The organism is Caulobacter sp. P4_E5, from assembly GCF_056401555.1.
Window position 1 is genome coordinate 1 of the sequence record NZ_JBFUJD010000028.1, and the last position, 51104, is coordinate 51104.

Below are 51104 nucleotides of genomic sequence, written 5' to 3' on the forward strand. Positions count from 1 at the left end.
AACCGGTGAAGCTTGTCTGGCCATGGGCGGCCGGCGACACGCTGGTGATGACCAACTCATGATGATCGGCGTCGGTATCGTTCTGGCGCGGATCGAGCGTGGTCGTTTCGCCCGTATTGAGCTTGGCCCGGACGTCGTCCACGGCGACCGGAGCTTGGTTGGCCTGTTTGGCGGTTGCGTACAGCCGGAAGTCGCCGAGGCCGACAGAGGCGTTGGCTTTCAGGACCCGCACATAACGCGCCGAGACGCCGCCCAGCGCGATGGTCTTGTAGATGCCCGCGACAGCGCCGCTGGCGGTCGGCCCGTTCGTCCAGTTAAAGGCGTCCTGCGAATACTGGATCTGGGCGTCGTTCAGGTTCGCCACGCCGCCGCCCGTGACGGCGCGATCCGGCGGGGCCAGGTCGAGGTGATCGATAGGCTTCGCCGCGCCGAGGTCGGCTTGGATCCAGGCCGCGCCGTCGGCCAGGGTGACGTGAGACGAGTTGGGCGTGTTGAAGACGAGGTCCCGCATCGCTTCGAGGCCGAGACCGTCGGCCTGAGCCGCGTTGGACGAGGCGGAAAACGCTCTTGGCAGCAGTTCGCCGGGCGCGACGCCATTGCCCAGCGCAAGGCGGTTTCCAGCGGCGTCGTACTTGTAGACCACCATGCGGCCGTCGGCCTCGCTCGCGCGAACCAGGCGGCCGAGCGCGTCGTATTGGAATGTCGTGACGACCTGACCAAAGGCGGTTTGCGCGAACAGAGTCGCCCCTAAGGCGACAACCGCGCCGACACGTCCAGTTCGCGAACAGGGCACGGGATCCTCAACCTTAGGCTCTCAACCTTAAGCCAAGGCGCTTTTGGAATATCTCGTTAAGCTTGGCAATAGAGCCACCGCGCGTTGCGCACGGATTGATACGCTCGGGCGGCGAGCGCCCGCGACGCTTGGGGCGGGCCAGCTGATCGATAGCGCGTTCAAGCCTATTGCCAAGCTTGCCGCTATCTAAGATTGTCCAGCGTCGGGAAATCTATCTGAGGCGGGCATGCGGGGAACGTGGTTTGGGCGAGCCATCGCATTAGCGTCCTGCGTGCTCGCCGCGCCCCAACCCTGCCTGGCGCAGGTGTCCACGAGTTTTCAGTATGACGCCTTGGGACGCCTGGTGCGATCGCAAGACTCCCAAGGGCGCGCGGTCGTCTACAAATACGACGCTGCTGGAAATCGTATAGGCCTGGGCAACGGCGCGGCGCCCGGCGAAATTATCGCCACGGCGCTGAGCGCTTCGTCCAATCGCGGCGGGTATGACGGGCTTGCGACCGAGCCCATGCGCGATCTGGCGTTCAACATGACCAGCTCGGCCCATATCACCCAGGCCGATGGCTTGGCCTTCATCCAGGCTGATCTCGGCGCGAGCAAGACCGTCAATCACATCGACCTGGCCCCGCCGGACCGCGCACTGAACGGCGGAGGAACCGCCGCCCTGGAAGGCGCCCAGGTCCAGTATTCGCAGGACGCCTTTAACTGGACGAACGGGCCGACCGCCAGCGGCGCTGTCGCGGGCATCTACAAGACCATCGCGCTGGGCGGCGTCTCGGCGCGTTATGTGCGGGTCCTGAAAGCCAACGCCTCTGTCGGCCTCGGCGACTTCCGGCTGTACGCAACCGCCAAACAGGCCAACCAAGCTCCGGTCGCCGTGGACGACGTCCGGGCCAAGCTCAATRCGGGCGAAACGACCACGCTCGATCCGCGCCAGAACGATACCGACGCCGATCATCATGAGYTGGTCATCACCAGCGTGTCGCCGGCCGCCCATGGCCAGACAAGCTTCACCGGTTCGAGCGTCACSCACATYCCGGACCCGGGCTTCAAAGGCACGGACACCTTCACCTACACGATCACCGACGACCGCGGCGGCTTCGCGACGGGCGCGATCGCGCTGACGTACAGGCAGGACAGCTCCGTGCCGGATAACAGGAGTCCGATCGCGACCGGCGATGTCGCCGTCACCAAGGCCGAGACTCCCGTCACCCTCCACCCGCTGGCCAACGACAGCGATCCCGACGGCGACACGCTGACGATCGCCGCCGTGACATCGCCGGCGAACGGCCGCGCCGAGATCCTCCAGGACGGCTCGGTCCTCTATACGCCCAATGCCGGGTTCACCGGCGAGGATCGCTTCGACTACACCTGCAGCGATGGTCGCGGCGGAACCGCGACCGCGACGGTGATCGTGGCCGTCACCAACCAGACCGGCAACAACGCGCCGATCGCGCGGAACGACTTCAGCCCCACTTCGCCATCCAGCGTGCCCGCGACCATCGGCGCGGCGATGATGGTGCTGAGCAACGATACCGATCCGGATGACGATCCGATCACGATCAGCGCCTTCAGCCAGCCCGCGCATGGCGCCCTGCAGCGTGTCACGACCTATCCCGAGCACCTGCACTACACGCCCACGCAAGGCTATCTGGGGCCCGACAGCTTCACCTACACCATCTCGGACGGACGCGGCGGAACCGCCACGGCGACGGTCTATCTCAACGTCGTGTACTGGTCGAACTACACTCCGCGCGCGGGCGATGACAGCTACACGGTGCCGAACTATCGCACCTCGTACCTGCCCGTGTTCCTCAACGACTATGATCCGAACGCCGATGTGCTGCAGATCACGGCGACGACGCCGGCATCGCACGGGTCGGTCGCGATCAGCGGCATACACATCCCCTACACGCCAACGAGCGGATACCTCGGCTCAGACAGCTTCACCTACACGGTCTCCGATGGCCACGGGGGCAGCGCCACGGCGACGGTTTCGCTGACCGTGACCGGGCGACTGAATCCCGTCGCCGTCAACGACACGGTCGATGCCCGCTACAATGAGGCCGTCAGTTTCGATGGCCTGCTCAGCAACGACAGCGATCCGAACGGCGACATCCTCAGCCTTGTCGCCGTCTCGCAGCCGAGTCACGGGACCACGTCGTTGAACTCCAACGCCGTCCTCTACACGCCGACTCCGGGCTATATGGGTCCCGACAGCTTCACCTACACGATCTCGGACGGTGAGGGTGGGACCGCCACGGCCACCGTGACCGTCAATGTCCCGATCGAGCGGTTCCCCATCGCGACCAACGACACCTTCGCCGTCGGTCATGATGAAACGACGGCCTTGCCCGTGCTCGCCAACGACACGGACGCCGACAACGACCCGTTGACCCTGCAGTCGGTTGGCGCGCCGGCCCACGGGACGGTGACCATTGACAACGGCCAGGTGCTCTACACGGCGGCGGCAGGCTATCGAGGTCCCGACAGCTTCACCTACACGATCAGCGATGGTCGCACGGGCTTGGCTACCGGGACGGTCACGCTCAGCGTTCAGGACGTCAATCATACGCCCCAGGCCGTGGCTGACAGCTACACGCTGGTTCCGAACCTGGCCAAGACCCTGACGCCGCGCGGCAACGACAGCGACGTGGACGGCGATCTTCTGGTGATCACGGCGGTGTCGACGCCGGCGCACGGGACCGCGAGCATCGCGTCCGGCGGCGCGGCGATCACCTATACGCCGACGGCGAACTACACCGGCTCGGACGCCTTCACCTACACGATCTCGGACGGTCGGGGCGGGCAGGCGACCGGCCAGATCTCGCTGACCATTGTCGGCAACCGCGCGCCCGTTCCGACCAACGACGTCCTACGCATGTCCTACGGCCCGACCACGCCCACCCAGATCATCGACGTCCTAGCGAACGACAGCGATCCGGACGGCGATGCGCTGACACTTATCTCCGTCCTTCCCGTATTCGAAGACGAGCCGGGCGGAAGCGCCTATGTCGAAAACGGCAAGGTGATTTTCAACAAGGACGCTGACGTCGGTAACGGCGCTGTTCGGTTCTACTACACGGTCGCCGACAGCAAGGGGGCGACGTCTCAAGGACAGCTTTCCATCACCGTCAATAGCGTCTTGTTCGCCCAGGCTGACAACTTCACTGTTCAGATTGGAGGGCAGTTGTCGTTGATGGCCGCCGTCCTCGCCAACGACAGCAGTGCGTCAGGCCAACCCGTAACGCCCAGCCAGTTTGTCGCGATCTCTGGCGACCCATTCGGCAACGTCGAGTACAATAGCAATGCTGGAACGCTGACCTATACCACGCGGGGAACCTCGCCCCGCGCCGACAGCTTCATGTATACGATCGCCGACAATCAGGGCGGCGGAGCGATGGGCACGGTGACCGTCAATGTGGTCGCCGCCGTTAGCAACAATCCGCCCCGCACCGGTCCGGCCTATTTCGAGGTCACCGGCGGCGCCGCGACGCCGCTGCCGCAGCTGCTCAGCCGCGCGTTCGATCCCGACGGCGATCCGCTGACGATCAGCGTACCGACCGGCCAGACCAAGACCAAAATCGTCGATGGCGTGTTGATCTACACTCCGCCGCCCGGCGCCTACGGGAGCGATCACTTCAACTATACCCTTTCCGACGGGAGAGGGGGCACGACGACGGGAACCGCCAACATCCTGATCCGCTACAACGTCGCGCCCCAGGCGATGGACGATACCGCGATCGCCCAGGACGGCGTGGCCACGCCGATGGTGGTGCTGGCCAACGACACCGATTTCAACAGTGACCCCTTGACCGTGATCGCGATCGCCTCGCCGCCAGCCCATGGCCGGGTGCAGATCGTCGACGGCAAGTCGCTGGTCTATACGGCGACGGCGGGCTACGGCGGACCCGACGCTCTGGTCTATACGATCTCGGACGGAGCAGGCGGCAGCGCCGACGCGACGGTGTCGATCACGGTGCTCAACACCCCCGACACGCCGCCGACGGCCAATGCCGACGGGCCGGTCACGGTCGTGCACAACACCGCCACGACGCTTAATCCGCGAACCAATGACAGCGACGCCAACGGCGATCCGCTGACGATCGTCGCGGTCGGCCAGCCCGGCCATGGCGGCGTCGTGATGAACGGCGCTGCGAGTGTCACCTACACGCCGACGGCCGGCTATTCCGGGTCCGACAGCTTCAGTTACACGATCTGGGACGGCCGCGGCGGAACGGCCAGCGCTACGGTCTCCCTGATCGTCCTGCCTCAGGCCAATCGCGCCCCGACCGCGGCGAACGACAGCTACACGCTTGTTTCGAACGTGGCCAAGACGCTGACGCCGCGCGGCAACGACAGCGACCTGGACGGCGACATTCTGGAAATCACGGCGGTGTCGTCACCGGCGCATGGAATCGTGAGCATCGCGTCCGGCGGCGCGGCGGTGAGCTATACCCCGACGGCGAACTACACCGGCTCGGACGCCTTCACCTACACGATCTCGGACGGTCGGGGCGGGCAGGCGACCGGCCAGATCTCGCTGACCCTTGTCGGCAACCGCGCGCCGACACCGGTCCAGGACGTGGCGTACATGTCCTCTGGCTCGGAAGCGGACCACGTGACCGTCTACGCCCTTTCCAATGACAGTGATCCCGACGGCGACGGGCTCACCCTCGCGGGCGTGCAAGACAGCGACGAAGACTTCGAGGCCTATATTGAAGGGAACGCGATCAAGTTCAGGGGGCTGAACGGCGCCTCTGGACCCAAGCAAATCTACTACTGGGTGACCGACACCAAGGGGGCTACGGCCTATAGTTACATCAAGGTCAATATCGGCCCGGTCGTTTTCGCGCAGGCCGATACATTCACGATGCAGCGTGGGACCAGCCTTTCACTCCTGAGCGATATCTTGGCCAATGACAGCACAGTTTCGGGCGACCCCGTGACCGCCGGCCACTTCAACACGGTGTCAGGCCAGCCATCGCATGGCTCGGTCGTCTACAACGGCCAAACGCTGATCTATACGCCGCAGCCCAACTACGTCGGCGCGGATAGCTTCCTGTACAATCTGACCGACGGCCAAGGCGGCGGAGCCACGGGGACGGTGACGATCAACGTGGTCGCGGCGGTGACCAATCGGCCGCCGCGAACGGGACCGGCCACTTTGGAGGTTCGTAGCGGCGTTTCCACGCCCTTGCCCCAGTTGCTCAGCCGCGCTTCCGATCCCGACGGTGATCCGCTGACGATCAGCGTCCAGGCCGGCCAGCCAAGGGTCAAGGTCGTAGACGGCGTAGTGGTCTATACCCCGGCGGCGGGGGCTGCGGGCTTGGACGGCTTCGCCTACACGATCTCCGATGGCAAGGGCGGTACGGCAAGCGGCGCCGCCCGGATCCTGATCCGCTACAACACCCCACCCAAGGCCGCCAACGATAGCCATGTCGCCCAGGCGGGCGTGACCACACCAATCACGGTGCTGGCCAATGACAGCGATCCCGATGGCGACGTCTTGACCGTGATCGCGATCGCCTCGCCGCCAGCCCATGGGCGCGTGCAGATCGTCGACGGCAAGTCGCTCGTCTATACGGCCGCCAATGGTTATGCGGGCGCCGATAGCCTGACCTACACGGTCAGCGACGGTGTCGGCACGGCCGAGGCTACCGTGACCATCACCGTTCAGCCTTAGAGCAGAGGCCTCCACGGCAGGCGGGTTTGCGGGTCTTCAGCAACATGCTCGTCGGCCCCGGTTTCGATCGCACGAATGCGTGGCGCGGCTGGAGGTCATGAGGCCACGTCGTCATTGGCCCGCGGCGGTCGTCGGCCAGGGCGTAGTCTCAGGCTACGGTCAGGACGCCCTGACATAGACCCTCACCGTCGCGATCATGAAGTCGCCGGCAACCTTGAGGCGAGACAGCCTCCAATAGAGTGGAGCTTGGCAATAGATCCCTTCGGCGCGGCAATTGTTTTAGTTGAGGCCGGTCTGTCCCATCTGGCCAATGCCTGACAGAAGGCCCGCCATCAGCAAGCCCAGGAAGGCGCCGATCACGATGATTAGCGCCGGTCCCGCCAGTTGCCCGATGGTGCGGATACGCCGCAGCGCCGTCTCCTCCTCGAGCAGCCCCCCGCGGGTCAGCATCTCGCCCAGCAGGCTCGAGGCTTCGCCGACGGCGGCCAGCCGGACGATGGCGGTCGGATAGCCGCGCACCTCGGCCAGGGCGGTCGACAACGACTCACCCTGACGGACCTTGATCCCGACCTCTTCCAGCCGCGTCCGCGCCAAGCTCAGACCGACCGCGCGCGTGGCCAGCCGCAAGGCCTCGCCCATCGGCGCGCCGGCGGTCAGCATGGCGCCAAGCGCGATGGAAAAACCGCCGAACACCACGCTGCCCACGGTGCGGCGCGCCGGGCCATCCAGGATCAGACCCTCGAACGGACGCGTGAGCCACCCGGCGCGGAAGGCGGCGGTCAGGGCCGCGACCAGGGCCACTGCCGCCAGCAAGGCCAGAACGCCGAAATCACGCAAGCCCTGGCTGGCGGCGATCATCACTCGCATCGCCGCCGGCGGCTCGCCGCCCATGTCGGCGACCAGCGGCGCCAGGGTGGGGATGATCACCAGCAGGATGACCAAAAGCGCGGCGATGGCGCTCAGCAGCACAAAGCCCGGATAGGCCAAGACCGAGATCAACTGCTCCTGCAGCTTCAGGCGCGCCTCGATCATCTGCGCGGTGCGTCGCAAGGCGCCGGGAAGGTCGCCCGAGGCTTCGCCAGCCGCGACGAGGGCCGACACCAAGGCCTGATGACGTTTGCCCAGGTTGCGGCCAAAGGCTCGGTCGAGCGCTTCGCCGCCGCCGATATCGCGGCTCAGGCCCTGACAGACCTTCTGTACGGCCGGCCGATCGGCGCGGGCGGCGATGATGCTGAGCGCGGTGCGGATATCGGCGCCGGCCACCAGCAGGTCGGCCAGATTGCCCAGAAGGTCGGCGCACTCGCGATCGCGAAGCTCGCCAAGCCGTGTCTTGGCCGCCTTACCCGCGGGCTTGATCCAGATCGGCGACAAGCCATCCCCGCGCACCAGCACGAAAGCCTCGGCTTCGCTGGCCGCTTCGACGGCGCCGCGACGCTCGCGACCACCGAGGTCCAGGGCGCAGTAGGCGAAGACACGCGGTTCAGCCATCGACGACGCTCATGACATCCTCGATCGTCGTCTGTCCGGCCAGCGCTTTCTCCAGGCCGTCGAGCATCATCGAGCGCCAGCCCGCAGCCTTGGCGATCGCCTCGACCTCGGCGCCGGACTTGCGGTCGGCGATGGCGCGCAGCAGCGGCTCTTCGGCCAGGAAGGCCTCGGCAATCGGAATACGGCCGCGGAAACCGGTCTGCTTGCACGCCCGGCAGCCGACCGCCTTGGGGACCAGGGCCGGCGCGGCCAGCCCGGCGCGTTCGAGATAAAGCGTTTCGCTCTCGGTCGGCGCAGCGGTCGTGGCGCATTTGGGGCAGAGCCGGCGCACCAGCCGTTGGGCCACCGCGCCCTTGAAGCCGGCCGCCAGTTGGTAGGGCTCAAGGCCCATGTCGCGCAGACGCGGCAATACCGCCAGGGCGTCGTTGGCGTGCACCGAGGCCAGGACCAGGTGGCCGGTCATGGCCGCCTGGATCGCCACCGAGGCGGTTTCCGGATCGCGGATCTCGCCGACCAGGATGATGTCCGGGTCCTGGCGCAGGAAGGAGCGCAGCGCCGCGGCGAAGGTCAGGCCAAGGTGCGGGGCGATCTGGGTCTGGGTGACGTGATCGAAGTGATATTCGACCGGGTCTTCGATGCTGAGCATCTTGCGCTCCAGGCCGACGAACGATTGCAACACCGCATAGAGGGTCGTGGTCTTGCCGCTGCCGGTCGGTCCGGTGACGAGGAAGATGCCATGGGCCGAGCGGGTGGCTTGGCGCACCACGTCGATGACGTCGGGGGACAGGCCTAGGGTGTCGAGATCCAGGGGGACGTTGGTGCGATCCAGGATCCGCAGCACCGCGGATTCGCCGAACACGGTGGGCGAGGTGGCCACGCGCACATCGACTTGCCGCCCCTGAACCACGAAGCTCGTGCGACCGTCCTGCGGCAAGCGCCGTTCGCCAAGATTGAGGTTGGCGATCACCTTGACGCGCGAGACGGCCGGCGCGGCCAGGTCGAGAGACACCACTTGGTGCTCGATCAGTCGGCCATCGACCCGCAAGCGGATCCGGAAGTGGTGACGGGTCGGTTCGAAATGGATGTCGGAGGCGCCGGCGGCGATGGCCGCCTCGAACGCCTCGGAAACCAGCCGCGCGCCCGCGCCTTCCGAGGTTCGATCGGAGACCAGATCCACCTCGTTGGCCAGTCGGCGCTCGTCGGGCGCGGCCTTCTCGACGGCTTCGCCGCCGAAGGCGCGGTCGAATTCGCGACGCCATTCGGCCGGCCGCGCGGCCAGTACTGAGACGATCTTGCCGGTGGCGAAGACCAATCCCGACAACGCCTCGTCGTCGAGCGGATCGCAGGCCGCGCAGACCATGGTCCGATCGTCGACCTCGATCGGCAGCAGTCGGGCGCGGCGCAGATAGTCGGCCGAGACGCCGACCTCGGCGGGACGTATCCGCACCGGTCGCTTGCCCGGGTTCCACACCTCGCAGGCGCCGGTGCTTGCATAGGCCTCGGCCAGGTCGTCGTCCGAGAGGCTGCCCAACTGGTTGAGCACCTGCTCGACGGGCTGGCGCGTGCGGCCGGCGACCATTTCGGCGCGGGCGATGGCCGCCGTGTCGACCAGGCCCTCGGCTTGCAGGTAGTCCAGGATGGCTTCGCGCGTCTTGCGCGACGGCGCCTGCAGGGTCGTGTTCACAGCGGCAAGCTCTCCGCGCCGAACAGGGGGGCGATCACGCCAAGGTCACGCAACCCGCCGATGATCAGGGCGGCGCAGGCCATGGCCATGCCAAAAGGGGCTCGGCGGTCGGCGGGCCGCACGAGAGCTGTCCAGACAAAGGCGACCATTACGGCCAGGATCATCATCCAGGTGCTGGCCAGGCCGAGCCAAAGGCCCAGTCCCGCGGCGAACTTGATATCGCCCAGGCCGATGCCCGGCGTCTGGCCCCGCCGTCCCAGGCGCCTCAGAAGCAGCAAAACACCGACCAAGGCCGCCGCGCTCAGCAGCCCTTCGAGAACCGCGCCGCGCAGGGCGGCCAGCGCTAGGCCTCCCGCCGCGACCAGGGCCGTCAGGAGATTGGGCAGCCGGAAGATCTTCAGATCGATGATCGCCAGGGCCAGCAGGACAAATCCGACGCCCGCCCGGGCCAGCGTTTCCGCAGGAGAAGGGGCCAGCAGCGCAAAGGCCAGGATCAGCCCGCCGACGACTTCGCCAAGGAGATGGATCGGGTCGATCGCCTGACGGCATTTGGCGCAGCGTCCGCCGAGCACGACATAGGCCAGCACCGGAACGGTTTGAGCGAAGCCCAGGGTCTCCTGGCAATGCTCGCACCGCGACCGGCCACCCAGGGCTTGTTCCTGGCGCGCGCGCCGGAGCGCCCAGTTGGTGACGAAGCTGCCAACAACCGGGCCGATGAACAGGGCCGCAGCGAGACGCGCCGGATCAAGCATCAAGGCGCGACGAGATCACGGCCCGTGCCGTTGCCGCCAACAGCGTTGTCGCCGCCCCTGCTGCGGACCGTGAAGCCTTGGGCGTCACCGGTCGGCGTGTAATCGATCGTGTGACCCCACGGGTCCTGGAGATATTTGGCGTCCTTCACATAGGGGCCAGTCCAGCCCTCGAGGCCGGCGGGCGCCGACAAGAGAATGGCCAGGCCTTCACCCGTGTCCGGATAACGGCCGACATCGGCGCGGAACGCTTCCACCGCAGTCGCGATGGTCTGCACCTGCATCTGCGCGTTCTTGGATCGCGCCCGCTGCATATTGCCGAAGATGCCAGGCGTCACCACGGCGGCGATCAGAGCGATCACCGCGATGACGACCAGCATCTCGGTCAGCGTATACCCCTCGTCGGCCTTCAACCGCTGACCAAACCGCTTAAGCGTTCCTCGCACTCTGTCTGCTCCCCCGTTGTCGTCGTTCGGAAAAAGCGCCGGGCCACCGTGGCGGTGGGCCGTTGCGCATCCCCGGTAAAGCGCACCAATCTGACGTCGCGCCATCCGTTGGGCGTCGCGATGCTCACCCGCCAGACTTCGCCGATCCGCCAGGACGCCGGTAGTGGACCGGGGCCGGGCTCTCCTGAAGTTGTGTACTGCAACGCCAGAGCTTGGCCCAGAGGCGAGATGAGCGCCGGCGCGCAAAATTTCCAGAGCGGCGCGGCGTCGAGATCGGCGGTCAACGGCGGGGTCGCCAGCTCGCTCGCTTGCGCCAGGCGGGCCTTCAGCGCGGCGACATCGGTGACCCCTAGGCTCTCGAAGACGGCCTGAGGCAGGGCGGCCGCCTCGGCGTAGCCGAGCTTGGGCCGTTCCTCGTCGGCGACGATGTCGACCGGACCGATTTCGGTGGCCACCGCCCAGTGATAAGGCCCGGGGCTCTGGCTGGAGACGACCGCCGAGCCCGCCAGCAGATGGGCGCCCTCCAGGCCCTTCTCGATCCGCAGGCGTTCGATATCCTCCCGGGCCTGACGAAGCGTCGTCAGGCTGCGCGCCAGCAAACCGGTGGCGATCACCGTCAGAACCAGGGCCATCAGCATAGCCGCCGGCAGGGCGTAGCCCTCGTCGTCCTCAGGGTTGGGCCGGCAACAGTCCACGTCGCTTCAGCTCCAGCATGTCTTGGAAAAGATCGGCCATCGCCGCGTTGGTCGAGGGCTGGTCACGCAGGATCCTGGCCGACATCAAAACGATCAGCTCGGTGCGCACCTGCGACTTGCTCTGCGAGCTGAACAGCGAGCCGGCGAACGGGATCGATTTCAAGCCCGGGATGCCGGACTTGCCGCTGCTGGTGTTGGCGTTGATCAAGCCGCCCAGTGCGACGACGCCGCCGCTCTCCAGGATCAGGGCGCTTTCGAAGCGCCGCTGCTGGATGGTCGGGGAGTCGATCCCCGAGCTGGACGTCTTGGCGACCGAGCTGACCTCTTGGGAGACATCGAGCGTAATCTGGTTCGCGCCGCTGATGCGCGGCGTAACCGACAGCAAGACGCCGGTGCTGCGGTAGTCGATCGAGTTGAGAATGGGCGCGCCGCCGTTCGAGGTGCTTTGCGAGGTCTGATTGACCACGGGCACCTGGTCACCGATCTGCAGGCGTGCGGTCTTGCTGTCGAGGACGACGATCTTGGGGGCCGAGACGACCTGGATGGCGGCCACCGAGCCCAGGGCGTTGACCGCGGCCTCGATATTGCCGTGCAGGAAGGCGATCGATCCGCCGGGATACGAGGGGCCGACCGTTCCGGTCTTGTTGTTGAGGCTGGAGATTTGGAAGTCGCCCGAAAGCGCGTTCCAGTCGACGCCGAACTGGAAGTCGTTGTTGAGCGTGACCTCGACGATCGAAGCCTCGACCAGAACCTGGTTGGGCAGGCGGTCGATCTCGGCGAGGATCTTCTGGGCCTTGACCCAGTCCGAAGCCGGACCGGTGATGAAGATGGTGTTGCTCTCCTTGTCGACCGTGATGCGGCCGCTGGAATCCTGGACCATGCCGTTCAGGGATTGGTTGGGGCCGCTCACGCCTCGGTCGCCATTGGTCGGCGCGATGTTGGTCGACCCGCCATTGCCCGAGCCCGTTGCGTTGGCTGTGGAAAGCCCTTGACCGCCGCCATAGCCATAGCCGCCGGCGTCGCGCCGGTCGGCGTTCATCACCGCCGATAGCGTGCGTGACAAGGATTCAGCGTTGGTGTGGCGCGGATGATAGATCCACAGCGAGCTGGAGCCCTGGTCCTCGCTGACGTCGAGCCGGGTGATCCAGTCGCGCATCTTGTCGAGCACGTCGGTCGAGCGGGCGAACACCATCAGGCCGTTGAGGCGGCGCAGCGGCACGACGGCCACGCCGGCCGCACCCGAGCCCTGGACCAGCTTATCGAGTTCACCGGCCACGGTGGCGGCGTCGGCGCGGTTGAGCTGGAACCAGCGCAGCTTGGCGTCGGCGAAGACGTTCTGATCGAACACCTTGAGGGTCTCGAGCGCGGAGTCGAGATCCTGGCCGCCGCCGCCGATCACTATCAGGCCAAGCTTGTCATAGGGCAGCAGCAGCAGATCCTTGCCGGCGATCGCCTCCAGCGCCTTGGCCACTTCGCTGGGCTGGGCGTAGGCGAGCGGCACGGCGACGACCTCGTAGCCGATGCGGCGCGCGCCCGGCTGGTAGGCCTTGACCGCCGAGGCGCTCTTGGCCTTGGTCATCGGCGTGATGTAGAGCCGGTCCTTGTCGCGGACCATCGCCACGCCATAGGCGGCCAAGGCCGCGTCGAGAGCCTCGATCAGCTGCGGCTTGGTCAGGCGTTGGTCGATGCGCAGCGACATGCGACCGCTGACCGCCGGGTCGATGGCGTAGGGCGCATTGACGCTGTCGAGCACCTCCTGGACGACCTTGGCGATGTCGGCGTCCTGGAAGGCGAAGAGATAGGCCTCCGACCGCGCGGCTTGGGCCAGGGCGCGGCAGGGCGCTGTGAGCGACAAAGCGCCGGCGGCCAGGACGCCCGACATCAGGCCGGCCACGGCGGTGCGAAGTTTCGAACGGTGGGACACGGAAAGCCTTTGAAAGATCACGGCGCGCCCGGGGCGCTGGCGGGCGGAGGCGGGCCTCGCATGCCCGGAGGCGGGCCGGGGTCGGAGACCGGCATGGGCGTCGATGACGCCGGCCCAAAGCCCAGTTCACGCGCCCCGCTGGCGGTGGAAATCGTCACGCCGCTGGCGCGCACGCCGTCCAGGGTGACGCCGTCGCGCGTCTCGCCGACATTCAACCAGTCGGCCGGGCGGCCGCCGATCGCCATCAGCGCCGCCTGTCGACGGCCGGTGCGGGCCAGACCCTGCAGGACTACATTGATCTCGGCCGTGACGGCGCCGGGCTCGGGTTGCAGGAACAGCGGCGACGCCAGGGGCGCGGGCAGGGGCGAGGCGCTCGCGCCGCGCTTGGCGGCCGGTCGCATGGTCTGCAGCTTTTCGACGGACTCCTGCAACGCGTCGGCCTGGGCGCCGCCGCGGCCGCCGGAAATCCAGACCGCCACGCCCAGCGCCAGGCCCACAGGCAATCCGCAGAGAACTAGGTTGCGGTCGAGCAATAGAAATGTCCTGTGAAGCGGAGGCTGACCTTGGCGGTGCGGTCGGTCAGGTCGAGGCGATCGACGAAAATTCTGGGTGTCTGGACCGAGAGCGCGCTCAGAAAGGCGGTCGCGGCTGAATAGGGACCCGACACCTCGAACTGCAATCCAACTCGATCCACGCTACCCTGGCGGTGGCCGGGCGGTGTCACCGCCAGCGACACGATCGTCAGGCCAAGCCCGCTGGCGCGATTTTGCAATTCGCTGGCCAGGGCGTTCAGGGGCTCGGGCGTGGCCGAGGGACATAGCGCGCCAGGCTGGTAGTTGCGGGCCGAGGCCGGAACTCGCGACAGGCGTTCGATCTGGTCGACGCGATCCTGAAGATTGGCGACGCGGTTCGAGAAATTTTCCGGTTGGCCATAGGCGGCCAAGCCGACATAGGCGATCGCGCCGGCGACCAAGCCCAGGAAGATGGCCAGGCTGAGGGTTTGTAGTGAGGGCGCACGGCCTTTCATCGCAGATCACTCGAGACGGGGGCCGACACCGCAGGCCGGATCGGCGCCGGCTTGGCGGCCGCCCAGGCCCAGACCCCCGACCGGATCGGCTTGGCCGATCGCAGCAGCGGGCGTTCGAAGGCTTCGATCGGCGGATTGGGTCCAAGGGCCTCCAGCGCCAAGGCTCCGCCCTGCCAGTGGAAGGCCTGAATGCGGGCGTCGGGCGCGCGATTGGCCGCCGCCCAGTTGAGGTCGGCCATCACGGTGTCGACGCCGACGTCCTGACGCGCGGCGGCCTCTAGCAGCGTGGCCTCGCGGGTGCGGCGATGAATGGCTTGAGCTTGGCGGAGGCGCGAACTGGCCTGCTGCTCGGCGGCGTCCAATGTTTGCGTCAGGCGCTCGCGCTGCGCTCCAGCTGTCGCCAGGCCCGCCGCGGCCAGGATCAGAAACACCGCCCCCGCCAGCCCCCACGTCGCGACCTGCGCCGAGCGCCGTCGCGCCTCGGCTGGATGGGCCATGCGCAGCGTCACGGTGTCGCCGTCGACCTGCAATTCGGTGACGAAGCTTTCGGTGAAGTCGGCCGCGCGCACGTAGAACGCCGCGAAACGGGCCGCGCCGCCATCCCAGAAGCCCAGGCGCTTGAGTCGATAGGCGACGTCGGCCAGCGGCAAGGGCGCGCTCTGGCGCGCTTCCAGGTCGGCCATCTTGGTCTGCCGCCAGGGCGGCCCCGGCGGCGTGCTGATGACACGGCTGAAGACTTTCGGCTCCGGATGGCTCGCGCGGGCCATATTGGGAAGTTCGCCAGCGTCAGCCATCAGCGGCAATCCTGGGATACGACATCAAACTCACAGACCATGGGCTGATCGATGGGCAGGGCGGCTTGCGCCAAGGGCGCCTCACCGGGGGTTTGCAAGAGCGTGAGCTGGCGCAGGCGGTCGGGCTTGGCGCTCCAGCGCGGCCAGGTGTCGCCGGCGCCGAGTGCGCCGACATAGGCAAAGCGGGCGTCATCCACGCCCCGCAAGGCGATCGTCTCCTGCTCGCCGGAGGCCCGCGTCACCTCCAGGGAAAGGTCTTGGCCGTCCTTGACCAGGCGCGCGCCGCAACGCCGCGCCCCGCAAGCGAAGTCGAAGGCTTGGGCTTCGCCGTCGAAATGCGCGTCACGCGACCTGAAAGGGCCGGCCTGGCCCAAGAGATCGCCGAGCGCCACCGAGACGCGCTTGAGGCCCGCGGTCTTCGCGGTTTCGAGGTCGGTGCGGGCCTGGACCTTGGCCAGCAGGGCCGCGCCGGCCAGGGTCCCGCCCATCGTCAGGCTGATGACGGCGAGAGCGGCCATGACATCGGCCAGGACATAGCCGTCGTCGCTCATACCGCGACCTTGGGCGGGCAGGGCTCGAGGCTGGAAAGCTCGAAATGGCGGGTCGGCGCCTTGCGACTTTCGACCCTCACGGTGCGACGGCAGACCGACACGCGGCCCGGCTGACCGGTTTCTGCCAGTTGCAGGCGCCAGCGAAAAGCCGAGGTGTCGCCATCGAGCTGGCCCGTCAGCGTGAGGGGTTCGGCCATCTTGCCGGCCGCCAGTTCGCGACCCAGGCGCAATTCCAGCGCGACGCTGGCGGCTTGCCTGGCCTTGATATACGCGCCTTGGGCGTAGGCCAGGGCCGCGACCAGCACCACGGCCGCCATCAAGGCTTCGACCGTGGCGGAGCCATCGTCGGCCTTCAAGACCATCCACCTGCAACCTGAACCCGACAACGCACGCCCCCACAGCTTGCCAGTTGGAGCTATCATATATAGGCGCTGTCGCAACCGGGGATTTCGAAGAGTCGGCCTTGCGACCTCAGACCGAGAAACGGCATTGGCGACGCTCGCGGCTGTCCTGGGCGCTGGCCGCGTCAATCGTGGGTCATCTAGCGCTTTTTCTGGCCTTCCTCGGATCGGGGTCGAACGGCGGCGACCTGCTGTCCGGTGACGGGATGGGCGATGTCGAGGCCATGGAGGTCTCGCTGGTCGGCTCGCGCGCCGAGGCGGTGTCGGCCGCGCCGGCGGTCGTCGATCCGGCCGCTGAACTCCTGGCGCGCCTCGGCGCCGGCCAAAGCCAGGCGTACCAGGAGTCGCAAACCCAGGCCTCCGCGCCGAGCGTGGAGCGCGCTTCGCTGGATGACCTGTTGAACGAAGCGGCCGGCCCTCAGGGCGGATCCGCGCAGGGCAAGGTCGACGGCCGCGCCGATCAGGCGCGCGAGGGGGCCCAGAACGCCAACGGCAGCGAGATCGGCGGCGCGCGGCGCGCGCAAGGCGCGGCGGCGGGGCGAGGCGGTCTCTGGAGCRTGATCGAACCCTGCTGGCGTCGCCAGCGCGTGCCGCAGGCCGCGCACGCTCGACTGGTGGTTGAGCTTGATCTCATGGGCCGACTGGCTTCGCCGCCGCAGGTGATCCGCACGGATGGGATGAGGCTGGACCGTGATCAGATGCTGACCGAGGCGAGGGCTTTCGACGCCTTGACCGCCTGTATGCCGGCCGCGCGGGGGCAATTCAGCGGCGAGCACGTGCTGGATTTTCGTCGTGATCGATGACGGCGCCGATCACGATCTTGGGCAGTGTTTTTCTGCGGAACCGTCGCGACTCGCCCATTACCAAGCTTGTCGCGATCTCTGAGTGTTCGCCCTGAGGTTCCGGGGCCGGTTGGCCAGGGTTGGCGGCGGCCATTTCCATCCTCGCGGAAGGCGTCGACGCAAGCTTGGCCTTGACGCCACCTAAGGCTGAGTCTTATCTCGAAGCGCGGCAGGGGGGATTTCGACATTCCTACGGTACAACGGTCAGGCCTGATGGCTGGCTGCTGATCGGTCGCGTCGAGATTGCGCAAGTCGGGAAGCCAAATGCTGCAAGTACTGCGTTCAGGTGCGCTGGCCATCGCTGCTGCGGCGGCCTTGGGTTTCGTACAGCAAGCCCATGGCGAGCTTCCGACCTCCAGGCTGATCACCGCGCCGCTCATTTCGCCGACCAGCGCCTGGAGCTACTACAGCACGACTCCTGGCGGCCTGGCGCGGACATCCAGTCCCGCGGCCATGGCGACCTTACCGGAAATCCAGGCCTTGGCGCGCTCCCTGGGATCGGAGCGCATATCCGAGACCGGTGTCGCCCAGACCACGAAAGCCGCCTACGCGCGGAATGTCCAAGCCTATGTACGCAACAACATCGCCACCGAATTTCGCTTCGGGCTGGGCAAGGGCGCGCGCGGCGCGCTGATCGACCAGTCCGGCACGCCGTTCGACCAAGCTGACCTGATGGCCGCGCTCCTGCGTCAAGGGGGCGTGGCGTTTGAATACAAGGTCGGGACCGTGCAACTCAGCGCCCAGCAGATCGGCGCCTGGACAGGCATGATCCACGGCTTCTCGACGAACGCCCAGGGCGTGCAGACCGTGTCGGTCAACGCCAAGGCTCTTTGCCAGTTCCTGGCCGACGGCGCCATTCCCGCCACCTTTTCGGTGGGCGGGACCACGGTCTCGTCCTGCGCCTCGCTCTCAGGCGACCTGTCGGCCAACGACACCGTCACTATCGGCCATATCTGGATCGAGGCCGAGATCGAGGCCGAGAGTCAGGTCTTCGATCCCGCGTTCAAGGCGCTGCGGTTCACCCAAGGCATGAACCTGGGCGCGGCGATAGGCTGCGGGGCCGAGTGCGGCGGGAACGCCGTGGGCGCCGCCATCCGTGAGACGAGCGGAACGGGACCGGCTGCGTCGGGCTCCTTCGGCGGCAAGCCCTATCTGTCGAACATCAACGAAGGCGCCCTCAACAGCAAGCTCCTGTACTCGGCGAGCAATCTGGAGACCTATCTCCAGGCCAACGCCCCGAACGCCACGATCGAGCAACTGGTTGGAGGGCGCGAGATCGAGGTGACGTCGAGCCCAGGATCACCGAGCGGTTATGCCGCGACCTACAGCTGGTCCGAGCAGATCCCGGACGGCTTTCGGTCGTCGGTTTCCTTCGCGACTAGAAATGGGACCGTGCGTCTGTTCGGCGACGAGATCGCCGGGCAGCGCTTCTGGTCAAATGCGGGACGCTACATCGTGGACAATGCGGACCTGGGGCTGACCGCCTGCCAGTTCTCCGCCTGCGACCAGACGTTTGCTATCAATCATCCCTACGCGACGAACAACGGCGCCTATGGCGACGACAGCGTCTTTTTCAACACCCTGGGTCAGGCCTATCGGGCCAACCCCACGACGGAGGTGCTGCCGGACGTCTATGGGATCGTCATCAATTGGGGTGAAGCCTCCAGTTCCACCGAAAGCCATTTCGCGGCCCTGGAGCGCATTCGCGGCGTCGGCCTGTTCGATCCATCGACGGTCACCACCGACGCCTGCAGCGCCAAATGCGGCAATGATCTGCCGACTGTCGGCGCGACGATCCTCAAGTCGCAGTCGCAGGCCAACCTGCTGATCGACAGGATCACCGACACCACGACGACGCGTCACCATACGGTCGGTCTCATCGTGCGGCTCGTCGTCCCGAACGTCACCTTGAGCACCGCCTGGGTCAGCAGTCTGCATTCCAGCCTGAGCGCCAACTCTCAGACGGCCGACCCAGGCGAACGGTCGGCCAGCTTCGAGATCGGAGCGCTGATGTCCGCCATGCTCGAAGGCGGAACGCGGCAGTACGCGGCGGATGACTGGCAGCAAGGGTCGCCGACCAACCTGATCGTCCTGGCCAACCGCAACGGTCAGAAACTGATCGATGTCGCGCCGGGCGGGGTGAACACGACGTTGCTGTCGGCGCTCTCGGGCTACGCCAGCGCCACCAAGAGCAAGCTCCAGGCCAGGGCGGGCGAAGGCTATGGCTTTATTCTGCCGGAAAAGGACGCGGCGGGAACGGTGTTCAGCGCCGACGGCTGGTCGCTGGGTCTGACCTTCGGCGGTTCCTATTCGTATCGCGGCGCCAGCGGCGCGACCAACGGCGATGACGGCGCCCAGGCGTCGCTGATGCGCATGGACCTGAAGGGCGGCTCGCCGACCTCGTCCGGCAGCCCGGTCGAGGCCGTCATGCGTTCGGTCAAGGATGCGCGAGGCAACGCCGATCAGAAGCTGGCGGCGAGCGCGGACTTGGCGACGGGCGCGATCAGCATCTCGGCGACCGATCTGGTGACCGGATCGGGCGAGTTCCCCAACAGCTTGCCATTCCAGCGTTACTATTCGTCCACGAATGGCGCGCACGAAGCCGCCAGCGATGGTTGGTGGACCTACGAGGGGCCCGATGATCTGTCGACGTCTCACATGCCTGGCGCCTGGAGGCACAACTACTCTTATGCGGCCCGGCTCGGGACCAATCTGGATGGCGCCTTGGGCAATCAGGGCGCGCTGGGTTCGTCGGCTGCGGTTGCGGGTCTCTACACCCTGTTCACGGCGAGATCCGCCGACCCGTTCGAGCGCCGTTTGACCTCCCTGTTCGCCATCAACTGGATCAGCGAACAGATCAACAACAACGCCGTGGTCATGTCCGACCCGACCTCCGAAACGGTTTTCCTACGCCTGCCATCGGGCGGCTACGCCGCGCCCCTAGGGGCGCAGTCCAAGGTGACCGTGAGCGGAACCCGCACGTCGCCGGTCGTCGAGAGTGTGAACGGGAAGGTGAATGTCGCCTACAATTACGCCGCTGTCCGGCTGACCCGGACATTCGCTGACGGCAGCGTCATGACGTTCGAGCCTCAGCAGAGCTCCGAAATCGCGGGCACGTATGTATCGGCCCGGATCTTCAGGCCCATGGAGTGGACTTTCCCGGGCAAGATGAAGCTGACGTTCGCATACCACGAAGAATCTTACAGCAATAAGCTCGGGGCCAAGTTCAAGGCCTGGATCMTCGATTCCGTGACCAACAGCTTGAACCGCAAGATCAGTTTCTCGACGACCCCGGTCAATCTGAACAACGGGTTGGTGCAATGGCGCATGTGGCGCATCAAGAGCGTCAGCGACGACACCCTGCGCACCGCAAGCTATGACGTCGAGGGGTGCCCCAGCGAGCGCAGCTTTGTCTGCGGCAAGCTCAACGTCACCGGCGCCGACAAGCAGATCACGAAGTACCTCTACACCAGCGTGGCCGCGCCTGCTTCCAACGCGCAGACGATCCCGCGACTGCCCTATCGCCTCTGGCAGATTCAGTCGCCCAAAGGCGAKGCCCAGACGATCGCCTATGACGAGGTGTTGCGCGCCAAGTCCATCACTGACGGCAACGCGCTGACCACGCGCTATTTCGTGGGCGCTCTGGCGGGCAATGAACATTGGAAGTCGAGTGCGGTCATCTCGCCGCGCCAGGATCTTCTGGAAAGCTCCGGGGCGATCTTCGACGAGCGCAACAATCCGATCCTGATGCGCGACGGTCTCGGCCACGAGGTGATCAACACCTACGACGCGATGGGACGCCTCGTGCGCACCAAAAAGCCCGAGGGCAACGCCCAGGAACTCACCTATGACCTGCGCGGCAATGTTCTGAGCATCTGCGACATCCCGAAGGAAAGACCCGGCAAACCGTGCGGCCACGTCGACGATATCGTTTCGCGCAAGACCTATGTCGACGGCGACACTGTCTGGTCGTGCGCCAACCTGGCCAAGTGCAACAAGATCAAGACTGAAACCGATCCCCTCGGAAACACCACCACCTATGAGTGGGACGACGACGGATGGCTCAAGTCAGTCGAGGGGCCGATAGTCGTCGGAGGTCAAGCCATGACCGAGCTCAGATACAGGACCTATCCGATCGACGGCGGCGTCAAGTTCCTTTGGAAAAAGATACAGCGCGTGACGAGCAATACCTCGACTGAGACCGTCTACGACTACAATCCACTCAACAAATACGTGCTCAGCTCGATCGTCGTCGATCCGGACGGCAAGGCAATCACGACCTGCTTTTCGTATGACGCGCGGGGGAATTTGATCACGGCCACCGATCCGCGTGCGGGAGCCTGTCAATGAAGCGCTTCCAGCCCCTGGCTTTCTTGTCGCCAGAAAGCCCCGATCGTCCGACCTCCGCGTCTTGCGTCAGCAAGCCAAGGCTTGACGCCTACCGGTACGTGGCGGGCGTGATGCTGGCCTGCGCCTTGGGAGCCGCGGGCGGCGCCCGGGCCGACACCGCCACGCCGACCGATCTGACGAGCTACTACCGTTACGACGACATGCGTCGGGTGACGATGATGATCGGACCGGACCCGGATGGCGTCGGGACCGGTCTGCCGCGGCGCGTCGAGGAATACGAGTACGACGCTAACGGCCGGCTGAAGAAGACCCTGGTGGGCGCGACCGACGCCACCGATCTGCTGAGTACGACCAAGCCGCTGGTCGCCTATGACGCGGCGCTGAGCGTCACCTACGAGTACGATGGGGTCGGCAACCGGATCAGCGAGAAGACGACGGTCGGACAGACCCAGTATTCGTTCGATAGGAGCAATCGGCTGGAATGCGTCGCGGTGCGCATGGCGCCCGATGCGGCTACGACGGACTTCACCGTCGGCGCCTGCAGCCAGACGCGAGCGCTGACCGCCGCGGGCGGTCCCGACCGGATCACCAAGAACACCTACGACGCGGCCGGCCGACTGACCAATGTCGAGCACGCCTATCAAGGGGGGCTCCTCCAACCGGTCGAGGAAGTGACGAGCTATGGCGACAATGGCGAGGTCTCTTCTCGGCGGGACGCGAACCGCAACATCTCGACCTATGCCTATGACGGCTTCGATCGCCTGATAGAGCTGTGGTTCCCGTCGCGAACGCTGAGCTCGACGACCGTCAGCAACGCCGACAAGGAAATCTACGGGTACGACAAGAACGGCAACCGCACCGGACTGACCAAACGCGACCAGCAGGCCTTCGTGTTCGGATACGACGCGCTCAACCGGCAGGTCCTGAAAAACGGACCCGGAACCGCTGGCGACGTCACCACCGCATACAACCTGGCAAGCCAGGTCACCTTGGTGAGCTGGCCGGGCTCCAGCGTGGAGTCGACCTACGACAAGGTCGGGCGGCGGATCAGCGAGAAGACGACGGCGGGCTCGAGCACGCTGGAAGTGAGCTCGCGCTACGACCCGGCCGGCAACCGCACGCACGTGATCTGGGGCGCGGATCCGGACCCGGCCGGTCAGGATCCGATCGTCCAGGCGGGGTTGATCTACGCGAAATACACCTACAACAACGCTGGCGGGCTAAAGACCATCACCGACAACAATGGCGAGGTTCTGGAGACCTTCGCCCACGATGCGATTGGGCGAGCGAGCAGCGTCGTGGCCGGCAACAACGTCGCGACCAGCTTCGGATTTTCCGACGCGACGGGTCTGCTGGACAAGATCCATCACGACGGTTTCACCGGCGGGACCCAGAAGATCTGGCAGGACTTCGGCTACAATTCGGCCGGCCAGATCGTCAGCCAGACCCAGACCAATCCGAACCTGATCTGGACGGGGCAGCCTTCCGGAACGACCTCATTCACCTACAACGGTCTCAACCAGGATACGGCTATCGCGGCGCTGGCCAACGCTCAGTGCTCCGTGACCGACGCGGGCTACGATTGCAACGGCAATCTGAAGGTCGATGTCGATGCGGCCACCAACGCCACGCGCAGGTTCACCTACGACGCCGAGAACCGGCTGATCGGGGTGAGCAAGGCCACGGGGCAGGCGGCCCCCGCCATGGCCCTGACCCTGGCCTACGACCCGATGGGGCGGCTCTTGAAGACCACGGCGGGAACCGCCGTGACGCGCTTCCTCTATGACGGCGACCAGCTGATCGGCGAGTACGACGGCCTGGGCAATCGCTTGCGGCGCTACGTGCACGGCGTCGGGGTCGACAATCCGCTGGTCTGGTTCGAGGGGGCCAACGGCGCCGACCGCCGCTTCCTGCACACCGACCGTCAGGGCTCCGTGGCAGCCTATTCGCTGAGCGACGCCAGCGCGGTGACCTATGCCTACGGACCCTACGGCGAGGCCCAGTCGTGGGCGGGGAGCCGCTTCCGCTACACCGGCCAGATCGCCCTGCCGGAGGCCGAGCTCTACTACTACAAGGCCCGCGTCTACGACGCCCGTACCGGGCGGTTCCTGCAGACGGACCCCATTGGCTACGGGGACGGCCTCAACCTCTACGCCTATGTCGGCGGCGATCCGCTGAATAACGGCGATCCGACAGGGACTGAGCGGCCGAAAGATGCACCGGGACCTGAAATGGTGCCGCCAAATCGGACGTCGAGGCAAAGCGCTTGGGGCGCCTATTGGCAGGGAGTCGGCGAGAGGAATGCTGCTCAAGCAGTGCGGGATCAAGTTGAAGGCAGAACACAAACAGCTGACGGTCTGACCTTATTTTCAATGGCTACTGCAGAGGTCAGTTGGCCCTTGCTGCTTGCGAGAGGGGCGAATACTGCCACGGGCCTCGTGAGCGGAACTCATATCGACGAGCTCATCGCGAACGGCGTTAAATTTAGTCCAGAAGCGCTTGTCGCCACCGGGAGAAGTTCGGCGGGACAGGTCGTATTTCTTGAAACAGGCAGCGCTCGTGCCGGTTTGGCTCATATAGTCGCGGAGCATGGGGCAGATTTTGCAAGCATCGGTGTTCTGGAACGAGATATTCCTGGCGTGGTAATGAGAGCTGTCACAGAGGGAAAGCTTGTCGGATATCAAGGGCGAGGCCTGGGTCGTGGTATTTACGAGATAGCGCTAGGTCAGTACGTTCAACGCATCGCAGTGTCCGTCGGTAGTAACGGATATATTGTCGGGGCAAATCCTGCAGGGAGGGTGCGATGAGAGGCATTAAGTTGATGCCCGATTATGATTGCTTCCCGCTTTGGGAGGCTTCCCCTGGTAGTGTCGGAAATATCGATCCCAACACCCTGCCGTTGTCCAACGCTCTGAGGTCACGCCTTGAAACTTGGGCTGACCGCTTTGACGCTACGCTTAATCGTGATGACCCAGGATCATCCGGATTTTCGACGCAAGTGGAAAAAGAAAATTTTCGAAGAGAAGGGTACGCTTTGGTGGAGGCGCTTCGTGAGGAGCTGGGCGACAAATATAGCATTACTGTTAACTTGGGGGTGTTGGGCTGAATTTTTATTTAGGCGGCAAACGTTGTGAGGTATGTTGGCCTAATTTCTATGTCTATTTGACGGATAGGGTTGGTCAGTTAAATTTAGCTAATACTTAGTCGTTTCAGGCCGTCTGGGCCGGGTGCGAAGACGGGTTAGCGCCGAACGATTGGCGTCAAAGCCCCCGGCGGCCTATTGTCAAGCTTGCTGCGATCTTGGATTGTGCTCCCTAGGGTTGCTTAGGGGTGTGGGGCTCATGTTGAGGTTTTGTGGGCGGACGCTGGTCGCCCTCGTGCTGACCTGCGCGGCGGCCTCGGCCTCTTCCCAGACCACCACCTACCGCTATGACGCCCTGGGCCGGGTGGTTCAGGCTGTCGAGGGCGACGGCCGATCGGTCAACTACGCCTATGACGCTGCAGGCAACCGCCTGTCGCTAAGCGACGGGGTCCCCAGTGTCGAGCTGACCGTCAAGGCCTTCACCGCCTCGTCCAACGCCGGTGGTTTCACCGGCCTGACCGCGACCAACGGCATGCGTGACCAGGGTTTCGCCACCAAGGCCACCAGCCATGTGACGACGAGCGAGAGCTCGGCTTGGATCATGGCCGACCTGGGGGCCAGCCAGTCGATCAACCGGGTGGGTGTGGCCGGACCGGATGGGGCGGTCACGGCCCAAGGGGCGGCGGCGCTGACCGGCGCCGTGGTCGAGATCTCCGACGACGCGGCCGTCTGGGCCTTGGCGGCGAGCGTGGGGACGGTGACGCCCGGCGTCTACAAGACCATCAGCCTGGGCGGCGGCAAGGCGCGTTATGTGCGCCTGCGTCGGACCAATGGCCTCGTCGGGGTCGGGGATTTCCGCCTCTACAGCGGCGGCCTTCGCTCCAACCGCTCGCCGGTGACGGTGGAAGACCAGGTCGAGGTCCTGAAAGGGCAAACCTTGGTCTTCGATCCGCGCTTCAACGACAGGGATCTCGACGGTGACGCGCTCAGCATCAGCGCGGCCGGATCGGGCGCGGCTCACGGTCAAGTGACCTTCACCGCCACCGCCATCACCTACAAGCCCGACGCGGCCTACGACGGGATCGACCGCTTCTCCTACGCCGTGATCGACACCCAGGGCGCTACCGCCGTTGGCCAGGTCACCGTCACCGTCAAGGACGCGCCCAACCGGCCGCCTATCGTGAATGATCTTGGCGCGGCCACCGAAGTTGGCGCCGCCAACGCCTTTGTCATGGTGGCCAGTGATCCGGACAATGACCCGCTAAACATCATCGCCGTTCTGCCGACCTCGGCGGGCGGGGTGGTGACGCCGCTAGGCGGGCTTTGGTTCCGCTACGCCCCCCCTGAGGGGTTTGCCGGCTACGACAATTTCATCGTGCAGGTCGGCGATGGTCGTGGCCAAGCGACCATGGCCCGGGTCAGCATCTGGGTCTATCGCTCGGGGACCGCCAACAACGCCCCGGTGGCCTTTGATGATGTGATCACCACCAGCAAGGGTCAGGCCCTGACCTATAACCCCCGGGGCAACGACATCGATGTCGATCATGACATCCTGACGATCACCGCCGTGCAGGGCTCCTCGATTCAAGGCGGCTCGGTCGCCCGGGCGAGCGACGGTGGAAGCCTGACCTATACCCCGCGCGGCGATTTCACCGGCCAGGATGAGTTCACCTACACAATCGGTGACGGTCGTGGCGGGGCTTCCAGCGCCAAGGTGAAGGTCAATGTGGTGGGCTCGGGCAACACAAGTCCAACCGCCGAGCCGGACGTGTGGAAAACCTCGGTTGGCACGACGATAACGGCCGATCCGCGCCAGAACGACAACGATCTCGACGGTGATGTCCTGACCATCACCGCCCTGGTCCAGCCGGCGCATGGCTCGGCGGAAATCTATCTAACGGGCCGTATGATCACCTACACGCCAACCGCCGGCTATGTGGGGGATGACAGTTTCAGCTACACCGTCTCGGACGGGCGCGGCGGAACCGTCAGCGCGCCAATCAATGTAACGATCAAGGCGGATGGCAACCGCACGCCCACGGCGCTGGCCCAGACCTACAACATCCGGGCCGGCGAGCCCTTCAGTTTCAATCCAACGGTCGGCGCGCAGGATCAGGACCATGATCCGATCACCGTGATCAGCGCGAATATGGATGATCGCGATCCAGCTTTCCCGGTGAAGGGAACCTTGAGCCGCGCCGGCGCGGGGCCGACCAACGACGAGCTGCTGTCCAACTACCTGATCTATACCCCGCCCGCGGGTCAGACCGGTTTCACGGTCAAGGCGCTCTACATCATCACGGATGGTCACGGCCAATCGATCGACGGCCGTGGCGACTCGCTGTCACCGCCGACCGCGATCACCATCAATGTCGGGAACTACGCCGCCCCCGCCCCCGTGGTGCAGCCAGGCAAGCTGACGGCGCCGGCCGGAGGGGAAAAGTCGATCACCTTGGTGGTCGACGGTTCGTACTCCAGCCTGGAGCTGGGTCAGGCGCCGCCGTCGGGCGACGTCTCGTTCAATGGCAATAGGGTCACCTACCGAGCCGCGGCCAACTTTTCGGGCGACGCCGACTTCACGGTCAAGGCGCGGGGCGTGGGTGGGCTGGGTCCTGCGGCCCTGGTCGACGTCACGGTCGGACCCAAGAACAGCCTGCCGCCGCCATCGAACAACGCCAATCCGGACGCGACCCCCGACACCGTCAGCGACGTGGCCTATGGGACGACGCGGACGATCTATGTCCTCAGCAACGACTTCGACGCCGACGGCGACACGCTGACGCTCAATCCGACCCTGCCATCGCCGCCCCGCCACGGCCAGGCTCAGGTCAGCGGCTCGGCCATCCTCTACACTCCGGCCGTCGGCTACACGGGCTCCGACAGTTTCGACTACGGCGTTTCGGACGGGAAGGGCGGGGCGGACGCCGCCACGGTGAGCCTCACCATCCTGCCCCAGGCCAACCGCGCCCCGGTGGCGGTCGGCGATAGCCTTACCGTCCCTGTCGGCCAGACCCGTTCAGTCAGCGTGCTGGCCAACGACTACGACGCCGACGGCGACAGCGTCTCGTTGAGCGGCGTGGGAACCCCGGCCCACGGAACGGCCACCGCTTCCGGCGGGGCGGTGACCTATACGCCGGCGGCCGGCTATGCCGGTTCGGACAGCTTCGGCTACACTATCGTCGATGGCCATGGCGCCAGCGCCAATGGCGTGGTGAGCGTCACCGTCCTCGCCCCGCCCAACACCAGCCCGACGGTCACGGCCGACAGCTATGCAACAGCCTTCAACAGTCCGGCCTATCTGGCGGTGCGCGACAACGACAGCGATCCCGACGGCGACGCGCTGACCATCGCCTCGGTGACCGCCCCCGCTCACGGGACCGCCGTCATCGCCGGCGGACAGGTCACCTACACGCCCGCCAGCGGCTACTCTGGTTCCGACGCCTTCGCCTACACCGTCTCGGACGGCAAGGGCGGCTCGGCCACCGCCACGGTGTCCATCACCGTCAAGTCCAAGATCAACCAGGTTCCGACGGCCGCCAATGACACGGCCGCCACATCGCTGAACACCGCCAAAGCCATCGCCGTCCTTTCCAACGACAGCGATCCCGACGGCGACGTCCTGACCATCAGCGCCGTGACCCAGCCGGCCCACGGCGGCGCCGTGATCGCTTCGGGTCAGATCACCTACACCCCCACCAGCGGCTATCTGGGCTCCGATAGCTTCGGCTACACGATCTCCGACGGCAAAGGCGGCTCGGCCTCGGCGAGTGTGTCCATCACCGTCCAAGAGGCCAACCGCGCGCCGACGGCGACGGACGAGGCGGCCACGATCGCCTTCAACAGCGCCAAGACCATCGCCGTCCTGGTCAACGACAATGATCCGGACGGTGATGTCCTGACCATCACCGCGGTGACCACGCCGGCCCACGGCGCGGCGGTTATCGCCTCTGGGCAGATCACCTACACACCGGCGACCGGCTACAGCGGATCCGACAGCTTCGGCTACACGATCAGCGACGGCCGCGGCGCCATGGCCTCGGCGACCGTCAACCTCACCATCGAGCCCAAGCCCAACCAGGCCCCGGTGGCGGTCGACGACAACGCCGCGACCGACTTCGAGACCGCCAAGACCATCGCCGTCCTGGCCAACGACAGCGATCCGGACGGCGACGCCCCGACGATCAGCACGGTGACCACGCCGACGCACGGGAGCGCGGTCGTCGCTTCGGGGCAGATCACCTATGCCCCGACGACCGGTTACGCCGGCCCGGACACCTTCAGCTACGCGATCTCCGACGGTAAGGGCGGGACGGCCAGCGCCACGGTGGCGATCACGGTCAAGGCGGCCAACCGCGCGCCGACGGCGACCAGCGACGTGGTGACCGTCTCGTTCAACACCGCCAAGACCATCGATGTCCGGGCCAATGACAACGACCCCGACGGCGATCCGCTGACGATTACCGCCGTCACCGTCCCGGGGCACGGGACGGCCGCGATCGCCGACGGCAAGATCACCTACACGCCGACGAGCGGTTACTCCGGCCCCGACAGCTTCGGCTACACGATCGCCGACGGTCGTGGCTTCAGTGTCTCGGGGACGGTGAGCGTCACGGTCCGCGTACAGAACCGCTGGCCGACCGCCCGCGTCGAGGGCTACTCCGTGCCGCGCGACACGTTCACCATCCTGCCGGTCCTGGACAACGACACGGATGAAGATGGCGACCCCTTGCGGATCATCGCCGTGACGCCTTTGACCAATCTCGAGGGCACGTCATTCGTGGACGGGAAGGTTAATGTCATCGGGAGCGGCATGGCTATCGACTTCACGCCCGATCCGTCAACGCCAGGGGTCGTGAGGTTTACCTACACGATCGCCGACGACCAGGGTGGAACGGCCTCGACCTATGTGGAACTGGCCTTGACGAACAATCATTGGCCCGTCGCGAGCGACGACCTGTTCCTGATCAAGTCGAACAAGCAATCGCCGCTGCCGGTCTTGGCCAATGATCGCGATCCGGACGGTGACGCGCTTCGCGTGAGGGACATGCGGCCGCCGCAACATGGCAGGGTCGAGAACGCGCCAGGCGGCTACGCCTACACCCCGAATACCGACTATTCCGGTCCCGACAGCTTCCGGTATTCGGTCACGGACGATCGCGGCGCCGAAGTCTGGGCCACGGTGGAGTTGAGTATTCAGCCCAATACGGCTCCCAGGCCGGCAAACGACGTGGTCACGACGAAGGAGAATGTGCAGGTCGCGATCAATGTCCTGGCCAATGACACCGATCCCGAAGCCGACGCGCTCAGCGTGGTGTCGGTGACCAATCCCGCGCATGGCTTGGTCGTGCGATCGGGCAATACCATGACCTACTATCCGACCAACGCTTACCGCGGACCAGACAGCTTCAGCTACACGGTCGACGATGGCCGTGGCGGTCAGGCCACGGCCTTGGTCTCGATCACGGTCAGCGCGGTCAACTATCCGCCGGTCGCGCGCGGTGGCGACGACTATATCCCCGGCACGGGACGCACAGCGCTCTATATCCCCAACTATGTTACCGACCCAAACAATGACCCGCTCACCGTTGAGAGGGTTTGGGGGGCAACGCGGGGACGCGTGGAGGCCAGCGGATCTTTCATCATCTATACGCCGAACGGCTACAATTCGAATGGCGAAGACACGTTCAACTATACGGTCAATGACGGTAACGGCGGTTCCGCCACGAGTTTCATCAAGGTGCGGTTCGATCCCGAGATATCGCCTTACATGTGGCCTCTCGCCGTCGATGATAGGTTTCAGACAAGTGTAGGCGCTTGCGTTTCATATTCCCTTGCAAGCAACGACTTCATCTTTGTCTCGTCAGAGACCGAATACAGCTATTTCTATATCAAGCCGACGCATGGGTCTGTTTCTGTGAATCAAGGTGGTGGTGTTCGATACTGTCCAGATCCTGGGTTCGTCGGCGAGGATAGCTTTGTCTATTCGGTCTATGGATCGGGTGGCGCGTCCTACGCGACCGCCTTTGTTACGGTTGGCGCGGGCGCGAACCGTTCGCCAAAAACTGGCGCCGACCAAGCGAGCGCGACCGGTGGTCGAACCAATGTTCTGACCAAGCTCCTCGACAATGACAGCGATCCGAACGGTGACCCCTTGACGGTGATATCGGCCCAGGGCGCGCGCAACGGGACCCTGGCGCTCGGACCGAACAACACCGTGACCTTCACCCCGCCTGCTGGATTCTTCGGTACGGACTGGTTCACCTATACGGTCTCGGACGGAAAGGGCGGGGTGGCCGAGGCCGCTGTCTACGTCAACATCGGTCCGAATGAGCCTCCCAAGGCCAATCAGGATTGGGTGACATCACGACGCAGCATCGGTCCGATCACGATCGACGTCCTGATCAACGACTCCGACGGCAATGGTGACAAGGTCTCGATCGAGTCGGTCAGGCAGCCGCTCCACGGCAGCGTCGTCGTTCAGGATGGCAAGGTGATCTTCACACCGCACCCATCCTTCGCGAACGACAACTTCGAGTACACGATCACCGATGGCTTTGGCCTGCAGTCCTCGACCATTGTCAACTTGACCCTCTATCCCTGAAACGACGCGATCGGCGTGGGCGCCTGGCCACGCTGATCGCGGTGAGGGCCGTGAAGCAATTTCGCCTTGGCTCTATTGCCAAGCTTGCCGCCATCACAGATTGTGCGCTCCAGGGTTGCTGGGTATGTGGGGGACTCATGCTGAGGTTTTGTGGACGGGCCGCGGCCGTCCTGATGCTGACTTGCGCGTCCGCCTCGGCTTTCTCTCAAACCACAACCTATAGCTACGACGCGCTCGGCCGTGTGACCCGGGCCAAGGAAGGCGATGGTAGACAGGTCGTCTACAAGTATGACGCCGCCGGCAATCGGCTTGAACTGAGCAACGGCGCGCCGGGTATCGAGCTCGAGCCGGTCGCCTTCTCGGCGTCGAGCAATGGCGGCGGCTTCTCCGGCCTGGGCGCGCCGGCGTCGATGAGGGACCTGAGCTTCCAGGGCGTGAATTCGGCCCATATCACCCAGGCCCAAGGCGCCAATTGGATCACCGCCGACCTCGGCGCCGAGAAGCTGATCAATCACGTCGACATCGCCCCGCCCGATCGTTCGCTGACCGGCGGCGGCGTACAGGCGCTGAACAGCGCGCTGCTTGAGTACTCGCTGGATGGATCGGTCTGGACCCCCGGTCCGACTATCGGCGGCGCCAGCCCGGGCGTCTATAGCACTCTGACCCTGGGCGGCGTGCAGGCGCGTTATGTCCGGCTTCGCAAGGCGGGAGCCGCTCTTGGGGTTGGTGATTTCCGGCTCTATAGCGCCGTCAAGCCGACGAACCGTTCGCCTGTCGCCAGCGATATTTCGCGGGTGAAGCTCAACAAGGACGAACCCTTCTCGATCAATGTGGCCGTCCTCGCCAGCGATCCGGACGGCGACACGCCGACCGTGACCGCTGTATCTGCCGCCCAGCATGGCGCGACCAGCTTCACGGCGGCGGGTGTCAGCCATGTCCCGATCGCGGGTTTTGTCGGCACGGACGGCTTCAGCTACACGGTCGCCGATGGTCGTGGCGGCTTCGCCACGGGTACGGTAGCGCTCCAGTACAACGCCCCCCCAACAAGCGGGAGCAACCGCCCCCCGATCGCGACCGATGACGGCGGGCCGAATGCTCGCATCGCCATCCCCTATGCCGCGGGCTGGAGCACACCGATCATCCGGGTGCTCGACAACGACAGCGATCCGGACGGCGACACGCTCTCGATCGCTTCGGCCGGCCCTGTTCAGCATGGCTATCTCGACACGAGCCAAGGGACCATCCGCTACTTCCCCGCCGCCGACGGCTTCAACGGCGTCGAGGATTTTCCCTACACCGTCTCCGACGGCCGGGGCGGCAGCGCCACCGGGCGAGTCTGGGTGCGGATCGGCAACAACTATCCCGAGACGACCCAGGACTCGGTCGCGACCAGCCAAAATACCGGCGTCAACGTCTGGCCGCTGGTCAACGACCATGACGCCGATGGCGACCCTCTGGTGATCGGCGCGTACACCCAGCCGGCCCATGGCGCGCTGACCAAGGCCAGCGACACGCTCCTGGTCTATACGCCTCATCAAGACTATGTCGGCGCCGACAGCTTCACCTATACGGCGCGTGACACCCAAGGGGCCAATGGCGGGGGCAATGTCTTCATCACGGTGAATGCTGGCCCGCCCGCCTCGACCAACAACGCGCCGGTCGCCCAGAACGACTTCAGCGCCGCTGACCCGGCGTCCGTGCCGTTCAACACCACGGTCATGATGATGGTGCTGTCCAACGACGGTGATCCGGAGGGCGACACGATCACGATTTCGTCCTTCGCCCCACCGGCCCACGGGTCGCTGACGCGCGTCAGCACCTATCCCGAGCATCTGCGCTATTCGCCCACCAGCGGCTATTCGGGTCCGGACAGCTTCAGCTATACGATCAGCGATGGCCGCGGTGGAAACGCGACGGCCACGGCCTATGTCCGCGTCGGCGGTGATCCAGCCCATGCCCCACAGGCGGTCAATGACGGGCCCTACAGCGTGGTCAAGGACGGTGAGATCCTGCTCACCGATCTCCTGGCCAATGACAGCGAGCCCGATGGCGATCCAATGACGATCACGCGCACCGTGGGACCGTCCCACGGCCAGGCCGCCATCCTCAACGGGTCGACCATCCGTTACCGGCCAAACCTCGGCTATGTGGGGCAGGAGCGCTTCTACTACGTCGTCGAGGATAATCACGGCATCAGCGGCGGCGCGTTCGTGACGATCGATATCGTCGCGCCCAACCGCAGTCCTTCGGCGGCCAATGACGGGCCAGTGTCGACGTGGTCCAGCACCGCCACCACGATCGACGTCCTGGCCAACGACACCGACCCGGACAATGATCCGCTGACCATCACCGCGGTGACCTCTCCGGCCCACGGCTCGGCCGTCATGGCCGGCGGCAAGATCACCTATACCGCCGCGGCCGGCTACAGCGGCGCCGACAGTTTCGGGTACACCGTCTCCGACGGTAAGGGTGCGACCGCGTTGGCCACCGTGACCCTCACCGTTCAGTTTTCTCCCAATCGAACGCCTGTCGCGGTCGCCGACGTCGCGGCCGCGACCTACGGCGAGGCTACGGTGATCGACGTCCTGGCCAATGACAGCGATCCGGATGGCGATGGCTTGACGATCGCGTCGGTCGCTCAGCCGAACCATGGCCTGGTGGTCATCGCCAATGGCAAGGTCACCTATACGCCGGCGAGCGGCTATTCGGGCTCGGACAGCTTCACCTACGTCGTCTCGGACGGGCAGGGCGGCTCGGCTTCATCCAGCGTGACGGTCACCGTCGGGCCCAAGCCTAATACGCCGCCGGTCGCGCCGAACGGCGCGGTGACGACGACGCGTCTGGCGGCGGTCAACTTCACGCCCAGCATCAGCGATCCAGACGGTGACGCCGTTTCCATCACTGCGGTTTCGACACCCGCGCATGGGGTGGCGACCAAGACCGGCAACCAGATCACCTACACCTCGAGCGGCTACTATTACGGCGCGGACAGCTTCACCTACACGGTGGCCGACGCCAAAGGCGCGACCACGACCGGCACGGTGAACGTGACCGTCAACATGGGGGCCTATCTGCCGCCCAAGGCGGTTGACGACTATGTGTCGATGCAAGCCAACGGGACCTTCACCCTCAACCCGTTGGTCAATGACAGCGCCGACGGCAACTTCCTGGTTATCGGCACGCCTGTCGCCACGCACGGCACGATCTGGAAGAGCGGCAACGAGATCAGTTTCTGGCCCGACGCCGGCTACTACGGGCAAGCTCAGATCGCCTACACCATCAGCGACACGCATGGCCAAAGCGCGTCGGCCACCATCCGGATCACCATCGCGCCGCCGCCGAACAACAATCCGGTCGCGCCGGATGGCTCGATCGTGACCAACCGGCAGTATCCCGGAACGGTGGGGCCGAACGCCAGCGATCCGGATGGTGACCCGGTCACCATCACCAGCGTCTCGACGCCGGCGCACGGAACGGCGACCAAGACCGGCCCCAACCAGATCACCTATCTGTCGAGCGGCTACTACTTTGGCGCGGACAGCTTCACCTACACGGTCAGCGATGGTCGCGGCGGCACGGCGACCGGAACCATGTCGGTCAACGTGCTCAAGGGGCCGAACCTGCCGCCGACGGCGGTGAACGACAGTGTCACGGTCGCCAAGAACGGCAACGTGACCTTCAGCCCGACGGCCAACGACAGTGACGATGGCGGGTTCATCATCATCGGCACGATGACCGCCAGCCACGGCGTGATCTCGCGGTCAGGCAACCAGGTCACCTATTGGCCGGAGGCGGGTTATGTGGGCTCCGACCAGATCCCTTACATCATCAGCGATTTCGAGGGGCGCGACGCYTCGGCCGTCATCTCCATCACGGTGACGCCATGAAGACGCTTGGTGTGGGGCGTTCGAGCCGACGCTTGGCCGCGCCGCCTTCCACGCCTTTGTCCCGCGCCCTTTCCGTGGCGGGGAAGCTTGCCAGGCCGCTGGGGCCGGCGAGCGCCGGCTGGTCGCAAAAAAGGCATTAAATTGGTATTGTCGAAGCAGGTGAATGGCCGGCTCTCGATTACCATTAAGCCTATGAATATGATCATTAAGCCCGTGAAGGCGGCCTTTTCCCGCGCGCTATGACCTCTGCCTCAGGCGCCTAATGCGCGGCCGTAGCAAAAAGATCATCCAGAATAACGGGTTGTTCCCTTTGGCCACCGCCCGCTCCGACCTAGTTTGGCCCCCGAAGCGGCGCCAAATAGGTCTCTAAATGGTCCGCTCTTTTTTGTTTGTACCGGACGTCCGACGCCGAATGGCGCGGCGGCCGGGTTCATCGACTTGAGGGGATACCATCATGATGCGTCACTCGCGTACGACGGTCGGCGTCGACCGCCGGAAGGCATTCCTTCTGGCCCTGCTGGCGGGCGCCTGCCTGACCGGCGTCGCTTCGGCCCAGACCGCGCCAGCCCCGGCCCCGGCCGAGCCCGCGGGCGACGTCGATGAAGTGGTGGTCACCGCCTTCCGCAAGAGCCTGGCCACCGCCCTGAACGCCAAGCGCGAGGACATCCGGGTGTCGGACGGCATCTCGGCCGAGGACATCGGCAAGTTCCCGTCCGAGAACATCGCCGAGGCCATCCAGCGCATCCCTGGCGTCCAGATCTCCAATATCAACGGGCGCGGCTCGACGATCAGCATCCGCGGCCTGGGCCCGCAATATGCGATGACCACGGTCAACGGCCAGACCTTCAAGAGCGCCAACTTCACCGACGGCTTCCGCTACGACGTGATCCAGACCGAGCTGGCCTCGGCCATCCAGGTGATCAAGTCGCCGACCGCCGACATGGACGCCGGCGGCCTGGCCGGCACGGTCAATATCGACACCGTCCATCCGTTCGACGTGAAGGGCCGCCAGTTCATTCTCGCCGGCAAGCTGCAGAAGCAGAAGCAGGCCAAGGGCGATCCGACCGGCAAGCTCAGCGCGACCTATGTCGACCACTTCTTCGACGACAAGCTCGCCGTCTTCCTGGGCGGCGGCTATCAGGAGCTGAAGGATCGCGGCGACTACGTCTGGATGGACCGCTGGACCGTCAACAGCGGCGTCTACACCCCGGCCCGCCTGCGCTTTCGCCGCATCGAGCGCGAGACCAAGCGCAGCATGATCAACGGCGCGGTCCAGTACAAGCCGATCGACGGCCTGCAGGTCGACGTGATCGCCACCTACGCCAAGGACAAGACCACCCAGGACCTGCACCAGCAGGTGTTCCTGTTCACCAGCCCCTCGGCCGCCAATGTCGTGACCCTGGCGAGCGCCAACAACACCGCCACCAAGACGCAGATCAACAACTTCCGCCTCGAGAACAACCACCAGTTCGAGAGCCGCCCGCAGTCGACCGGCGCCTTCACGACGGACGTCCACTGGACCGGTTGGGACCGGTGGGACCTCAAGGGGACGGCCCACTATTCGCGGGGCCACGCGATCTTCAACGAGGAGGCCGCGATCCTGGGCGTGGTCGTGCCCAGCGCGACGCTGGACATCAGCGATCCCAAGAACATCGTCTTCACCCCCTCGAACGCGCTGACCGACGCCGCCCAGTACGCGCCGGCCAACCTGTTCCGGAACACCTATCCGACCGGCGCCTACCGGACGGTCGACTCGTATGAAGAGGCCGCCCAGTTCGATGTGAAGCGCTACATCGACTACGGCGCCCTGGAGTCGATCGTGGTCGGGGCCAAGACCCGCCACGAGGTGCTCAAGCGCCACGTCAACCGCTTCGACCGCCAGGACCAGAGCGTCCCGGTCGCCTTCGCCCCCAGCCTGGCCAAGACCGGCCTTGCCGTTTCCGACTTCCTGGATGGCGGCATGAGTCTGCCGGGCAGCTGGATCTCGCCCAGCATCCAGGCCTATCGCGACGCCCTGGCCCAGGAAGGCTTCAAGGTCTACGAGGCCTTCGACCCGCTGGGCAGCTACAATGTCGATCGTGATCTGACCTCGCTCTACGCGATGGCCAATCTGAAGGGCGAGGTCTTCTCGCTGCCGTTCCGCGGCAATGTGGGCGTACGCCGCGAAAGCACCGACCAGACCGTCAATGGCTTCGTCGGCGGCGCGGCCAACCCGAAGAACACCGAAGTGCGCCTGGTCAGCGGCCGCTATTCCACGCCGAAGTCCTACGACAACACCCTGCCGTCGGCCAATTTCAGCGTCGACCTGACGGACAGCCTGCTGCTGCGCTTCGCGGCCGCCAAGGTGCTGGTCCGCCCGATCATCGACTCCAGCAACCAGCTGGCCACCACCGTCACCACCACCACCGACAGCACCGGCAAGCGGATCAACACCATCGCCCTGGGCCAGGGCTCGCTGAACCCGCTGACCGCCAACCAGATCGATGTCGGCCTGGAATGGTACTACGGCAAGGGCAACGGGCTGAGCGCCGGCTTCTTCACCAAGAAGGTCAAGAACGGCACCTTCACCACCGTGATCTGCCCGACCACCTACGAGGGCGTCGGCCTGTCGAAGGACGCCAGCGGCGTCTGCGGCTCCAGCGCCGGCGACACCTATTCGATCACCGAGACGCAGAACGACACGCGCGAGGTGACGATCAAGGGCTACGAGCTGAACTGGCAGCAGTCGCTCGACGCCTGGCTGCCCGTCGCCGGCTTCGGCCTGGTCGCCAACTACACCCACGTCAGCCCGGCGACCTCGACCACCGGCTTCAAGCTGGCCAACCTGTCGGAGCACACCGCCAACGGCACGGTCTATTGGGAAAACCAGACCTTCAGCGCCCGCCTGTCGGCCAACTACCGCAGCGCCTATGACCAGACCTCGGTGGAGAGCTTCTTCGCCGGTCCGCTGGGCCACACGGTCGCCTCGCGCACCCAGTTCGACCTTAACCTCGGCTACAACATCAACGAGAAGCTCAGCCTGTCCTTCGCGGCCATGAACCTCAACAACGCCGAGGAGAAGGCCTATCTGATCGACAAGAGCCGCTGGCAGATGAGTTCGTCGACCGGCCCCAGCTACTATCTGTCGTTCCAGTACAAGATGTAGCCGAGCGGCTTTCGAGCGCGCCGGGCATTGTCCGCCCGGCGCGCGTGAAGGCGCCCCGCCACCAAACCCCATCTCCGGCGTTGAAGCCCAGCGACATGCTGGAGGCTGAAGGATGCTGGACGACTTCATCGACACATTGATCTCGAAGCTGATGGCCGGGGCCGGGCTGATCATGGCGGCGGGCATAGCTGGCGTGACCGGGGCCATGGCCATCTACGCGTTCCTGGCGCCGCACACCGGCCCGGCCTGGGCCTATGTCGTGGTCGCGGCCCTGGCCGGCGTCACGGTGACGGTCTGGAGCCTCCTCCAGAAGCAGCACCGCGCCAAGCACAAGCGCCCGCCGCTGGAACAGCGGATCGTCGACCTGGTCCAGGCCCATCCCAGCGGCGCCTTCGTCGCGGGCCTGGCCGCCGGCGTGCTGGTCAAGGGCAAGCCGTGGCAGGCGCTGGACGTCCTGAAAGCCATGCCCAAGGACAAGCCAAAGGACCGGCCTCACGGCCGCTGAGGGAGCCGGCCATGAGTCAGCCACGTCCCAAACAGCGCTTCGGCGCTCAGGCCCTGCTCATCGCCGTGGTGTTCGTGGTCGCCTGCGTCGTCAGCTTCATGGTCGTGGCGATCGGCTTTGGCCATCAGGGCTGAGCGATCAGCCGCAGGGCGCCGTCTCGCCGGTCGTCAGGTCCACCCGGAAGCACTGCTCGCGGCCGGTCGCCTCGTCGCGGACGATGACCGCCACCGTGGCGTCGTCGTCAGGGTCGTGGGCGAAGTCCTCCAGATAGGCCGCCGCCGCCGCCTCGGGGCTGGGCTCGTCCAGGGCGCGGGCGTGGTGGCCGTGCAGGTGGCGGGCGCGGACGGTGAAGCGGTGGGTCTGGGTGTCGGCGGGCATGGCGGTCTCCTGGCTGGAGAACGCGCGTGGCGGAAATTGGATTCAGTCCACGCGAAAACGGCGGCGAGCCAAGGCCCGCCGCCGCGCCGTTCGTCAGAGGTCCGCCCTCAGACCAGGTTGTATTCCGGCTTGGCGTAGGTCCCGATCAGGTCGACGCCATAAACGTTGTGGGTGACCTGGTCGGCGAAGAAGGCGTCGGCGGACTTGGCGTAGACGCCGATGTCGGCCTTCTCGGCCTCGGCGATCAGCCAGCCGATCATGGCCGCCTTCGTTCCCTGACCATTCACCCCGTCCTGGCCGTAGGCGTTGAAGTAGTCCGCGCGCCCGTCGATCAGGGCGTGGATCTTGTCGTCCGTCGGCGTCAGGCCGAAGATCGCGGCATAGGCCTTGCGGGTGGCGTCGAACAGCGACAGGCCGCCATAGGCGCTGCTGAAGCTGGCCGCGCCCTCGCCGATCTTGCCCAGATTGACCGCGAAGTTGATGTAGCGGTTCTCGATGTTGAACGACTGGTAGTAGGCGCTGTTGAGGTTGTTGGCGTTGGCGCCGTCCGGGGCCACCAGATAGTCCATGCCCGCCACCGTCGGCGTCTTGCCGGTGAAGAACTGGTAGGAGAGGGCGGCCACCGCGCTGGTCGAGATCGCCGCCTTGGTCACCTGGGTGATGGCGTCGGCGTAGCTGGTCCCCGAGGCCATGGCGGCCCCCAGGCTCTTGGTCATGGCGTCCGCGCCGCTCGACAGGGCCGTCAGGCGCAGCACGCTGGCCATGGCCGAGGCGACCCGGCTATCGACCAGCGACACCGCTTTGTCGGTGAAGGCCAGGGTCTCGATGTTGATGACGCTGTCGATCCCGTCGGTCCCGCCGTTGTCGCGCACCGACCAGCCGCCGTTGGCGTTGGCGATGATGGCGTAGGCCGAGGCCTTGCCGGCATAGATCGCCGTGTCCAGGCCCAAGCCGCCGTCCAGCGTGTCCGCGCCCTGGCCGCCCGTGATCCGGTTGACGGCGGCGTTGCCGTTGATGATGTCGGCCGCCGTACCGCCGACGGCGTTCTCGACCGTCGCGCCGATGGCGATGGTGACGTTGCCGGTCAGCCCGCCGACGCTGGAGAAATAGCCCGCGCGCAGGTCGATGGTCTGGGCGACCTTGTAGCCGGAGAAGTCGAAGGTGTCGGTCCCGCCGGCGTCCCAGACGGCGAACACCAGCTTGGTCGACGACGACGCAGCGCTGAACCAGTCGCGGCCTGCCGTTGCGTTGAAGCCGTAGGTCGTGTCGCCCGTCCGCGTGGTCATGTTGGCGCCGTAGGCCAGCTGAGCGGCGGCGATGTCGTCCAGCAGCGGAGACGAGGCGTAGGTCCCGCTGAACGAACCGCCGGTGTTCGACTCGCCGAAATAGGACATCACCGTGTACTGGCGGCTGTCCTCGTAATAGCCGGCGTCGCTGGCGTAGGTGAGGGTCGTGTCGGCGCTGGCGTCGTATTCGGCCGGATGGGCCAGGCCGATCGCGTGGCCCAGCTCGTGGACCAGCACCATGCCGCCATAGTTCGTGCCGGTCGGGCTGGTGTTGTAGCTCAGGCTGGAATTGACCCAGACGTCGCCCGAGCTGCTGGTGGCCGCGTAGTTGCCCGGATAGTAGGCGAAGGCCGCCGCGCCGGACTCGCCCGAGCTGTAGTTGCCGAACAGGATGGCGGCGTTGTTGCTATAGGCCGCCTCGCCGGTCCCCGCGCCCACGCGCGTGAAGGTGACGTTGGCGACGTCCGACCAGGCCGCCAAGGCCTTCTCGGTCTGGAGGATCTGGGCCGCGTTGAAGGACGAGAAGCCCCCCGTGTCGCTGGGCATGGTGGTCGGCGCGGTGGCGCGGAAGGCGTAGCTGACCGTCGCCCCGACGTTGAAGGCGTTGGACCAGCCCGGCTCGCTGCGCAGCAGCTGCAGCGCGGCCTCGGGCACGGTCAGGCTGGGCTTGCCCGCCACGACGCCCGTGCGCGAATCGGCGTTGACGAAGGCGTTCGGCGTCTCGCCGCCGGCCATGGCGTTGGGTTCCTCGGAAGCCAGGGGGAACTGTTCAATACTCACGGCCATACTCCACTCGCCCCACGCAAGAAGTATGACCAATGGCGAATTCTTCTGCAATCTCCGCTACTTGCGACAAACCCGCACAGTTTTCCGGCCAAGCTAAGCGTCACTGCGGCGGGAGCTGCGTCGTGATAACTTCATAATGAGCGCATTTTGTGGCGCATTTGCCACACCCGAATTGTTAGATGGCGCGTTTGTCGTGCAGGGTTCCGGGGACATGTCGGACCCGCGACATACGAACAAGAGGGTTTGGATATGAAAATGCGGTTGCTGGTCGGCGTCGCGGCGGTTGCGCTGGGCGCGGCCTCCGGCGCTTTAGCCCAAAGCGCGACAAGTGGTTGGTACGTTGCGGCCGACGCGGGCTATCATGAGCCAGCGGACGTCAAGGCGACCTCCACCAACAATTATCAGTGGAACTTCTCCACCGATAAGGACTGGGCCGCCTTCGGTCGCCTCGGCTACAAGTTCACGCCGAACTGGCGTGTCGAAGCCGAATACGGCTACCGACCCAGCGACGTGCAGAGCGTGCGTGGCGCCGGTGGCGCGAGCGGGGCTCAGCCGATCGGTCTCTGCACCGCCGGCGTGGGTCGCACCTCGGCCGCCCCGACCTGCGGCGAGCCGGACGGCAAGTGGAAGGCCTCCACGTTGATGGCCAACGTCATCTTCGACGCGGCCCCCAACTCGGCCCTGAACCCGTTCATCGGCGCTGGCGTCGGTACGGCCTGGGTGCATAACAAGGTCTATGGCCAGCTGTCGGGCGTTCCGACCGGCGCGGCGATCTACCAGAACACCAGCTTCGACGACGTCGACCAGGCGTTCGCCATGCAGGGCATCATCGGCCTGGGCTGGAACTTCGCCCAGAACTGGTCGCTGGACCTGACCGGCCGCTACCTGCGCACCACCAAGCTCGACTGGGGCTCGGTGACGCAGAACGCCGGTCCGGCTGGCGGCGCCATCACCGACGTCGGCACGTTCTCGGGCCGCTACAAGGATACTTCGGTGACCTTGGGCCTGCGGTACACCTTCGGGTCGCCGCCGCCCCCGCCGCCTCCCCCGCCCCCGCCGCCGCCTCCCCCGCCGCCTCCGCCYCCGCCGCCTCCCCCGCCGCCGCCGCCTCCGGCTGCTCCGGCCTACGAGGCGCGTGAGTTCGTGGTCTACTTCCCGTTCGATCAGTACGTGCTGACGCCGGAAGCCCAGGCCGTGGTCCAGCAGGCCGCCGACTACGCCAAGGGCGGCAACGCGACCAAGGTCGTGGTGACGGGTCACACTGACACCTCGGGCTCGGACAAGTACAACCAGAAGCTCTCGGAACGCCGCGCCAAGGCGGTGGCTGACGGTCTGGCTGGCCTGGGTGTGCCCGCCACGTCCCTGTCGGTCGACTGGAAGGGCGAAAGCGCTCCGGCCGTCGCCACTGGCGATGGTGTCAAGGAACCGCTGAACCGCCGCTCGACGGTCTCGATCAACTTCTAAGACGATCAAGATCGAAAGATCTGGGGGCTGGCCGCAAGGCCGGCCCCTTTTTCTTTGCGCTTTAAGCTGGAAGAGGGCGCTGAACGAAAAGACGCTCCCGATGGGGCGTCGGGAGCGTCAGATCCGGCGGGCCAAGAGGGCGGAGGACCGCCGTCATGCGGCCGGCATGCAATGGGGCGCCGGCCTCATCAAACAGGAACGCGCGAACCCGAAGAGCGGTGGCGCGCACTCCAAAGAACAGTGTTCGATTATACGCCGATACGCGCGCCGGGCGAGTCGAAACGCCCAGGGTCCAGCGGGTGCGACAAATGGCGCGGCAGGGGCGAGGGCAGGTCCAGCATCCGCGCGATCAAGTGCTCGGCCAGCAGCGGCGCCAGGCAGAAGCCGCGCGAACCCAGGCCTGTCAGCACCAGCGCCCCGTCGTCGCGGATCCCGGCCAGCGGCGCCCGGTCCGGCGTGGTGGCGCGGATCGCGGCCCGGCCCTGGAACGCCTTGCCGGCCAGCTGTTTGGCCAGGGCGGCCAGGCCCTTGGCCAGGGTGTCGAGGTTGCGGGCGTGGTCCTCGGGCCGGACGTCGACGGCGGTCTCGTCCCGGTCGTGGGTGGCGCCGAACAGGACGCCGAACCGCGTGGGGATCGCATAGCCGCCGAACGCGACGGGCGCGGTCGAGACGCTCTCGGCCCAGCTGGCCTGGCCACGCACCAGACGCAAGGCGACGCCGGGCATCAGGGCCGCCGTCGCCGCGCCGCTCGCCAGGGCCACGCGGTCGGCGCGGACGATCAGCGCGCCGGCCTCGTCGAGCAGCCGCCATCCGTCCCCATCGCGCTCCAGCCTGGCGACGCGTCGACGCACGACCGCGCCGGTCCAGGCGGCGGTGACCACCGGCGGCGCGACGACCAGGCTGGAGGCCATGGCCAGGGCCGGGATTTCGGCGCCGACCTGTTCGGCGGTCTGGTCGGGGGACAAGGCGGTCATGGCGCCGGGCTCGAACAGCTCCTGCCCGGCCACCTTGGCGAAGCGGGCGGCGTCGCGTTCGGTCGTGGCCAGCTGCAGCACGCCGCGGGCGATCACCGCGCCGGGCTCGGCCTCGTACAGCGCCGCGGCGCGGGCCAGGGCTTGGGCGTAGAGGCCGGCGCGGGGGCCGCCGCCGGCGTCCAGGGCCGGGGTGACCAGGGCGGCCGGATTGCCGGAGGCGGCGACACTGTCAGGATCGTCGATCACGGTCACGGCCAGCCCCTCGGCGCGGGCCGCGCGCGCCAGGGCGGCGCCGGCGATCCCGCCGCCGATGATGGCGAGGCTTTTGGGGCGCGGCGTGACCGCGCGCTCACCCGGCAGCCAGGCCTCGAGCCGCTCGCGCTTGCGGCCGAAGCCGGGGCGCTTGGCGATCTCGAAACCGGCCGCCTGCAGGCCGCGCCGCACCGCCCCCGCCACGGTGAAGGTCGCCGCGCGAGCCCCGGGCGCGGAGCGGGCGGCGACGGCGGCCAGGACCTCGTCGCGCCACATGGCCGGGTTCAGGGCGGGCGAGAAGCCGTCCAGGAACCAGGCGTCGGCCGCCCCGTCCCAGGCCTCCAGCGCCTCGACCACGTCCATGACCGCCAGGTCCAGCACGGCGTCGAAACCGGGCAGGTCGATCCGGTGGAAGCCGCGCGCCCGGCCCGGCCAGTGGTCCAGCAGCACCTGAGCGGCGTCGCCCAGCTCGGGCCAGTGAGCCAGGATCCGGGCGGCCTCGTCGCTGGCCAGCGGATGGGCCTCGATCGAGAAGATGTGGAGCTTGCCTTTAGGGGGTTGTTCGCGCCGCCACAGGTCCAGCAGGGCGGCGATGTTGAGGCCCGAGCCGAAGCCCAGCTCGCCGACCACAAAGTCCCGGTGCTCGGAGAATCGTTCCGGCAGGCCGCAACCGGCCAGGAACACCGCCCGCGTCTCGGCCAGGCCATCGACGCTGGAGAAATAGACATCGCCGTACAGGCTGGACTGCGGCAAGCCGTCCTCACGCCAAACCAGCGGTGACCCGTCTTGAGGAGCGGTGGGATCCATGGCGCCTGCTAGAGCGCCGCGGGGCGGTGGGCGTCAAGTCTGTCTCCCCAACACCCGACCTCCCCGGCGAAGGCCGGGGCCCAGATTCATCCGGTGCGTCAGACGTAAAAGCGCCCTCCGCCGAGTTCCGACGAAGGGCGCGGGTGGGTTCGATCTGGGCCCCGGCCTTCGCCGGGGAGATCGGATTTGAGTGGAACCCGTAAGTCCCTAGTGCGCCGRCTTCTTCTCTTCCGGCTTGGGCGCGGCGTCGGCGGCGGCGGTGGCCGAGGCGGCGGCCGGGGCCTGGGTCGAGCCGGTGGCGGCGGCGTCGTTGGCGGTCTGGGTGGCGGCGTCCGCCGGGTCGGCCGGGGCGGCGGCGGCGTCCGTGGCGGCCTTGTTGGCGTCGGCGGCGGCCTGTTCCTTGGCCGAGGCGGCGTCGGTCACGGTGCTGGCGTCGGCGGCGGCGGCCTTGGCGGCGGCGCTGTCGCCTTCGGCCTCGTCATGCTTGCCGCCGCAGGCGGCCAGCGACAGGGCCGAGACGGCCACGCCGGCGATGAGGAGTTTGCGGATCGTGCTCATGAGGCTTCCCTTGCTGGCCGGCGCCTGGTCGGCGACGGCTTTGCGCGAAAGGAATACCGGTTCGAAAGCCGGTGCAAGTTACGAGGCGCTAACCTGCCTCGCCAAGGACGCTGGACGCCGACCTATTCGGGCGGGATCTGGCCCAGGGCCTCTTCCAGCTCGGCGAAGCTGGGCTGGGCGGGGCTGGGCACGTGGCCGCGGCCGATCTCGACCGAGATCTGGGCGGCGTTGCCGTGCAGGTGGGCGACCAGGACGGCCTGGATGATCTTGTAGAAGGCGCCGTCCTCGTTGACGACGGCCTGCAGGCGCGTGGCCATCGGGCCGACGATGCCATAGGCGATGAACACGCCGAGGAAGGTGCCGACCAGGGCGCCGCCGATCATGCCGCCCAGGACGGCCGGCGGTTCGGTGATCGAACCCATGGTCTTGATGACGCCCAGCACGGCGGCGACGATGCCAAGGGCCGGCAGGGCGTCGGCCATGCTCTGCAAGGCGTGGGCCGGCTCGAGCGCCTCGTGGTGGTGCTTCTCGAGCTGCTTTTCCATCGCGTCCTCGACCTGGTGGGGATCCTCCAGGTTCATGGTCATCATCCGCAGGGTGTCGCAGATGAAGTCGACGGCGAAGTGGTCGTGGGTGACCTTCGGATAGCGGGCGAAGATCGTGCTCTCGTGGGGCTTCTCGATGTGGCTTTCCAGGGCGATGACACCCTTGGACTTCATCGTCTTGGTCAGCAGGAACAGCAGGGACAGCAGGTCGCGATAGTCGCCGGCCTTCCACTTGGGGCCCTTGAAGATCTTGCCGAAGCCACCGACCGTGCCCTTGATGACGGTCATCGAGTTGGAGATCAGGAAGGCGGCGACGGCGGCCCCGAGGATGGCCATCAGTTCGTGCGGCGCGGCGTGAAGGATCACGTCCATCTTGCCGCCACCCATCAGGTAGCTGCCGAACACCATGCCGAACAGCAGGACGATGCCGATGATCTGGAACATTGTGGTTAGGCCGACCCCGAGACTGACGGCGCATCATCGGGGTTAATGATTAATCCAAGGTTCTCGCCCCCCGGGGGCATGGGGCGCTCGCCCTGCGACACGTTGCGCCGGCCATCGCTCGGGTCTAACGGTTGTTTGATGAGTGGGGAGACTCCAGAGGCCCGGGCCAACCGCGGCGCGTTCGCGATCCTCTTCGGCGTGTCGGTCGCGACCGCCATGGGGAACACCGGCATGCTGTCTGTGCTGCCCGCGATCGGCCGCCAGATCGGCATACCGGACGCTCTGGTGGCGGGCATATTCTCGCTGTCGGCGGTGCTGTGGGCGGTGACCTCGCCGTTCTGGGCCCGGCAGTCGGACCTGCGCGGGCGCAAGCCTTTGATCCTGCTGGGCCTGGCCGGCTTCTGCGTTTCCATGACCCTGTGCGCCATCGTCGTCTCGGCGGGCCTGCGCCACCTGGCGCCGCCGATGGTGATCTTCGGCCTGTTCCTGCTGTCGCGCGCCCTGTTCGGCGGCTTCGGCTCGGCCGCCAATCCGGCCACCCAGGCCTATATGGCCGAGCGGACCAGCCGCGACGAGCGGACCCAGACCATGGCCACCCTGGCCGGCGCCTTCGGCCTGGGCACCGTGGTCGGGCCTCTGCTGGCGCCGCTGTTCGTGCTGCCGTTCGTGGGCCTGGCCGGGCCGATGTTCGCCTTTGCGGCGATGGCGGCCGTGATGCTGGTCGTCGTCCAGCGCGGCCTGCCCGAGACCTTCAAGCCGGGCCGGGGCGAGACGCCGCCGCGCCGCCGGTTCGGTCTTCCCTGGCGCGGCCAGGGCGCGGCCCCGTGGCGCGACCCGCGGCTGAAGCCGTTCCTGATCTTCGGCTTCCTGGTCGCCTCGTGCCAGACGGCCCAGACCCAGACCCTGGGCTTTCTGATCATCGACAAGCTGGGCCTGCCGCCGGTCAAGGCCCAGGGCTTCATCACCCTGGCCATGGCGGCTGGGGCCGTGGCCGGCCTGCTGGCCCAGTGGGGCCTGATCCGCATGTTCCGCATGGGGCCGCGCGACCTGATGCGCTGGGGCGTCGCCGCGGCGGCCCTGGGCAACATCATCGTCGCCTTCGCCCCCGACTACGCCGCCGTCGCCATCGGCTACGCCGTCGCCAGCCTGGGCTACGGCTTCGCCCGCCCGGGGTTCACGGCCGGCGCCTCGCTGTCGGTCGACGCCAAGGACCAGGCCGGGGCGGCCGGGGCGATCGCGGCGATCAACGGCCTCAACGTCGTGGTCGCGCCGCTGTTCGTGCTGCTCTACGAAAAGATCGGCTGGGGGCCGTTCGTGCTGAACGCCATGATCCTGACGGCGCTGCTCGCCTACGCCCTGCGCCAGGCGATGCTGCGCTCGGCCGACAAGGGCGGTCCGCGCGAGGAGGCGACGATCGCCGGGCTGGAGCGGAGCGACGAGGGGGGTGTTTGAGGGGCAAGCCCTTCGAAGCTCAAATCCCGTGTCATCCCGGAAGCCTCGCAGAGGCTGTCCGGGACCCAGGGGCCAAGCCCCGTGCGGCGGCCCCTGGGTCCCGGCTCTCCGCTTCGCTGCGGCCGGGATGACACATGAATGTTGCTTTGGGTGGGGAAGCTCAGCTGACCATCCGCTCCAGCGCCCGCCGGTCCTTCAGCACTACGTGGCGCACCGTCGGCAGCGCGATCAGGCCCTCGTCCCGCAGGCTGGTCAGGGCGCGCGAGACGGTCTCGATGGTCAGGCCCAGATAGTCGGCCATGTCCTGGCGGCTCATCGGCACGTCCAGCTCGGCGTCGGCGTGGGTGCGCTCGGCGATGTCCAGCAGCAGGCCCGCCACCCGCTCCAGCGCCGAGCGGCGGCCCAGCATCAGCACGTGGTCCTGGCTGCGCCGTAGGCCGTCGGCGGTCAGGCGGAACAGGGCGCGCGCCGCGTCGCCACGCGTCGCGGCCAGGTCGCTGAGCGCCCCACGGCGGATCATCCGCACGCTGGCGTCGCTCATCGCCTCGGCGGTGACGCGGTGGGTGTCGCCCATCTCCAGGCCGAAATAGTCGCCGGCGAAGTGGAACTCGTCGATCTGCCGGCGGCCGTCGCGCAGGATGCGGTAGGTGCGCACCGCGCCGGAAATCACCTGGTAGACGTGGGTCGCGGCCTCGCCCTCGCCGAAGATCTCCTCGTCGCGGGCGAAGCGCGGGCAGGCGCCTGGCAGGGCCAGCACGGGGTCCAGGGCCATGGGGACGGCGTCGATGCGGAGCGGAGACAGCATGGAAAGACCCTTCTGTTGCTAGGGTCTTGCGCCTTTTCGCGCGCCCGCGACATTCGGGAGCCGCGCCTAAGGAAACCCCCTTACGCGGCGCTGCGGACGGGCCTGGTTTGAGGCCGATCAAGGTCTCGGCGGCCTTCCAGGGTCATCTTGGCGGCCATGTCCGACTGTCCCCTGATCCTGCTGCTCGTCGAGGACGAGCCCCTGCGCGAGGCCTTGCGCTTCTCGCTGGAGACCGAGGGCTATGCGGTGGTCGCGCGGCCGGACGAGCGACCCGTGGCGGCCGTGGTGATCGACGACGGCGGCGTGGCGTTGCCGGACCTCGGAGAGAGCCCGACCATCGTCCTGACCGGCGACGTGGAGCGGTTCCGGCGGCGCGGGTTGGGCGGCGTGTCGCTGGTGGAGAAGCCGCTGCTGGGCGACGCGCTGAGCGTGCGGTTGGGGGAGGTGCTCGCCAAATCTCTGCGAAACCCGTGTCATCCCGGAAGCGCGTAGCGCTGTCCGGGACCCAGGGGCCGGCGCGACGCGGTTGCCCTGGGTCCCGGCTCTCCGCTTCGCTGCGGCCGGGATGACACGAGATTTGTGCGGTTCGAGAGAGTCCCTATCCCCCCCGCACCGACAGCGTCATCCGCACCAGCGCCGCCAGGTTATCCGCCTGCATCTTGGTCATCAGCTTGGCGCGGTAGATCTCGACGGTGCGGGGGCTGATGCCCAGCTCGCGGGCGATGACCTTGTTGGCGTGGCCGGCGACGACGCCGTCCAGCACCTGGCGCTCGCGCTCGGACAGGGTCTCCAGGCGATGCAGGACGGCGGCCTGGTCGTCGGTGACCGGCGCGGCCTCGGCGGCCTTCATGGCGCGGTTCAGGGCGTCCAGCATCCGGGCTTCCGAGAATGGCTTCTCGATGAAGTCGACGACCCCCGAGCGCATGGCCTCGACGGCCATCGGGATGTCGCCGTGGCCGGTGATCATGATGATCGGCATCTTGACCTTCAGGGCCGCCAGCCGGGCGACCAGCTCTTGGCCGCTCATCTCGGGCATGCGGACGTCGGTGACGACGACGCCCGGCTTGGCGTCCGGCAGGGCGTCGAGGAAGGCCGGGGCGCTGGCATAGGCCACGACCTCGAAGTCGGCCGACTCCAGCAGGAAGGCCAGCGACTCGCGGGCGCTTTCGTCGTCGTCGACCACGTGTACGACGTGTGCGTCAGTCATCGACGGTTTCCTTCTGATCGGCCGGCGGCAGGGTGAAGCGGAACAACGCGCCGCCGCCGGGATTGGCTTCGGCCCAGATGCGCCCGCCGTGCGCCTCAATGATCGAGCGCGAGATCGACAGGCCCACCCCCATGCCCTGCGGCTTGGTGGTCATGAACGGTTGGAACAGGCGATCGCGCACCTCGTCGGCGATGCCGGGGCCGGTGTCGGCGACGCTGACCCGCGACCAGCCTTCCTCGGTGACGTCGCTGGTGATCAGCAGGGCCCGGCGGCGGCTGTTGCCGTCCTGCATGGCGTCGATGCCGTTGCGGATCAGGTTCAGCAGCACCTGCTGCACCTGGACCCGGTCGGCGTAGACGGCGTCGGCGGCGGGATCCAGGGCCAGGCGCACGTCGACCTGGCGGTCCTTCTCGCCGATCAAGGCCAGGGCGCTGGCCTCCTCGATCAGCTTGGACAGGCTTTCGACGTCGCGCTCGCTGGCCCCCCGACGCACGAAGTCGCGCATCCGGTGGATGACGTCGCCGGCCCGCAGCGCCTGGGTCGCGGCCTTGTCGATGGCCTCGCGCACCTTGGCCTGGTCGGCCTCGCGGCCCCGGTCGATCAGGCGGCGCGAGCCGGTCAGCAGGTTGGCGATGGCCGACAGCGGCTGGTTCAGCTCGTGGGCCAGGGTCGAGGCCATCTCGCCCATGGCCGTCAGGCGCGAGACGTGGACCAGCTCGTTCTGCAGCTCCTGCAGACGGGTCTCGGTCTCCTGGGTCTCAGTCAGGTCGCGGATGAAGCCGGTGTACGAGGGCGTCGAGCCCTTGGTCTCGCCGACCGCCAGCTCCATCGGGAAGGTCGAGCCGTCCCGGCGCTGGCCGACCACGACGCGGCCGGCCCCGATGATCCGCCGCTCGCCGGTGCCGTGGTAGCGCTGGATATAGCCGTCGTGGGCGGTGTGGTGCGGCTCGGGCATCAGGGTGTTGACGTTGCGGCCGATGGCTTCGGCGGCGGTCCAGCCGAACATCCGCTCGGCGGCCGGGCTGAACGAGGTCATGATCCCGGCGCGGTCGATGACCACCACGCCGTCGGGCACGGTGTCCAGGATCGAGCGGAGGTGGTCGTTGATCGCCGCCGCCCGCCGTCGCGCGGCGTGGAACCAGCCGCCGCCCACGGCCATGCCGAAACCGACCGACAGGAAGATCGCGGCGCTGAGGCCACTGACCAGGTCGAACGGGATGTCGCGCGTCACCCACCAGACGCTGCCCCAGGCGAAGGTGGTGGCGAACACGCCGGGGGCCAAGCCGCCCAGCGCCGCGCTGACCAGCACGGCCGGCACGAACAGCAGGAACGACGACGGGGCGGTGAAGGCCTCGGGCAGGTACAGCCGCGCCACCGCCGTCGCCATCACGGCCGCGAAGGCCGCCAGATAGGCGGTGGGATGCGGGTCGCTGAACAAGGTCGAGGACAGGCCCCGGGCCGGCTTCATGGGCGCTCCAGACTTGGGAGGTCCTTATAGC

33 protein-coding genes and 1 pseudogene are annotated in these 51104 nt (G+C 66.6%); 13 read left to right on the forward strand and 21 right to left on the reverse strand.

Annotated elements, in window-relative coordinates; all coding sequences use genetic code 11:
* Positions 1 to 793: galactose-binding domain-containing protein (locus AC1DSO_RS10970; protein WP_477068850.1), on the reverse strand; the 793-nt coding region annotated here is incomplete at its 3' end.
* Positions 794 to 1097: 304 nt separating this feature from the next.
* Between AC1DSO_RS10970 and AC1DSO_RS10975 the strand changes: the two genes are divergently transcribed.
* A complete protein-coding gene (locus tag AC1DSO_RS10975; RefSeq protein WP_477068851.1) occupies positions 1098 to 6476 on the forward strand; it encodes an Ig-like domain-containing protein in 5379 nt (1792 codons plus the stop codon).
* A gap of 279 nt (positions 6477 to 6755) precedes the next feature.
* Here the strand turns inward: AC1DSO_RS10975 and AC1DSO_RS10980 are convergent, their stop codons facing one another.
* From AC1DSO_RS10980 to AC1DSO_RS11030, 11 genes are read right to left on the reverse strand one after another with little or no spacing between them, the layout of a single operon-like run.
* A complete protein-coding gene (locus AC1DSO_RS10980) occupies positions 6756 to 7964 on the reverse strand; it encodes a type II secretion system F family protein (RefSeq protein WP_477068852.1) in 1209 nt (402 codons plus the stop codon).
* A complete protein-coding gene (locus tag AC1DSO_RS10985; protein ID WP_477068853.1) occupies positions 7957 to 9648 on the reverse strand; it encodes a GspE/PulE family protein in 1692 nt (563 codons plus the stop codon). Before AC1DSO_RS10985 ends, AC1DSO_RS10980 begins: the two co-directional genes overlap by 8 nt.
* Positions 9645 to 10400: a prepilin peptidase gene (locus tag AC1DSO_RS10990; protein ID WP_477068854.1), complete on the reverse strand. Its 756-nt coding sequence runs from the start codon at positions 10398 to 10400 to the stop codon at positions 9645 to 9647. Before AC1DSO_RS10990 ends, AC1DSO_RS10985 begins: the two co-directional genes overlap by 4 nt.
* Complete coding sequence (gene gspG / locus AC1DSO_RS10995; RefSeq protein ID WP_477068855.1) at positions 10400 to 10843, reverse strand: type II secretion system major pseudopilin GspG; 444 nt, start codon at positions 10841 to 10843, stop codon at positions 10400 to 10402. The genes AC1DSO_RS10990 and gspG overlap by 1 nt, the downstream gene beginning before the upstream one ends.
* Positions 10807 to 11475, reverse strand: coding sequence for a hypothetical protein (locus tag AC1DSO_RS11000; RefSeq protein WP_477068856.1), 669 nt, complete (start codon positions 11473 to 11475; stop codon positions 10807 to 10809). Before AC1DSO_RS11000 ends, gspG begins: the two co-directional genes overlap by 37 nt.
* A gap of 37 nt (positions 11476 to 11512) precedes the next feature.
* Positions 11513 to 13462 carry a type II secretion system secretin GspD gene (gene gspD, locus AC1DSO_RS11005; protein ID WP_477068857.1) on the reverse strand — a complete coding sequence of 650 codons (1950 nt, stop codon included), beginning with the start codon at positions 13460 to 13462 and terminating at the stop codon, positions 11513 to 11515.
* Between the two features lie 17 nt (positions 13463 to 13479).
* Positions 13480 to 13995 carry a hypothetical protein gene (locus AC1DSO_RS11010; RefSeq protein ID WP_477068858.1) on the reverse strand — a complete coding sequence of 172 codons (516 nt, stop codon included), beginning with the start codon at positions 13993 to 13995 and terminating at the stop codon, positions 13480 to 13482.
* Positions 13977 to 14489, reverse strand: coding sequence for a GspMb/PilO family protein (locus AC1DSO_RS11015; protein ID WP_477068859.1), 513 nt, complete (start codon positions 14487 to 14489; stop codon positions 13977 to 13979). Before AC1DSO_RS11015 ends, AC1DSO_RS11010 begins: the two co-directional genes overlap by 19 nt.
* Positions 14486 to 15283 carry a hypothetical protein gene (locus tag AC1DSO_RS11020; protein WP_477068860.1) on the reverse strand — a complete coding sequence of 266 codons (798 nt, stop codon included), beginning with the start codon at positions 15281 to 15283 and terminating at the stop codon, positions 14486 to 14488. The genes AC1DSO_RS11015 and AC1DSO_RS11020 overlap by 4 nt, the downstream gene beginning before the upstream one ends.
* Positions 15283 to 15834, reverse strand: a complete 552-nt coding sequence (locus AC1DSO_RS11025) for a hypothetical protein (RefSeq protein WP_477068861.1) — start codon at positions 15832 to 15834, stop codon at positions 15283 to 15285. Before AC1DSO_RS11025 ends, AC1DSO_RS11020 begins: the two co-directional genes overlap by 1 nt.
* Positions 15831 to 16190: a hypothetical protein gene (locus AC1DSO_RS11030; RefSeq protein WP_477068862.1), complete on the reverse strand. Its 360-nt coding sequence runs from the start codon at positions 16188 to 16190 to the stop codon at positions 15831 to 15833. The genes AC1DSO_RS11025 and AC1DSO_RS11030 overlap by 4 nt, the downstream gene beginning before the upstream one ends.
* Positions 16191 to 16297: 107 nt before the next feature.
* Here AC1DSO_RS11030 and AC1DSO_RS11035 point away from each other — a divergent pair, with 107 nt between their 5' ends.
* The 9 genes from AC1DSO_RS11035 to AC1DSO_RS11075 all read left to right on the forward strand — a co-directional run bounded on the left by AC1DSO_RS11035 (position 16298) and on the right by AC1DSO_RS11075 (position 38781).
* Positions 16298 to 17038, forward strand: coding sequence for a hypothetical protein (locus AC1DSO_RS11035; RefSeq protein WP_477068863.1), 741 nt, complete (start codon positions 16298 to 16300; stop codon positions 17036 to 17038).
* Positions 17039 to 17341: 303 nt separating this feature from the next.
* The gene (locus AC1DSO_RS11040; protein ID WP_477068864.1) at positions 17342 to 21427 is read left to right on the forward strand and encodes a hypothetical protein; all 4086 of its coding nucleotides are present in this window, start codon (positions 17342 to 17344) and stop codon (positions 21425 to 21427) included.
* Positions 21424 to 24234: an RHS repeat-associated core domain-containing protein gene (locus AC1DSO_RS11045; RefSeq protein ID WP_477068865.1), complete on the forward strand. Its 2811-nt coding sequence runs from the start codon at positions 21424 to 21426 to the stop codon at positions 24232 to 24234. Before AC1DSO_RS11040 ends, AC1DSO_RS11045 begins: the two co-directional genes overlap by 4 nt.
* On the forward strand, positions 24231 to 24533 hold the full coding sequence (locus AC1DSO_RS11050; protein ID WP_477068866.1) for a hypothetical protein: 303 nt from the start codon (positions 24231 to 24233) through the stop codon (positions 24531 to 24533). Before AC1DSO_RS11045 ends, AC1DSO_RS11050 begins: the two co-directional genes overlap by 4 nt.
* A gap of 235 nt (positions 24534 to 24768) precedes the next feature.
* A complete protein-coding gene (locus tag AC1DSO_RS11055) occupies positions 24769 to 31110 on the forward strand; it encodes an Ig-like domain-containing protein (protein ID WP_477068867.1) in 6342 nt (2113 codons plus the stop codon).
* Positions 31111 to 31352: 242 nt separating this feature from the next.
* Entirely contained in the window at positions 31353 to 34997 is a 3645-nt protein-coding gene (locus AC1DSO_RS11060; RefSeq protein WP_477068868.1) for an Ig-like domain-containing protein, read from the forward strand.
* 457 nt (positions 34998 to 35454) lie between these two features.
* Positions 35455 to 38142: a TonB-dependent receptor gene (locus AC1DSO_RS11065; protein WP_477068881.1), complete on the forward strand. Its 2688-nt coding sequence runs from the start codon at positions 35455 to 35457 to the stop codon at positions 38140 to 38142.
* 112 nt (positions 38143 to 38254) lie between these two features.
* Positions 38255 to 38647 carry a hypothetical protein gene (locus AC1DSO_RS11070; RefSeq protein ID WP_477068869.1) on the forward strand — a complete coding sequence of 131 codons (393 nt, stop codon included), beginning with the start codon at positions 38255 to 38257 and terminating at the stop codon, positions 38645 to 38647.
* 11 nt (positions 38648 to 38658) lie between these two features.
* Complete coding sequence (locus AC1DSO_RS11075; protein ID WP_477068870.1) at positions 38659 to 38781, forward strand: hypothetical protein; 123 nt, start codon at positions 38659 to 38661, stop codon at positions 38779 to 38781.
* A gap of 4 nt (positions 38782 to 38785) precedes the next feature.
* On the opposite strand, the gene AC1DSO_RS11080 is transcribed toward AC1DSO_RS11075, so the two are convergent.
* Together AC1DSO_RS11080 and sapA are read right to left on the reverse strand one after the other, a co-directional pair.
* The gene (locus tag AC1DSO_RS11080; protein WP_477068871.1) at positions 38786 to 39025 is read right to left on the reverse strand and encodes a DUF5961 family protein; all 240 of its coding nucleotides are present in this window, start codon (positions 39023 to 39025) and stop codon (positions 38786 to 38788) included.
* Positions 39026 to 39132: 107 nt separating this feature from the next.
* Positions 39133 to 41046: a protease SapA gene (sapA, locus tag AC1DSO_RS11085; RefSeq protein ID WP_477068882.1), complete on the reverse strand. Its 1914-nt coding sequence runs from the start codon at positions 41044 to 41046 to the stop codon at positions 39133 to 39135.
* 300 nt (positions 41047 to 41346) lie between these two features.
* On the opposite strand from sapA, the gene AC1DSO_RS11090 reads away from it, so the two are divergent.
* Positions 41347 to 42561 (forward strand): OmpA family protein, encoded by a 1215-nt coding sequence (locus AC1DSO_RS11090; RefSeq protein WP_477068872.1) that lies wholly within the window; start codon positions 41347 to 41349, stop codon positions 42559 to 42561.
* A gap of 248 nt (positions 42562 to 42809) precedes the next feature.
* Here the strand turns inward: AC1DSO_RS11090 and mnmC2 are convergent, their stop codons facing one another.
* The 3 genes from mnmC2 to motA form a co-directional block, all read right to left on the reverse strand.
* The gene (gene mnmC2, locus AC1DSO_RS11095) at positions 42810 to 44594 is read right to left on the reverse strand and encodes a tRNA (5-methylaminomethyl-2-thiouridine)(34)-methyltransferase MnmC2 (protein ID WP_477068873.1); all 1785 of its coding nucleotides are present in this window, start codon (positions 44592 to 44594) and stop codon (positions 42810 to 42812) included.
* A 207-nt stretch (positions 44595 to 44801) separates the two neighbouring features.
* The gene (locus AC1DSO_RS11100) at positions 44802 to 45152 is read right to left on the reverse strand and encodes a hypothetical protein (protein WP_477068874.1); all 351 of its coding nucleotides are present in this window, start codon (positions 45150 to 45152) and stop codon (positions 44802 to 44804) included.
* 122 nt (positions 45153 to 45274) lie between these two features.
* A complete protein-coding gene (gene motA, locus AC1DSO_RS11105) occupies positions 45275 to 46141 on the reverse strand; it encodes a flagellar motor stator protein MotA (protein WP_477068875.1) in 867 nt (288 codons plus the stop codon).
* 138 nt (positions 46142 to 46279) lie between these two features.
* Here motA and AC1DSO_RS11110 point away from each other — a divergent pair, with 138 nt between their 5' ends.
* Entirely contained in the window at positions 46280 to 47593 is a 1314-nt protein-coding gene (locus AC1DSO_RS11110; protein ID WP_477068876.1) for an MFS transporter, read from the forward strand.
* A gap of 160 nt (positions 47594 to 47753) precedes the next feature.
* On the opposite strand, the gene fixK is transcribed toward AC1DSO_RS11110, so the two are convergent.
* Positions 47754 to 48398: a transcriptional regulator FixK gene (gene fixK / locus AC1DSO_RS11115; RefSeq protein ID WP_477068877.1), complete on the reverse strand. Its 645-nt coding sequence runs from the start codon at positions 48396 to 48398 to the stop codon at positions 47754 to 47756.
* A gap of 156 nt (positions 48399 to 48554) precedes the next feature.
* Here fixK and AC1DSO_RS11120 point away from each other — a divergent pair, with 156 nt between their 5' ends.
* Complete coding sequence (locus AC1DSO_RS11120; RefSeq protein ID WP_477068878.1) at positions 48555 to 48890, forward strand: response regulator transcription factor; 336 nt, start codon at positions 48555 to 48557, stop codon at positions 48888 to 48890.
* On the opposite strand, the pseudogene AC1DSO_RS11125 reads toward AC1DSO_RS11120, so the two are convergent.
* The 3 genes and pseudogenes from AC1DSO_RS11125 to AC1DSO_RS11135 all read right to left on the reverse strand — a co-directional run.
* Positions 48856 to 48975 (reverse strand): annotated as a pseudogene (locus AC1DSO_RS11125) (hypothetical protein); the annotation flags it as partial. The gene AC1DSO_RS11120 and the pseudogene AC1DSO_RS11125 overlap by 35 nt on opposite strands.
* Positions 48976 to 48996: 21 nt before the next feature.
* On the reverse strand, positions 48997 to 49605 hold the full coding sequence (fixJ, locus tag AC1DSO_RS11130) for a response regulator FixJ (protein WP_477068879.1): 609 nt from the start codon (positions 49603 to 49605) through the stop codon (positions 48997 to 48999).
* The gene (locus AC1DSO_RS11135) at positions 49598 to 51073 is read right to left on the reverse strand and encodes a PAS domain S-box protein (protein ID WP_477068880.1); all 1476 of its coding nucleotides are present in this window, start codon (positions 51071 to 51073) and stop codon (positions 49598 to 49600) included. The genes fixJ and AC1DSO_RS11135 overlap by 8 nt, the downstream gene beginning before the upstream one ends.
* Positions 51074 to 51104 lie beyond the last annotated feature (31 nt).

What these genes read in the sequence shown, in the direction of transcription:
- AC1DSO_RS10980 (WP_477068852.1), bottom strand. Translation starts at nt 7,964, where the DNA reads ATGGCTGAACCGCGTGTCTTCGCCTACTGCGCCCTGGACCTCGGTGGT.
- AC1DSO_RS10990 (WP_477068854.1), bottom strand. Translation starts at nt 10,400, where the DNA reads ATGCTTGATCCGGCGCGTCTCGCTGCGGCCCTGTTCATCGGCCCGGTT.
- AC1DSO_RS11000 (WP_477068856.1), bottom strand. Translation starts at nt 11,475, where the DNA reads ATGGCCCTGGTTCTGACGGTGATCGCCACCGGTTTGCTGGCGCGCAGC.
- AC1DSO_RS11015 (WP_477068859.1), bottom strand. Translation starts at nt 14,489, where the DNA reads ATGAAAGGCCGTGCGCCCTCACTACAAACCCTCAGCCTGGCCATCTTC.
- AC1DSO_RS11020 (WP_477068860.1), bottom strand. Translation starts at nt 15,283, where the DNA reads ATGGCTGACGCTGGCGAACTTCCCAATATGGCCCGCGCGAGCCATCCG.
- AC1DSO_RS11025 (WP_477068861.1), bottom strand. Translation starts at nt 15,834, where the DNA reads ATGAGCGACGACGGCTATGTCCTGGCCGATGTCATGGCCGCTCTCGCC.
- AC1DSO_RS11045 (WP_477068865.1), top strand. Translation starts at nt 21,424, where the DNA reads ATGAAGCGCTTCCAGCCCCTGGCTTTCTTGTCGCCAGAAAGCCCCGAT.
- AC1DSO_RS11050 (WP_477068866.1), top strand. Translation starts at nt 24,231, where the DNA reads ATGAGAGGCATTAAGTTGATGCCCGATTATGATTGCTTCCCGCTTTGG.
- AC1DSO_RS11055 (WP_477068867.1), top strand. Translation starts at nt 24,769, where the DNA reads ATGTTGAGGTTTTGTGGGCGGACGCTGGTCGCCCTCGTGCTGACCTGC.
- AC1DSO_RS11065 (WP_477068881.1), top strand. Translation starts at nt 35,455, where the DNA reads ATGCGTCACTCGCGTACGACGGTCGGCGTCGACCGCCGGAAGGCATTC.
- AC1DSO_RS11070 (WP_477068869.1), top strand. Translation starts at nt 38,255, where the DNA reads ATGCTGGACGACTTCATCGACACATTGATCTCGAAGCTGATGGCCGGG.
- AC1DSO_RS11075 (WP_477068870.1), top strand. Translation starts at nt 38,659, where the DNA reads ATGAGTCAGCCACGTCCCAAACAGCGCTTCGGCGCTCAGGCCCTGCTC.
- AC1DSO_RS11080 (WP_477068871.1), bottom strand. Translation starts at nt 39,025, where the DNA reads ATGCCCGCCGACACCCAGACCCACCGCTTCACCGTCCGCGCCCGCCAC.
- sapA (WP_477068882.1), bottom strand. Translation starts at nt 41,046, where the DNA reads ATGGCCGGCGGCGAGACGCCGAACGCCTTCGTCAACGCCGATTCGCGC.
- mnmC2 (WP_477068873.1), bottom strand. Translation starts at nt 44,594, where the DNA reads ATGGATCCCACCGCTCCTCAAGACGGGTCACCGCTGGTTTGGCGTGAG.
- motA (WP_477068875.1), bottom strand. Translation starts at nt 46,141, where the DNA reads ATGTTCCAGATCATCGGCATCGTCCTGCTGTTCGGCATGGTGTTCGGC.
- AC1DSO_RS11110 (WP_477068876.1), top strand. Translation starts at nt 46,280, where the DNA reads ATGAGTGGGGAGACTCCAGAGGCCCGGGCCAACCGCGGCGCGTTCGCG.
- fixK (WP_477068877.1), bottom strand. Translation starts at nt 48,398, where the DNA reads ATGCTGTCTCCGCTCCGCATCGACGCCGTCCCCATGGCCCTGGACCCC.
- AC1DSO_RS11120 (WP_477068878.1), top strand. Translation starts at nt 48,555, where the DNA reads ATGTCCGACTGTCCCCTGATCCTGCTGCTCGTCGAGGACGAGCCCCTG.
- fixJ (WP_477068879.1), bottom strand. Translation starts at nt 49,605, where the DNA reads ATGACTGACGCACACGTCGTACACGTGGTCGACGACGACGAAAGCGCC.
- AC1DSO_RS11135 (WP_477068880.1), bottom strand. Translation starts at nt 51,073, where the DNA reads ATGAAGCCGGCCCGGGGCCTGTCCTCGACCTTGTTCAGCGACCCGCAT.